This window comes from Parapedobacter tibetensis (assembly GCF_024704835.1).
Classification (GTDB): domain Bacteria; phylum Bacteroidota; class Bacteroidia; order Sphingobacteriales; family Sphingobacteriaceae; genus Parapedobacter; species Parapedobacter tibetensis.
In genome coordinates, this window is sequence record NZ_JAMXBE010000001.1 from 1 (window position 1) to 57671 (window position 57671).

43 protein-coding genes and 1 pseudogene (1 of these 44 running past the window's edge) are annotated in these 57671 nt (G+C 47.8%); 11 read left to right on the forward strand and 33 right to left on the reverse strand.

What is annotated here, in order from left to right; translation table 11 throughout:
- The 3 genes and pseudogenes from NF543_RS00005 to NF543_RS00015 form a co-directional block, all read left to right on the forward strand.
- A pseudogene (locus NF543_RS00005) lies at window positions 1-559 on the forward strand (hypothetical protein); the annotation flags it as partial.
- Between the two features lie 186 nt (window positions 560-745).
- Complete coding sequence (locus tag NF543_RS00010; RefSeq protein WP_257666028.1) at window positions 746-4225, forward strand: RHS repeat domain-containing protein; 3480 nt, start codon at window positions 746-748, stop codon at window positions 4223-4225.
- A gap of 103 nt (window positions 4226-4328) precedes the next feature.
- Window positions 4329-7838, forward strand: a complete 3510-nt coding sequence (locus NF543_RS00015) for a DUF6443 domain-containing protein (protein WP_257666029.1) — start codon at window positions 4329-4331, stop codon at window positions 7836-7838.
- 430 nt (window positions 7839-8268) lie between these two features.
- Here NF543_RS00015 and NF543_RS00020 read toward each other — a convergent pair whose 3' ends face one another.
- Complete coding sequence (locus tag NF543_RS00020) at window positions 8269-9708, reverse strand: IS1182 family transposase (RefSeq protein WP_257666544.1); 1440 nt, start codon at window positions 9706-9708, stop codon at window positions 8269-8271.
- Between NF543_RS00020 and NF543_RS00025 the strand changes: the two genes are divergently transcribed.
- From NF543_RS00025 to NF543_RS00040, 4 genes are all read left to right on the forward strand, one after another.
- Window positions 9696-10139, forward strand: a complete 444-nt coding sequence (locus NF543_RS00025) for a hypothetical protein (RefSeq protein ID WP_257666553.1) — start codon at window positions 9696-9698, stop codon at window positions 10137-10139. The two genes, NF543_RS00020 and NF543_RS00025, sit on opposite strands and share 13 nt — an antisense overlap.
- 19 nt (window positions 10140-10158) lie before the next feature.
- A complete protein-coding gene (locus NF543_RS00030; protein ID WP_257666030.1) occupies window positions 10159-10635 on the forward strand; it encodes a cation:proton antiporter regulatory subunit in 477 nt (158 codons plus the stop codon).
- Window positions 10636-10682: 47 nt separating this feature from the next.
- On the forward strand, window positions 10683-11927 hold the full coding sequence (locus NF543_RS00035; protein ID WP_257666031.1) for a cation:proton antiporter: 1245 nt from the start codon (window positions 10683-10685) through the stop codon (window positions 11925-11927).
- Between the two features lie 98 nt (window positions 11928-12025).
- Window positions 12026-12643, forward strand: a complete 618-nt coding sequence (locus tag NF543_RS00040) for a hypothetical protein (protein ID WP_257666032.1) — start codon at window positions 12026-12028, stop codon at window positions 12641-12643.
- 30 nt (window positions 12644-12673) lie between these two features.
- Here the strand turns inward: NF543_RS00040 and NF543_RS00045 are convergent, their stop codons facing one another.
- Window positions 12674-12994 (reverse strand): iron-sulfur cluster assembly protein, encoded by a 321-nt coding sequence (locus NF543_RS00045; protein ID WP_257666033.1) that lies wholly within the window; start codon window positions 12992-12994, stop codon window positions 12674-12676.
- A gap of 96 nt (window positions 12995-13090) precedes the next feature.
- Between NF543_RS00045 and NF543_RS00050 the strand changes: the two genes are divergently transcribed.
- Window positions 13091-14614, forward strand: coding sequence for a serine hydrolase domain-containing protein (locus NF543_RS00050; RefSeq protein ID WP_257666034.1), 1524 nt, complete (start codon window positions 13091-13093; stop codon window positions 14612-14614).
- A 15-nt stretch (window positions 14615-14629) separates the two neighbouring features.
- Here the strand turns inward: NF543_RS00050 and NF543_RS00055 are convergent, their stop codons facing one another.
- From NF543_RS00055 to NF543_RS00085, 7 genes are all read right to left on the reverse strand, one after another.
- Window positions 14630-16105 carry a M14 family zinc carboxypeptidase gene (locus NF543_RS00055; protein ID WP_257666035.1) on the reverse strand — a complete coding sequence of 492 codons (1476 nt, stop codon included), beginning with the start codon at window positions 16103-16105 and terminating at the stop codon, window positions 14630-14632.
- A complete protein-coding gene (locus NF543_RS00060) occupies window positions 16102-17118 on the reverse strand; it encodes a S66 peptidase family protein (RefSeq protein ID WP_257666036.1) in 1017 nt (338 codons plus the stop codon). Before NF543_RS00060 ends, NF543_RS00055 begins: the two co-directional genes overlap by 4 nt.
- Window positions 17119-17138: 20 nt before the next feature.
- Entirely contained in the window at window positions 17139-18473 is a 1335-nt protein-coding gene (locus tag NF543_RS00065; RefSeq protein WP_257666037.1) for a dihydroorotase, read from the reverse strand.
- Window positions 18474-18554: 81 nt separating this feature from the next.
- A complete protein-coding gene (locus NF543_RS00070) occupies window positions 18555-19016 on the reverse strand; it encodes a hypothetical protein (RefSeq protein ID WP_257666038.1) in 462 nt (153 codons plus the stop codon).
- Between the two features lie 644 nt (window positions 19017-19660).
- Window positions 19661-21208 (reverse strand): SusD/RagB family nutrient-binding outer membrane lipoprotein, encoded by a 1548-nt coding sequence (locus NF543_RS00075; RefSeq protein WP_257666039.1) that lies wholly within the window; start codon window positions 21206-21208, stop codon window positions 19661-19663.
- A 6-nt stretch (window positions 21209-21214) separates the two neighbouring features.
- A complete protein-coding gene (locus tag NF543_RS00080; RefSeq protein WP_257666040.1) occupies window positions 21215-24604 on the reverse strand; it encodes a SusC/RagA family TonB-linked outer membrane protein in 3390 nt (1129 codons plus the stop codon).
- 9 nt (window positions 24605-24613) lie between these two features.
- Window positions 24614-25576, reverse strand: coding sequence for a FecR family protein (locus tag NF543_RS00085; protein WP_257957417.1), 963 nt, complete (start codon window positions 25574-25576; stop codon window positions 24614-24616).
- Window positions 25577-25855: 279 nt separating this feature from the next.
- Here NF543_RS00085 and NF543_RS00090 point away from each other — a divergent pair, with 279 nt between their 5' ends.
- A complete protein-coding gene (locus NF543_RS00090; RefSeq protein WP_257666042.1) occupies window positions 25856-26461 on the forward strand; it encodes an RNA polymerase sigma-70 factor in 606 nt (201 codons plus the stop codon).
- Window positions 26462-26709: 248 nt separating this feature from the next.
- Here the strand turns inward: NF543_RS00090 and mutS are convergent, their stop codons facing one another.
- The 7 genes from mutS to NF543_RS00125 form a co-directional block, all read right to left on the reverse strand.
- Window positions 26710-29319 (reverse strand): DNA mismatch repair protein MutS, encoded by a 2610-nt coding sequence (gene mutS / locus NF543_RS00095; protein ID WP_257666043.1) that lies wholly within the window; start codon window positions 29317-29319, stop codon window positions 26710-26712.
- Window positions 29320-29449: 130 nt separating this feature from the next.
- Window positions 29450-31213 carry an XdhC family protein gene (locus tag NF543_RS00100; RefSeq protein WP_257666044.1) on the reverse strand — a complete coding sequence of 588 codons (1764 nt, stop codon included), beginning with the start codon at window positions 31211-31213 and terminating at the stop codon, window positions 29450-29452.
- Window positions 31213-32370 carry a cysteine desulfurase family protein gene (locus tag NF543_RS00105; RefSeq protein ID WP_257666045.1) on the reverse strand — a complete coding sequence of 386 codons (1158 nt, stop codon included), beginning with the start codon at window positions 32368-32370 and terminating at the stop codon, window positions 31213-31215. The genes NF543_RS00100 and NF543_RS00105 overlap by 1 nt, the downstream gene beginning before the upstream one ends.
- Window positions 32367-34496, reverse strand: coding sequence for a xanthine dehydrogenase family protein molybdopterin-binding subunit (locus tag NF543_RS00110; protein WP_257666046.1), 2130 nt, complete (start codon window positions 34494-34496; stop codon window positions 32367-32369). The genes NF543_RS00105 and NF543_RS00110 overlap by 4 nt, the downstream gene beginning before the upstream one ends.
- 59 nt (window positions 34497-34555) lie before the next feature.
- Window positions 34556-35011: a (2Fe-2S)-binding protein gene (locus NF543_RS00115; RefSeq protein WP_257666047.1), complete on the reverse strand. Its 456-nt coding sequence runs from the start codon at window positions 35009-35011 to the stop codon at window positions 34556-34558.
- 167 nt (window positions 35012-35178) lie between these two features.
- A complete protein-coding gene (locus NF543_RS00120) occupies window positions 35179-37329 on the reverse strand; it encodes a xanthine dehydrogenase family protein molybdopterin-binding subunit (RefSeq protein WP_257666048.1) in 2151 nt (716 codons plus the stop codon).
- Window positions 37330-37348: 19 nt separating this feature from the next.
- On the reverse strand, window positions 37349-37789 hold the full coding sequence (locus tag NF543_RS00125; protein ID WP_257666049.1) for a (2Fe-2S)-binding protein: 441 nt from the start codon (window positions 37787-37789) through the stop codon (window positions 37349-37351).
- 252 nt (window positions 37790-38041) lie between these two features.
- On the opposite strand from NF543_RS00125, the gene mtgA reads away from it, so the two are divergent.
- Window positions 38042-38776 carry a monofunctional biosynthetic peptidoglycan transglycosylase gene (gene mtgA / locus NF543_RS00130; protein ID WP_257666050.1) on the forward strand — a complete coding sequence of 245 codons (735 nt, stop codon included), beginning with the start codon at window positions 38042-38044 and terminating at the stop codon, window positions 38774-38776.
- 219 nt (window positions 38777-38995) lie between these two features.
- Here the strand turns inward: mtgA and NF543_RS00135 are convergent, their stop codons facing one another.
- The 16 genes from NF543_RS00135 to NF543_RS00210 all read right to left on the reverse strand — a co-directional run bounded on the left by NF543_RS00135 (window position 38996) and on the right by NF543_RS00210 (window position 56444).
- The gene (locus tag NF543_RS00135) at window positions 38996-39451 is read right to left on the reverse strand and encodes an ABC transporter ATPase (protein ID WP_257666051.1); all 456 of its coding nucleotides are present in this window, start codon (window positions 39449-39451) and stop codon (window positions 38996-38998) included.
- Window positions 39452-39552: 101 nt separating this feature from the next.
- The gene (locus tag NF543_RS00140) at window positions 39553-40092 is read right to left on the reverse strand and encodes a DUF420 domain-containing protein (protein ID WP_257666052.1); all 540 of its coding nucleotides are present in this window, start codon (window positions 40090-40092) and stop codon (window positions 39553-39555) included.
- Window positions 40093-40245: 153 nt separating this feature from the next.
- Entirely contained in the window at window positions 40246-40929 is a 684-nt protein-coding gene (locus NF543_RS00145; RefSeq protein ID WP_257666053.1) for an SCO family protein, read from the reverse strand.
- Window positions 40930-40955: 26 nt separating this feature from the next.
- Window positions 40956-41333, reverse strand: coding sequence for a cytochrome C oxidase subunit IV family protein (locus tag NF543_RS00150; RefSeq protein WP_257666054.1), 378 nt, complete (start codon window positions 41331-41333; stop codon window positions 40956-40958).
- A gap of 26 nt (window positions 41334-41359) precedes the next feature.
- A complete protein-coding gene (locus tag NF543_RS00155) occupies window positions 41360-42088 on the reverse strand; it encodes a cytochrome c oxidase subunit 3 (protein WP_257666055.1) in 729 nt (242 codons plus the stop codon).
- A 9-nt stretch (window positions 42089-42097) separates the two neighbouring features.
- Window positions 42098-42679, reverse strand: a complete 582-nt coding sequence (locus NF543_RS00160; protein WP_257666056.1) for a cytochrome c oxidase subunit 3 — start codon at window positions 42677-42679, stop codon at window positions 42098-42100.
- 5 nt (window positions 42680-42684) lie between these two features.
- Complete coding sequence (gene cyoE, locus NF543_RS00165; RefSeq protein ID WP_257666545.1) at window positions 42685-43587, reverse strand: heme o synthase; 903 nt, start codon at window positions 43585-43587, stop codon at window positions 42685-42687.
- A gap of 125 nt (window positions 43588-43712) precedes the next feature.
- The gene (locus NF543_RS00170) at window positions 43713-44762 is read right to left on the reverse strand and encodes a COX15/CtaA family protein (protein ID WP_257666057.1); all 1050 of its coding nucleotides are present in this window, start codon (window positions 44760-44762) and stop codon (window positions 43713-43715) included.
- A 50-nt stretch (window positions 44763-44812) separates the two neighbouring features.
- Window positions 44813-46594: a cytochrome c oxidase subunit I gene (locus tag NF543_RS00175; RefSeq protein WP_257666546.1), complete on the reverse strand. Its 1782-nt coding sequence runs from the start codon at window positions 46592-46594 to the stop codon at window positions 44813-44815.
- Window positions 46595-46728: 134 nt separating this feature from the next.
- Window positions 46729-48072, reverse strand: coding sequence for a cytochrome c oxidase subunit II (locus tag NF543_RS00180; RefSeq protein WP_257666058.1), 1344 nt, complete (start codon window positions 48070-48072; stop codon window positions 46729-46731).
- Between the two features lie 120 nt (window positions 48073-48192).
- On the reverse strand, window positions 48193-49428 hold the full coding sequence (locus NF543_RS00185) for a quinol:cytochrome C oxidoreductase (protein WP_257666059.1): 1236 nt from the start codon (window positions 49426-49428) through the stop codon (window positions 48193-48195).
- A gap of 20 nt (window positions 49429-49448) precedes the next feature.
- On the reverse strand, window positions 49449-50078 hold the full coding sequence (locus NF543_RS00190; protein WP_308378388.1) for a c-type cytochrome: 630 nt from the start codon (window positions 50076-50078) through the stop codon (window positions 49449-49451).
- The gene (locus tag NF543_RS00195; protein WP_257666061.1) at window positions 50071-50607 is read right to left on the reverse strand and encodes a DUF3341 domain-containing protein; all 537 of its coding nucleotides are present in this window, start codon (window positions 50605-50607) and stop codon (window positions 50071-50073) included. Before NF543_RS00195 ends, NF543_RS00190 begins: the two co-directional genes overlap by 8 nt.
- A 2-nt stretch (window positions 50608-50609) precedes the next feature.
- The gene (nrfD, locus tag NF543_RS00200; protein ID WP_257666062.1) at window positions 50610-52091 is read right to left on the reverse strand and encodes an NrfD/PsrC family molybdoenzyme membrane anchor subunit; all 1482 of its coding nucleotides are present in this window, start codon (window positions 52089-52091) and stop codon (window positions 50610-50612) included.
- 22 nt (window positions 52092-52113) lie between these two features.
- A complete protein-coding gene (locus NF543_RS00205) occupies window positions 52114-55128 on the reverse strand; it encodes a TAT-variant-translocated molybdopterin oxidoreductase (protein WP_257666063.1) in 3015 nt (1004 codons plus the stop codon).
- 35 nt (window positions 55129-55163) lie between these two features.
- On the reverse strand, window positions 55164-56444 hold the full coding sequence (locus tag NF543_RS00210; protein ID WP_257666064.1) for a cytochrome c3 family protein: 1281 nt from the start codon (window positions 56442-56444) through the stop codon (window positions 55164-55166).
- A gap of 536 nt (window positions 56445-56980) precedes the next feature.
- On the opposite strand from NF543_RS00210, the gene NF543_RS00215 reads away from it, so the two are divergent.
- The gene (locus NF543_RS00215) at window positions 56981-57457 is read left to right on the forward strand and encodes a methionine-R-sulfoxide reductase (protein WP_257666065.1); all 477 of its coding nucleotides are present in this window, start codon (window positions 56981-56983) and stop codon (window positions 57455-57457) included.
- A gap of 54 nt (window positions 57458-57511) precedes the next feature.
- Here NF543_RS00215 and NF543_RS00220 read toward each other — a convergent pair whose 3' ends face one another.
- A protein-coding gene (locus NF543_RS00220) for a PorP/SprF family type IX secretion system membrane protein (protein WP_257666066.1) crosses the window boundary here: on the reverse strand, window positions 57512-57671 show its end. 734 nt of this gene lie beyond the right edge of the window; only the last 160 of its 894 coding nucleotides appear in the window; the start codon falls outside the window, past its right edge; it ends in the stop codon at window positions 57512-57514.

The window sequence follows — 57671 nt, forward strand, 5'->3', positions numbered from 1 at the left end:
GATAAAACTCGGCGGTGCGGCCGAAGTCAAACTCACCCACAGCCTTAGCGTCAGTTCACTTAACCCGGGGGTCACCACACTGGCTGCATCCATCACCGGAAGAAAGTGGGGCCATTTTTTGATAGATATCTACGGTAATGACGCTAAGGATGCCTTTGCTGTAAGGACCGACTCTGATAGTGATGGTGTCTTGGACAATATCCCTTTTTTGGTAAACAACTTAGGCAACGTAGGCATCGGCACCATCACGCCGGTTGATAAACTCTCCGTGAACGGCCGCATCCGCGCAAAAGAGGTCAAAGTGGAGACAGCCAACTGGCCTGATTATGTATTCCATAGGGATTATGGGCTACAGCCGTTGCCTGAATTGGAAACCTATATTAAATCGCATGGCCACCTGCCCGGCATGCCTACGGCAATGGAAGCGGAAGCCGAAGGCATCGATCTGGGCGAGATGAACCGCAAGCTCCTGGAAAAGGTTGAGGAACTGACGGTCCATATCATCAGGCTGGAACAGCGTATGCAAACATTAGAAAGTGAATCAAAGAAGGAGAAATAACATGGAGAAGAAAAGGCAAATCAAAAAGGCATGGATGCCGCTTGTTGCAGTATCCGGGAGTAACCAGCTGTTGATTAGATGCTAAGGATGAGCTTATTAATTGGATTTCAGAAATACAAAGTCGGAAATATGTACAGAACTATCTTGATGTCCGTTATTTGCCTTGCGAATGTTGTTTGTTGCGTTTTGCCAAGTATCGCGCAGGTTTCACTGCCGCCGACACCCAATGCGGCGGCTTTGATAAAGTACAGTGAATTCGAACAAAATCTTGTGACCGGTACAAACGTGGTCAATATACCGTTGTATACCGCGGTATGGGGACGGCTTGATCTTCCCATTTACTTGGAGTACGCATCAAATGGTGTACGGGTTGCGGAAGAACCTTCCTGGGTAGGGTTAAGCTGGGATTTAAATTTGGGAGGGGTAATAAGCCGGGAAGTCCGGGACGAACCGGATAGGGTAATGCCCGCCGCTCCCCTTTCGTTGATGGATAAGCTGCCTGATGATATTATTAAAGGCATATCGTTTCCGGGAGAAGATATCATGTTGCAGGATTATTTTTTGAGGGGACCCGGTGAGGGTTATGATTCTGAAGCTGATATATTCTCATTCAATTGCGCTTCTGGAAAAGGGAAATTCATTGTCTCTGTCACGGGGGAGGTTATCCAGGAAACGCAAAGCGATCTAGAAATTGAGCTTATCAACCCGACGAACCTTGACGACGGTTTTACAGTAACAGATGATAAGGGTGTAAAGTATTTTTTTGCCCAGAAAGAGCGGACATCAAGTATTGCGTCAGGAGACCATCGCTCGAAAACCGCAATTACCTCATGGTATCCAACGAAGATGATACATCCGCAAGGAGAAAGCATAACGTTTACATATAAGGAGGTTTTATACACCACCCTTTATCCAGGCCAGGAATCGTATACCAGAGCGAGTATTACACAGGGGTTTAGCAATCCATATGTGCTAGAGGACGCCTTTTCTTCGTTTGTTAACGGTTTGAATGGGTACAAAACCGCATTGAATCACGGGGTTGAGTTTAGGGGTGTGGTGCCAGACCAAATAGTGGGAGAAAAATTTACTATCACATTTACCTCAACGGAACTTACGCAACAGAAATATAATTGTATCAATGGATTAGTAGTTAGACGAATAGATGGCGCATTGATAGAAGATATACATTTTGATTATCAGGTAACCAATTCCGGCAGAGTTTTCCTTAGTAATGTCAAGTTCAATGATGAAACAAAAACTTATCAACTAGCGTATAATTCTCCCGACTCGTTTCCCGGAAGATTCGCTAAAAGCAAGGACCACTGGGGATATTTCAATGGGGCATCCTCTAGCACTTCAATACCGTCCGATCCTGACTTTCCAGAGGTAAATAGTGGAAATAGGGAGCCTAGCTTGTCGCATGCTCAGGTTGGAATGCTGAGACGTATTACGTATCCTGTCGGGGGGTATAGTGAATTTGAGTATGATATGCACTCATATAAGGACAACGAGTTTAGGGAAAATATTAATTACGAAAGTGTTTTAGGTGAAACAGGCCCATCGTCATATGGAGTAGTGGTAAAGTCATCGGTTTTTACCAGTTACGGGACATCCATGGTAATTCGTTCCAACATATCACTTGGAGATGAGTGTTCCAGTTCCACGGATCCCGACATTGTCAACCGGATAGGAGGGACACTCAGGGTAAAGGATGTGCGTACGGGACAGTATCTTAACATAAGTAATGAAGCGAGGGTTTTTTATAAAGGGGATAGTGAACGACGGATTTCGAATCTTGAAATCGGAGGGGATTATCAGGTTGAGATTGAACTTTACAGGTGTACCAAAGGATACTTTACAATCAGTTATTCCGCAGGAATCGTTCAAACAGAAATTGTAAAAAAGGCTGGTGGGCTACGGATATCAAAGATAAAACACTTTACTGGTAGTCCCGATCCTGAACTCGTCAAGGAAATCAAGTATTCGAAATTGAATGGCACAGAACAAGTTGGGAACCCATTTAGGAAAGTTCCAAATTATAAGAGCACAAAAACACTCGGATATTTTGACCAAAGTGCAGATGGAAGAAACCATGACTATGGAAAGTACAAAGTTGAAGCTATTTATTCGGAGCCGGATAACATGGTTGACAGCAAAGGGAACTATATCACGTACCGGGTAGTTACCGAAATTTCCGCAGGAAGGTCCGGTAATGAGGGAAACGGTGCAGTGGAGAGGTATTTCAGGGTCGATCAAGATGGACAAGGGGAGATTATCGTGGGAGATGAAAATAGGAATCTGCACAATAGTGTGCTTAGTAATATTGGTTGGGGTACTGGATTAGAAGATTCTGTTTTCTATTATAAACAGGTCAACAATGGCTATTCCCTTGCCAAGTCCATCAAGAATCAATATACCTATGATGGTACCAGGTCTTTCTACCAGCTCTTCTTTAAAATCGATAAGCTTTTCGGATATGGAGGCTTATGTAGTGGTGACATTGGACTATTGACCACCCAATGCCATGGACTTCAATCAGCGGGATATTATCGTGAATGGGTCGTTAGCGCTGAAAGAAAAGGAAAGAAATACGAATACAACTACTGCTCGTCTAACCATCAGCACCGATGGTCCAGATCGAGCGGTAATCTAACGGTGTGCGTAGCCCCAGGCCATAATAATATCGTCGCAACCATTCCCAATCCTGTTGGTGACCAACCTTTAAACAGCGTAGTTAGATTTGTGAAAAATGACCATATTGTCGTATCTAAATATGGATTCTATTCGCATCGTTATTTTTTATCCAAAGTTGATGAGATCGACCATCACCAGGGAACGCCTTCGATAGTAAAAAGCGTAAGTAATGAATATAATGGCCGGGATCATCTGCGGTTGACACGAAGTATCACGATTAATAGCGACGGTAGCAAAGAAATTGCCTATACCAGCTATCCCCTCGACTATCCGAATACCAGCGGCTTTATCCATGACATGAAACAAAACCACTTGGTAGCCTACCCCATCGAGCAGGTACGATATAAGGAAGTGGGCAGTTTGCGGACGGTATTGTCCGGCAGCATTACCACGTATAAAGCAGGCGAGAAGGGGCTTGTTGACCAGGTCCTTGCGCTGGAGACAACGAACCCTATCGCGGTATCCTCGTTCAAATTCAGCAACCGATCTCTTGGGCAACTGCCGCCATCGGTAGGGAGTGCCACTAACTATTCGCCAGACAGCCGTTACAAAGTAAGGCTTAGCTATAATGCGTATGACACCAAGGGCAATCCCTTGCAATATACCCTTGCAGACGGGGTACCGGTGAGTTATGTATGGGGCTATGGCGGGCGGTACCCGGTAGCCGAGATCCGCAACGCGACCCGGGCACAGGTCACCGGTACCGGCTTCAGCCAGGCAATACTGGATAACACAAACAGTACGGAAGCGCAAATCACCGCGCAGCTGAACACGATCCGCAACCATGCGAACATGGGCAAGGCCCAGGTAACGACATACACATACAAGCCGCTATACGGCACGTCGAGTTCCACGGACGCCTCGGGGCGTACGATTTGGTATGAATACGACGGCTTCGGCAGATTGTGGCGCACCAGGGACCATTCCGGCAACGTGGTCGAGGAGTACAAATATAATTACAGGACACCCTAAACGTATACGGACATGGAAACGGGGAGAGACGGTGTCGCGATGGGGCATCGGGAAAATTTTGCGGAAATCCATCAGGAAGTCTTACCTTTATTAACTGAATGATATGCAACGGAATCACTATGTAGCATTATTACTGCTTATCCTATCGGGTTCGGTTTTCGCACAGGACATCACGCTGACCAGCTATGGTGGCCAAAGTGAAATCTCGGCCACCGGCAGCATCACACTGAAACCGGGCTTCCATGTGGCCCCGGGGCAGAACGTCTGGATCCATATCACCGGTGTCCCCGCCCCACAGCCTTTGGGTACCGTACCCAGTGGTAACCAGAACTATATCCTGGCCACGACCTACCGGAAACCGTACGGTACGCCACCGGGCAACCCCGCCACGGATGATGCCATGCAGGCCATCACCTATTTTGATGGGCTCGGCCGCCCTTCCCAGGCCATACAGGTGAAGGGATCCCCCGGATTCAAGGACGTGGTTACCCCCATTGAATACGATGCCTTCGGAAGGGAGGCCAAGAAATACCTGCCCTATACCGCCAGCGGTACGCCGGGAGCGTTCAAAACCAATGCGCCGACGGCCCAGGGGAGTTTCTACAATACCCCGCCTACCGCTGTACAGGGAAGTGCGCAACCCTATTCGCTGACCGTTTTCGAGCCCTCCCCACTGAACCGTGTGGTCGAGCAAGGGGCACCCGGTGCCGACTGGCAACCCCAGAGCGGAAGCATCCTCGGTTCCGGGCATACCATCAGGACGGAATACGCCACGAACAACACCGCTTTGTTCACCGACGTGGCAAATACCCGGAGGGTTGCACGCTACGGTGTGAACCTCGCCGCGGACGGCACACCCGCGCTGACACTGGGCGGAGCCTATGCGGCGAACGAACTTTATGTTACGGTCACAAAAGACGAGGACTGGAAGCAGTCCGACGGGCGCGTGGGAACCACCGAGGAGTACGTGGACAAGCAGGGGCGTTTGGTGCTGAGGCGCAGCTTCAACAACGGGGTGGAGATGCTTTCCACCTATTTCGTGTACAACGACTTCGGCGACTTGGCCTATGTGCTACCGCCGGGGAGGGACAGTGAGTTCAACCCCGACACGGGAACGCTCCCCAGTTCCGCGCAACTGGACAACTTCTGCTACCGGTACCGTTACGATGGGCGTAGGCGGATGGTGGAGAAGAAACTGCCGGGCAAGGGCGTGGAATACATGGTGTACAACAAGCTGGACCGGGTGGTCCTGACGCAGGATGCCATCCAGCGGGCCAAAAGCCCGAAGGAATGGACTTTTACCAAATACGACGCGCACGGACGTGTCGTGATGGCCGGGCGTTACACCACTACCGCAACCACCCGTTCGGCGGTACAGACAAGCGTGGACAGCCATACCCCCGCATGGGAAACGCTGAACACGGCCAATGCCAGCGGCTACGCAAACACCTCCTTCCCCAATGGCAACGGTGCCGAGGTGTACACGTATGTTTACTACGACAGCTATGGCCTGCCGTCGGATTGCCCCGCGGCATGGAAGACGCCGGGAAGCGGCTACTCCGCGATGGTACACGGGCTGCCGATAGCCACCAAAACCAAGGTGCTCGGCACAGGCACATACCTGTGGTCGGTGGACTATTACGATGACCGCGGCCGGATCACCAAAACCAACAGCCAGCACCACCACGGGGGCACGGACGTGGTGGTCACCGCCTATAACTTCACGGGACAGCCAACCGCCACCACGCGTACCCATACCAAGGGTCCGGCAACCACCACGGTGCGGGGGCGCCATGAATACGACCATGTCGGCAAGTTGCTGAATACCTACCATCGGATCAACACCCAACCGGAGGTGTTATTGGCGTCCAATACATATAATGAAACCGGAGCGCCCATCACCAAGCAGCTGCATTCGGAGGACAACGGTGGCAGCTACCTCCAGAAGCTGGACTACCGTTACAACATCAGGGGCTGGCTCACGCAGATCAACGGGCGTACCCTCAACACCACGGAGAATGACCTGTTCGGCCTGGAGTTGAAATACGCGGACAGCGAGCGGCTGCTACAGCTATACCCCGGGCAGTACAACGGAAACATCGTGGAGATGGTCTGGAATACAAGCAGGGCGGACAAACCCCGTGCGTACGCCTTCAATTACGACCGGTTGAACCGGCTGCTTGCCGCGGCATACCGGGCGTACAACGCCAACTGGACAAGCGATGCGGAAAACACGCGCTACAGTGTCGCGAATATCGCCTACGACAAAATGGGCAACATCCGGCAGCTAAGGCGCTATGGAACGACTGGGAGCAGCAGCTTCGGGATCATGGACGATCTGGAGTACTTTTATACAGGCAACCAGTTGAGCCGGGTGAACGAGAAATCCACCGGCAACAGGAACCACGGTTTCAAGGAACCGACCCCGACGGGTGCCACGGAATACACCTTTGATGCCAACGGCAATATGGAGACCGACGTGAACAAGGGAGTCACGGCGGTGGCTTACAATTACCTGAACTTGCCGCAGCAGGTTACAATCGGGGGTAACACCATCGGCTACCAGTATGCGGCGGATGGCACGAAGCTGAAAAAGACGGTGGGCAGCGCGGTCACCCACTATATAGGCGGTATCCATTACAGCGGTGACAACATCAGTTTCATCCAGACGGGGGAAGGCCGCATCCTGCGCTCGGCAAGCAGCGGGCAGTACACCTATGAGTACCACCTGAAGGACCACCTCGGAAACGTAAGGGTGGGATTCGACAAAAATCCCTCGACGGGTAAGGCACGCCTCATACAGGACGATAGTTATTACCCCTTCGGGTTGGTGTTCAACTCCTATGCTTCGGGAGCGGAAAACAAATACCTATACAACGGCAAGGAATTGCAGGTTGAAGGGGGATTGGATTGGTATGACTACGGTGCCCGCATGTACGATCCGGTGATAGGACGGTGGGGGACTGTTGATCCGTTGGCCGATTCCATGCGCAGGTATTCACCCTATGTATACGGTTTCGATAACCCCATCCGGTTTATTGACCCGGATGGCAGGCGGCCGAAAGACCCTCCGGGCTGGTTCAAAAGCGCGTACAACGCCTGGACAAGGCTGGTTACGGGGACTTCGGGCTCATCTGCAAACGAAGCCATGCCCAATGCCGGCCCGCAGACAAGGAGCGTCAATAGAACGCTGGGGGTGGCCAGTGACGTTAAGGCTATAGGGGATGCCGCAGGCCCGTTTGCCTTGGAGGCAACCGCGGTAGCGGGGGAAGGCTTGGAAGTTGTCGGTACCGCCACAAAAACCGCAGGATATATAGCGGCACCATTCACCGAAGGCGGGTCGTTGGTATTGGTCCCGATTGGCGAGGCGGTGGAGACTACGGGTACTGTGTTGACTTTAGCCCCCATGTTGAGTAAAGGGAAATATGGAGAGGCTGCTTATACTGTTGGGAGTGGTGTCTTTTTCACTGGGTTGGGTAAAACCATTGACAAGGCTGCATCAGCGGGCAAAATCACAAAAACTGACAACGCGATATTGAACTTTGTCAATGAGATGTGGAATAAAACCGCTGACATGATATACGATTATGAGGAAAGAAACAAAAACAAATAGTGAATGAAAGGTTGGCTAATACTTTTTGGAGGGTTTGCTGTATTGGGGTTTGGTGTCTGGTTGTTAACCCATATGATTAAAGAAACAAGGGAAGGGTATAGGAGTAGGTTTGGCAATGATATAGGGTTATATATATGGGCAATTGCATGCATAATCATTGGCATAATCTTAATCTGGCAAGAGGCCTTTTAGGTTGATGCGGTATATTATACAAGCCCGGCCGTCCAACGGAGGGCACTGAAAAAGCTCTACATTTACGAGTTGGCTTAACAAACGATCAAGTAGAACCTGGTTTTACTTGATCGTTTTTTTTATTGCGCAATTTCGATATTTCGGGACATCGACTGGTTTTGGGATCAGTATGTGCCCTCGCATTCCAATCTTTTGGTAAACAGGTTGTAAACAAATGGGTTTTAGCCCGGATTTCGGGTTATTTAATCAATTTCAGGATCCTTTTCAGGTTCACCGTGAAGATTGCCAGCGCCCCCTGCATTTCCATGTTCTTTATGCCATATGAGTTGGCACGCGCATATCCATGGACGTTCTTAAGCTCACTGTTCTTTGCCTCTATCTTGTATCGTTCCCTGGTTTTCTGTTTGTAGTAATCGGTTTCCTGAAAGTCCATCTGTTCTTTGTGGAGGTCGGATTTTATGGTTACCGAATAGGTCTTGCTCTTCGCTCCGGGCTTGTAGCAGTTTTCCCTCAGGGGGCAGACCTTGCATTTTTCCACGTCAAAGTAATAGGTGTCCGCTTGGTTTTTCCCCCTATCCTTCTTTCCCTGGCGGGCCTTCCTGATGGCCAGGTGCCCTGCCGGACAAACGAACATCCCGGCATCCTTGTTGTAATCGAACATCTCCGCATCCTTTCTGGAGCCTTGGGCAATGCAAGGGGTAAGCCTGGCAACGATCCTGATATCCTGCTCACGGGCCAATTTCAGGTTTTTCTTGCCTGAATAAGCTGCATCGCCGATGACCGTATCCACCTTAACCCCATTCCGCTGGCTGATCCCCAAAAGCTTTGGAAGTTCCGTGCCATCGTCCTTTTCCCCCGAGGTAACCACCGCTGCCGTGATGATCCGTTCCCCTGTCATGGCAAGATGGGTCTTGTAACCAAAGAAGTGGCTGTCCGCTGTCTTATGACCGATTTTCGCATCCATATCCTTGGAAAGCGTATAGTGCTCCTGGGTATCCCCAACCGTTTCTTTCAAGAGGTTCAACTTCTCTTTGACCGCGGGGGTTTCGCTCAGGGCCCTGTCCGACTCGATGCGTTCCTGTAACTCCCTGCAATAGGCAATCTCTTTCCCAAGGTTACTCGACTCATTCTTTTCGGGCATCCGGCCCTTCATGTCCCCGTCTATCGCATAAACCGCTTTGCGGAGCAGTTTTGACCGCTCCCTGAGGACATCGAGTGCAGAATGCGGGTTCGACCTGGACAGCGAATGGGTAGCATCCACGATGACCGATTTGGATTTGATGATGTCCTTTTCAATCGCAATGCAGACTGTTTTGTTAACCAGCAGGTTCAGCAGATCCGTATCTTTCAGTCTAAGTTTGCGGAACTTGGTCAGTGAGCTGGGATTGATCACATCATCTTCCGGTGCCATCTCCAGAAAATATTTGAAGGACATATCGTAGCGGGAGCGCTCAACGACATCCACGTCCGAAACACAATAGATGGTCTTCAGCAACAGGTATTTGAACATACGGATAGGGCTCTCGGCTGTACGCCCGTTGTTGTGGCAGTACTTCTCGAGCAACTCATCGTATATAAAACTGAAGTCTATCAGGTCGTTGATCTTCCGAAGGAGGTTGTCTTTTGGAACGATCAGATCATACAGCCCCGAGTATGAACTAAACTGTGGAATTGCAATTCCAAATTTTCCATTTGATGGGCCGGGAGATCGGTTCGGAGCTGGATATGGCCGACCAGTCGGAACGGTCATTGCCACCCATCCAGCGGGAGGACGTGTTATATGCGGAGGTCGACGGAAGCATGGTCCTGACCCGTGATGGCTGGAAAGAGGTGAAACTGGGGCGGTTGTTCAAATCCGCGGATTGCCTGGTGGGGGATGGCCAGCAGCGGGGACAGATAACCCAATCGCAGTACATTGCCCATCTGGGCGGCAAGGCCCCTTTCTGCCGCGGGATGGATGAATTGCTGGACTCCTTCGGGGGGAATGCCCTGGGGAGCCGGTTGGTGGCCATCAACGATGGGGCCGAATGGATCGCCAACTGGATAAGGGACATCTTCCCGGAAGCCCATCACGTTCCATATAAAAGTCGTATCTTTGTGCAATTTTAAACTTTAGGGAGAGACTATTATGTCAATTGTAAGGGAATCCGACCTGATTGGTATCGGCAAAAAATATCAAATCGAAACCGAAGCTGGGGATAATATGGTTGTGGTAATCCACGATGACGGCAGACGCGAACTCTACCGTTTTGACCAGGAGGAGAGCGAATCCAAATGTGTGATGACCCTATCAGATGAGGAATCCCGACAAGTGGCCGGAATCATCGGAGGGCTATCGTATAAACCTAAAGCCCTCGAAACCATTGAAGTGGCGTTAGACGACCTCATCATTGAATGGTATAAAGTTGAAGATGGAGCCCTTAGCATCGGTAAATCCATTGGTCAGCTTGAAGTAAGGCATCGTACCGGCGCATCGATTATTGCTGCTATCAAGGAAGGGGAAAGCACCATTAATCCGGGCCCGGATTATATTATTACGCCAGATACTACTCTTGTTGTGGCCGGCAAACGGAACCATATCAAGTTACTCAAAGAAATTTTATAGCGAAATGGGCCGGTGGTCGGCCATTCGTTTAATGTTAAAACGACTTTATGCTCTCCCATACGCTCATCTTGGAAGTCGGAATTGCCGTGACGTTGGTAGCCCTTGTTGGGTTAATTTCTAATAGGCTAAGGTTTTCAGTCATTCCGTTTTTTATCCTGATTGGCATGGTATTGGGCCAACACGCCCCAACAATCGGCGCCGTGGACCTTACTTTTACGGAAAGTAAGCCATTTATCGACTTCATGGGGCGGCTTGGGGTGCTATTCCTACTCTTCTACCTCGGCCTGGAATTTTCCGTAGGACGGCTGATCAAGTCGGGCAAATCCATCATCAGTGGCGGCACGATATACGTAATTCTGAATTTCTGCTCCGGCTTACTCATCGGGTTCTTAATGGGTTTACCGTTCAAGGAAATGATGGTGCTTTGTGGCATCATGACCAGCTCGTCAACTGCTATCGTGGCCAAAGTCCTCACAGACCTGAAGCGTACAGCCAATCCCGAAACCGAGGTTATCATGGGAATGATTATGTTTGACGACCTCTTCATTGCCATGCACATCTCATTCTTGTCGGGCCTGATATTAACGGGAAGCAGTTCGTTTTGGGCGGTGGCGGGCACCTCGCTGCTGGCCTTAGGCTTTATTCTGACATTTCTTATTCTGGGGAGGAGGCTCGTGCCGGCGATTGATAAGCTACTGCAGGATAAGACTTCTGAATTATTTATCCTCATTATCTTTTCGTTGCTGTTTGTTGTTGCTGGTTTTTCTGAAACTATCCACGTAGCGGAGGCTATCGGTGCCCTGATGGCTGGGTTGGTATTGGCCGACTCCCAATACATCAAGCGTATCGAACAGATGGTATCGCCTTATAAGGATTTCTTCGGCGCCATGTTTTTCTTCAGTTTTGGGCTATCCATCGATCCATTAACGTTAGGTGGTGCGGTGATGTGGGCCTCCATAGCCGCTGGTGTGACGGTACTCTGCAACGTGGCATCCGGTTATTTTGCAGCCCGGTTTTCTGGGCTTAGAAAGCGTAACTCGGTGGACATCGGTTTTACTTTGGCCGCGAGGGGCGAATTTTCCATCATCATGGCCAATATCGGAAAGGCTGGCAAGTTGCTTCCCGTCATTCAGTCTTTTGTAGTGGTATATGTATTGATATTATCTATTATAGCTCCACTCCTAACGAAAGAATCACGCAACATTTGGAATAAGGTTTTTGGAAAAGACAAAATAGGAAATAAACCTTTGAAAACATTGAGTGAGTTGGAGAGCCAACAACAAAGACCATAACATTTATCGCCGTTGGTTGTGATTATCATCGCATTTGTTGCATCCATTGAAAATATTGGCGACCTTTGTATAATTGTGTACCATGTAAAAACAGAAAAATGGACCGTCTGAATCTCGCTATTTTATGGCTATCAATTATCCTGATATCGTCTTGCAACAATGCTTCTACATCGGGTGAAGATGAAACGGAAGACTTGAACCTGCTTTCGATTACCAACAACCCCGAAAACCCTTCCAGAATTTTCCTTAGGCTGACGGATAAAATGGAGGGGGATACCTCTATTTCCTATGCAGCGAAAGGATTATATCAAGATGATACCGTCGGTTTCTTCATTGAGATTGACAAAAATATCCCTGCCGGAATCAATCAGGATGGATCTGCGGATAATGAAGTTGGGTTTAAAAAGGGGTGGATAAAATTCAGAAAATCTGGAATAGAGAGTGACCGGTTTGTATCGGCATTAGCCGAACTATGGCAGGTTGATAGTATTGTCAATATGAAAACACAAACAATCCAACCGCTGGTATTCTCATCAAATAAAACAGCCATTGATCATAGCAAACCTTCTACCAGTAGTTTCAAATTGTTTTTCGATGACGACTCACTAAACCCTGGGGAAATATTTTTCACCTTTGACACGTACAAAAAAGGTATCGAATTCCAAGAAAAGGATGCGAAATACAGGTCTGCGATAGTACGTTCTTTTTCAGAATAAAAGAAAGGATAGCATAGCCTCTTGCTATTCCTACATAAAGCCAAGTTCCAAACGAGCTACATCAGTCATCATACTCTTGTCCCATGGCGGGTCAAAGGTCAGCTCTACCAAGGCTTGTTCCACTCCTTCCACCGCTCCTACTTTGCGTTGCACTTCGTCAATGATGTCGCCGGCTACAGGACATCCTGGGGCTGTGAGTGTCATCACCACCTTGGCTGTGCCGCCTTCCTTGGTAACAAGTTCATAAACTAACCCCAATTCAAGAATATTGACCGGTATCTCTGGGTCGAACACGGTTTCCAGTGCTTCCCTGATGGCAGGCGCTAGATGCAATGGGTCATTGATAATCATGATTCTCCTCCAAAACGTAATTTAATTACAAAGGTAACGTATTTTTAGGAACTCAAGTTTGCAGTAATAAGTATCTTTGGCTAACATTCTTTTATCATGAGCATCATCAACAAATCCATTGGTTGGCTATTGGCCTTGTTTTTCTTACACACCGGTTTCACACATGCGCAACAGGCTGATACACTAAACGATATCAAGCGGGCCCTCCCAACCATCGATAGCATCTACCGATCCTTTGCGGCCAAGTACCACTCTCCTGGGCTTGCTTATGCGGTTGTGTATCGTGGCGACGTGGTGCATATGGGCACATTCGGGCATACGGATATCCAACAACAATTTCCTGTGACACCGCACTCCGTATTTCGTATTGCTTCCATGACCAAGAGCTTTGTAGCCGCGGCCATCCTGCAATTGCGTGATGCGGGGCAGCTCAGACTGGATGATCCGGTAACTCAGTATATCCCTGAGCTAGGCAACCAATGGCTACTTACTACAGATGCGCCTGAAATCTCCATTAGGCATTTACTCACACATTCGGCCGGATTTCCCGAAGACAATCCTTGGGGTGATAGGCAATTGGAAATCAGTGATGAGAAGTTCAAGGCGCTCATCCAACAGGGATTCACGTTTTCGAATGCTCCCGGTATGGGCTATGAATATAGCAATACCGGCTATGCTTTGTTAGGCGAGGTAATTAAGCGCATAACCGGACAGCGCTATGATGCATACATCAATACCAACCTGCTACAACCGTTGGGCATGGCTAATACGCATTGGGAACATACCGAAGTGCCCGATAGTCTTCTTGCCAAAGGATATCGCTGGGTAAATGACCAATGGGTGGCACAACCGATGCTTCATGATGGCGCCTATGGGGCTATGGGAGGATTGATGAGTTCATTGGAAGACTTCGCCAAATACACGATGCTTTTCCTTGATGCCTGGCCTGTCCGGGATGGTGCAGACAACGGTCCGCTCAAGCGATCCTCCTTGCGGGAAATGCAGCAACCTTGGACATTTAACAGCCTAAGCATGGGTGCCGTTGCCAATAACGACTCCTGTCCCATAGTTTCTGCATACGGATATGGCCTACGGTGGACCCGTGACTGCACCAAAGTTACCACGGTAGGGCATAGTGGTGGCTTACCTGGGTTTGGCAGCAATTGGATAATTTTGCCTGACTACGGTTTAGGTGTCATTTGCTTCAGCAACGTCACCTATGCCCCTACTACAGCCATCAACGCAAACGTGATCAAGGAAATCATTCTTCGGTCTGATATCGGGCCACGCACGAAGGAGGTGAGCGCCATTCTCAAGCAACGGCAGAATGAGTTAATGAATTTTCTGCCCAATTGGGCAGACGCGGAAGATAGCGATGTTTTTGCCGTCAATTTCTTCCTTGATCATTACATCGACGTACTCCGTGAAGAAAGCAAGATGGTTTTTGCCAAAGCAGGGAAAGTACTGAAGGTAAATGAAATCATTGCGGAGAATAACCTACGTGGAACGTTCATCATCGAGTGTGAACACCAAGACATTGCTGTCTATTTTACCTTAAGTCCCGAAAGCATACCACGTATCCAGCAGTTTTCGATTAAGCCGGTGACGGAACGCCGATGATGCCCTTCTCCTTCATCACCAAATATAATTCTTAAATTCTTTTTGCGGTTCTGATGAAAGGTCAATCAGGTATCCATTGATGATAGCATAGGCGGGCACATCACCGCTGGCCAGGAAAAAATTGGCCTCCCTGCCCAGATTTGGACTGGCTGGGGTAGGCGTTCGCTGATTGAATACCACTAAAGGTAAACCGTGATTGCGATCATCTGGAAGATTGGCCACTTGGATCGCATAATAACCTTGGCGCAATAGGTCCATTGCCTGCTCCAGGGAAACCTGATTGGTACTGCTGAACGTCTTCGGATAAATCTTGCCTTGCATGAAGTGGTATCCTTCAGCGTCCAATTCATCGTAGCCATAGTTTTCTTTTAAATCACCAATATCAGCTATCCGTGAGCGTACATAGTAATCGCTTCCCACCGTGTGCTCGTCGCGCATGATGGCCAAGTCTGTTTTATAAGACAACGAATCCCGAGCAGCACCTACGTTACGCAACAATACATCTGAAAGCTTAGACTCATTGAATGGCAATGCTTCATAATCTGCAATATTATACTGCTCATAGCTGCCTTGGGCAATCTCAATCAACGCATTGAGAATAATGATGAAGTTGAGCTTACGAATGACCTGTTTTTCGGGATCGCCCCTATACCCCCCCGATTCAATAAGTACGGTGCTCGCTCCCCAGCTTTGGAAGTTATCGCCAAAACCTCGGGGGGTAAAGGTATCATCGTATTTGGCCACCCCATTGGGTACATAGCCCTGCAAGATGCGGTTCATGCCCGCGGCGATTTTCATTGCACCGGCCCGCACATCATTGATATCCCGCTCCTCGTTGTATGCTGGAGCCAGCAGGGCAATGGTCACTGGGTTGGACGTTCCCGGCACATTGTAATATATACTTTGGTCGTGCAGGTTGAATCCATAATTGGGCTGTACGGTCTTGGCTGCACGGATAAGGATATCTCCTTCAACGGTTGCCCCCGCGCGGGCATCGCGGTTCACATCGATATCCATGGCATTGCGTCGAGTATAATCATCCGCACCATCCGGGTTCAGCATAGGAATGAAATACAGACTGGTCTGCTCCCTCAGCAAGTTACGCACACTATCCATGCCATCATCCTGCGCCTCTAGGAAATTGAATAGGTCCATCAATGCCATGGTAGCCGTGGGTTCATTGCCATGCATCTGCGACCATAGCATTACTTTCTTTGGCCCCACCCCATACTTCAGTTGGTAAATTGGCTTTTTTAGTACCGAAATCCCTAATTGGGTCACATCGAAAGCATTCCCCTCCTTACGTTTGAGGATAAGCGGCTCGATGTCGGCATGCTTGAAACGCCGGTGGACAATGGAGGGCTCACGATAGGTTTCAAAGGCTTTCTCCAGCATGGCGGTATCAGGTGTATACGTGACTCGGCCTTGTCCATTGCCTTGACAGGCTGCCGAAACCAGTATCATGGTGAATATGTATATGAACTGCTTCATCTTTTTGAAAAAATGTTTTCCAATACCGTAATGCTTCCCTTGTCTGCATCCATCTGCACCCGCGCACCTATCGGCAAGATGAATTGCTCATCCATATGTCCAATTAGCGCACCTTGGTATGCCGGTATATCCAATGGTCGAATATAATCGTCCAATATCTGTTCCAATGTCAACGAATTGTCCGGATTTTTCGCTTCGCAATCCGAACATTTGCCGAAAATGAATCCGTTGATTTTTTTCAACGCTCCGGATAACGCCAGTTGGCTGAACATCCGGTCGATACGATAGGGTTCTTCCCCGATGTCTTCCAGGAATAAGACACTGTCTTCAAAATCAGGAAAATACGCTGACCCCGCTATACCCGTTAAAACCGTAAGATTACCACCAAAAAGCCTGCCTTCCGCTTTCCCTGGTGTAAGGATTCGAATAGATTCTTGGTCTGCTGCATACGTGGGTGATTTCCCTTCAAAGAACAGTTGCTCAAACTGGTTGATGACCATCGGCGTCCAAGGGCTGTTTGCCACCGCACCGTGGAACGTGATTAACCCGGTTTGCGTTTGGATGGCCTGATGGAACGCCGTAATGTCGCTGTAACCTAAAAAAATCTTTGGATTCCGCGCAATCAATCCATAGTCTAATCGATCAAGTAGCCTTGCCGCCCCCGAGCCACCCCGTAGGCATACAATCGCTTTTACTTCCGGATCGCTGAACATGCCCTGCAAATCAGCTATCCGCTCCTCATCGGTTCCTGCCAAATATCCATTTTTTTTACCCACATGCTTTCCCCATTTGATGCGTAGACCGAGTGCTTTGAAATTATCTTCAGCAATGGAATACCCTTTATCATCTACCAATGCTGAAGAAGGGGTAATGATGCCCACGGTATCGCCCCTGCGGATTAACGGGGGTCGGATGGCCGGCATGTCGCGGGTTGCGGCACTTGAGAATGTGTTTGATAACGGCAGGGAAGCCATTCCCACGCCCAGTGTTTTGATGAATGTTCGTTTATTCATAGTTGCTTTTGCGAATAACGCTATCGATTAAACAACAGCCGCTTTCCGCTGCCCTTTTCATGTAATTCACCCTGCACATATACCAAATTACCTGACACCAAGGTGTGGCTGATGGTCGACATGAACGTATGTCCATCGAACGGCGACCAACCACATTTGGATAAGATGTTATGTTTCCCAACCGTATAGGGTTTATTCAAATCCACCAGTACCAAATCAGCCCAGTAACCTTCTCGAATAAAACCGCGTCTATCGATTTGGAAGCAAGTAGCCGTATTGTGTGCCGTCTTCTGCACCAGCTGTTCCAATGTCAATTTTCCAGCATGTACCAGATCTAATAAGGCCAGTAAGGCATGTTGCACTAATGGTCCGCCAGATGGAGCCGACACATAGGGTTGGGATTTCTCATTGAGGGCATGAGGAGCGTGATCGGTTGCGATGACATCTATATGTCCATCCAGCACGGCTTGCAGGATCCCATCACGGTCGGCAGCGGTTTTCACTGCGGGGTTCCACTTGATGAAATTGCCCTTTTCAGCATAGTCTGCATCGCTAAACCACAAGTGGTGCACGCAGGCTTCGGCCGTAATCCGCTTGGCTGCTAAGGGTATATCCTTATCGAAAAGATTAGTCTCCTTGGCTGTGGAAATGTGTAATACATGCAGGCGCGAACCATGCTTTCTAGCCAATTCTACTGCCCGGGAAGAGGAAATATAACAAGCCTCTGCCGAGCGGATAAGGGGATGCATATCAGCGGTAAGGTTATCACCATGCATCGCTTTATATTTGGCTAAGTTTTGCCCAATGGTTGCTTCATCCTCGCAGTGTGTGGCGATGAGCATAGGCGCATTGGCAAATAGGCTCTCCAACGTATTTTCGTCATCCACAAGCATGTTGCCAGTAGACGAACCCATGAACACCTTGATACCACATACCTCACGGGGATCGGTGCGCAACACTTCGTCGAGGTTGTCATTGGCGGCTCCCATGTAGAAGGAATAATTCGCCAGCGACCTTTCGGCGGCGATGTCGTATTTATCTTGCAGCAGCCGCTGCGTGAGCGTATTCGGCACTGTATTGGGCATTTCCATGAAGGATGTGGTTCCGCCGGCCACCGCCGCACGGCTTTCATGCCAGATATCCGCCTTATGGGTAAGGCCCGGTTCACGGAAATGCACCTGGTCATCGATCAGACCGGGGAGTATGTGAAGCCCTTCGGCGTTAATTTCCCGGTCTGCAACCCGATCAAGCTGCGGCGCGATGCGCTCAATCAGCCCATTGGCAATCAGCACATCGGCCGTAAACACTTTCCCTTCGTTAACGAGCGTAGCCGCTTTAATCAGTATTGTAGACATAAACCGGTATTTATCGATGGTACGTTAGGACAAACTTACATAAAACATACCAAATTAGAGCGGAGGCCCGTATCAAGCCATTTATAATGGCAGTCTGCCCATGAATTGCACATTCACCCTGCCGAGATCGAGCCCTACCATAAACGAAGGCATCGCGCGGTCAAATACCCAATCATTATGCCTGCGGTACACATATCCCCTGCGGTACGGATCGTAGTATGTCCGGTGTTTGGGGAAATACACGTAGTCCGAACGGCGGTGGAAGCGACGATCATAGTACCAATCGTCATGGTCGCGATACCGCTTATGGTGATGTTTAGCGTACTTGCGGTAGGCCTTTTCACGCTTCTCGTAATATTTACGATCCGCTTTATCGCGTTCTTTTGCATATCTATAGGTGTGCTTCCGTTGCTTTTCGTAATGTTTAGCATATTCTTTCTTCGCTTTTCTATGATGCCCTCGTCCCCTACCCTGCGCATACGCTTCGGTAATGGTAACGGTGCTGAAAATCAAGACGGCTACATATATCATTAACTTGTTCATGGCTCTTCCTTTTTTGTTAAACATCGTGTTTCTTAACTCGTTTGTCTGTAAGACAGCAGAAGTTGGGCTAAGGTTTAATGAAAGGCCAGGGGTTTCTTTTAAGGGAGGAAAGACCGAAAAGGTTTGTTTTTGCGCCACAATCCAGGGTACCCAAAAAAAGTGTTTGGCACAAAAACAAACCTTTTTCATCGAAAAAAGACATCATTTATTCAATAAAAAAGATGTTTACGATATCGTTAAGGCTGTTTTTTGGCTAAATTAATTAGAATGTCAAAATGAAGCGTACCCTAGGTGTTTTAACAAAACACCTAGGGTTTACAGTCTAGAACCTAGGTGTTCTAACAAAACACCTAGGGTTTACAGTCTGGAGCCTAGGTATTCTAACGAAACATCTGGGGTGTACAGTCTGGAGCCTAGGTGTTCTAACAAAACATCTGGGGTGTACGGTCTGGAGCCTAGGTGTTCTAACGAAACACCTAGGGTTTACGGTCTGGAGCCTAGGTGTTCTAACAAAACAGCTAGTGTTTACGGTCTGGAGCCTAGGTGTTCTAACAAAACACCTGGGGTTTACAGTCTGGAGCCTAGGTGTTCTAAAGAAACACCTATTTCCTGTTTCCAATAACCTTCCGCTCTTCACAATGCAGTCAGTCCTTCAACAGCCACATCAATTCGTTTACATTGTCGTTGCCGTTAAACTGCCTGTCAATTGCTTCCCTTACGTTTTCCGTATTATAGTTTATCTCATCGCTTGGATACATCCAACGTACAGGCAAGCGGTCTGCCGGCACGTTTTCATTAGATGCCGGATTGATGGGAAACTCCGGGTACCCCGTACGCCGGTTTTCAAAGAAAGCACTCAAGGGCGATTGCAAAAACGTACCCAAATATTTTTGGGTGACAATCTGATTTATCTGATTTTCCGCACTGCCTGTTAGCTTCACGGCATCTGTTGCAGGATAAGCCTGTATATACGCATCGTCCATCTGTCTATTGTGGTGGAAAGCGGCTTCATCTGGCGTGTTATCTGCCACGAAATGCATCGATGCCCGGATACCATCAGCGTAATAGGCCTGCGCATCTCCCGAAACCCACCCGCGTACCACCGCTTCCGCTATCGTCAGTTGTATCTGTGCGTGGTTCAGCAAGCAGACCGGTTCGCCCTCGGCGATCTCGGTATACCGCGCGTTCACTCCCGAATAGTCCTTCGAGTTGAGGATATCACCTATCGAAGCGTAAACAATTGCCGGATCTATGCCTTTGTACGCAGCGAAGTCCGATGCGGATGCTCCATTTTCGATTTGTGCCTCGGATGGCGAAGCAAAATAGAAGACGCGGTAGTCATTCAGCGCTTTCAAGCGGTCTATCAGTACATCGGATACCATTGGGTAGATGACAAACTGGTTGCCCAGTTTGTGGAACGGATAGCGTTGGTGTTCCTGATCTGAATAGACCAATTGGAAATTATCGGCATTACTTTCAAAGATGGGTCGGTTGTTCACGATGTCGTTGAAACGCTCCGCGACGCGGAGTTCCGCATCTCCCGTTTTCCTGTACAGGTTGATGAGTACTTTCAGCGCAAAGGAATTGACCATTTTTTGCCATTTTACAGGGTCGCCCCCATAGATGACATCGCCTTCGAAGCTGCCCCCTAGGGCAAAGAAATTATTGGCCTCGTCCAATTCATCCAAGATACCGACAAACACTTGTTTCTGCGTATCGTACATGGGTTTTATATTGTCTTCGCTTTCACCCTTCAGGGCATCGCTGTAAGGAATATCGCCTACCTCCATCGTGGCGTTGAAGAACGTATACGCCCGCATGAAATGGCTTAGCCCTTTGTAGGAATTGGCCGCAGCCCCATCCAGTTCTTCCGTAAACTCCACCATCTTCTCTGCATCGATGAGGCGGGTAAGTTTCCCGAAGCCCGCCCGGTCTATCCGGTTGTATTGCTCGCCCTGTGCAAACTCGCTCCACAGGATGTACTTATCGCGCATGAAATGGCCCATGAATCCCTTTTCCGAGCTGATATCATCGCGTGTGATATTCAGGATAAGCTTCGTGGCCAGCATTTGCGATGTGGCAATGGTGGAACCGTCCGGATTTGTGTTCAACTCGTCGAAATGCGAGCAGGAAACCAATGCGCCCGATAGTATTACACAGGTTACTATAGTTTTTATATTTAGCGTTTTCATATACTTCTATTTTTTATTACTGCTGAGGTGGAAACTAAGGTTGAGTCCGATAAAGCGTTGGGAAGGCGAGGTGAGATCACCATCGGAATTCCAATCGGGGTCTGCAAACCTGAAATCTTTGGCCCATAGGAATACATTCTGTGCGGTCAACGAAATGCGCGCGCGGCTCATCCCCCAACGTTCGCTCATTTCCAGTGGCAGGGTATACCCGATGGCCAGTTCACGGATTTTGATAAATGTGGGGTCTGTTGCCCCAAAGCGGCCATCGCCATACCGCCGGGCATATGTTTCATAAGACACCGGGGTATCATTGGAGGCATACACCCGGGTATCTTCGGTAATTTGCCCGTATTGATCGAAAGACACGGAGCCGGAAACCACCTTCACCCCGTTGCCCACGTAAGATTCGTTGCCGTTGACCACCTCGTCATAACGCCACTGATTGTCACTATCCGGATGCGAGCCCGTATCCCACATCTTGTAAGCGGTATAATTGCTCAATAGGCCTCCAAACCGGCCATCGAAGCTCAGCTGGAGATCAAAATCCCGGTAGGTAAACGAGTTGTTCAAACCCCAGATGAATTTGGGGTCGTTATAGCCAATCGCATAAGCATACTGACCCTGCTGTGGTAGCCCCCCATCCGTATGGATAACATTGCCTTGCGGGTCTGTCAGCCAATCGGTAATCGTATAATTATCCACGCGTCCGCCCGCCTTCGTCCACAGGTTGTCGGGCGAGTATACCGGATCCAGTTCTTTATAATACTGATGGGTTGTAGCCCAATTCACAGCGACACCCCACGAAAAATTGGATTTTTTAATAACACCGGCGTTCAACGTAAACTCCATCCCCCTGCGTATCCGCGTTTCATCGGTATTGATCAGGGTTTCGGTAAAGCCTGATGCCGCCGAAATGGGAATCGATACCTGCCGGTTGTAGTTGAATACGTTGTAGTATGCCACGTCCAGTATCAGTCGATTGTCCAGCAGATTCGCTACGGTACCCACTTCCCACGTACGGTTGGTCTCCGGCTCAATCACGTTGGTATTGAGTTCGGCAGGGTAAGCCGCCGTATTCAGGCCGTCCCAAGCACCTTGTCCAATGGCATAATTCACATTTGTGGCATATACACCAAGGTCTTGCTTGGATACGGCCCATGAGCCGCGGAGCTTCCATAAGTCCATCCAGCCCGGCATACTGAAAAACTCACCCAACACCACGCTCGTGGCAATGGACGGGTAAAAGTACGAACGTGTCGTTGCATCCAGTGTCGAGCTCCAGTCGTTGCGGGCTGTCAAATCCAGGTAAACAGCATCCTTCCATCCAAATGACGCCAACCCCAACACACTATTCACCTGTTTGTGGGCACGACCGGTTTCGACATCCGGCCGTTCTACCGAGTTGTTTAATGAATACAGCCCCGGCACCATAATCCCGCTGCGGGTATAACCCGAAAGAGACTGGTCTTCCCATTTATAGATAGAAGCCCCGGCAGTAAGGTCAATATCAAAATTCGGCAGTATTTTCTTTCGTGCGTAGTTCAAGAGCAGGTCGGTATTCAAGCTATACCCCCTAGATTGATATTGTCCATACATCCCGTTGGCATGCCAGCCCCGGGAAGAATTAATGCCTGGCGGATTACGCCGCGTATTCTCATTCGAATAAAAATCGTACCCCACCCGCGCCGTCACTTTCGCACCTTTAAACGGTTTGTAATGGGAGGTGAGGTTCACATTGGCCATGTTATTTTCCCGGCTCAGCAATTTCTCATAAGCAATCAGGTACGGATTGTCATACCAAGCTGTGTAATGCCAGTTCTGTTTCTCGTTGGGTGTCACCCAATAGTCGCGAAATTTAGTCACATCATACTCCGGGCCCGTCCACATGAGCAGTTGATAGATGTACCCTTGATCGTCATATCCGGCGCCGGTAGTCTGTGGCGTCATACTTCTATTGTAGCCCATATTGCTGTGGATTTCCACCTTGTCGCCAAGGTTCAGCTTACCAGAAATATTGGCATTGAGACGGTTCAACTTCAGGTTTGGATATTGCCCCTTGTTGTACACATGGGTGAGTGATGCCCGTATCGATCCGATGTCGCCCGATCGGGCAAAGCTGATGTTGTTGTTGGTGACAATGCCGGGTTCCAGAAAGTTCTTGAAGTTGTTTTTACCGCGCGACGCAAGCTCCATTACCTCCATTTGCTTGGTTTCCGGGTTCCATTGTTCCTCCATGATACCGATATCCAGCTTATTGCCCCATACATAATCGATAGAATTGTAGGATCCACCCACGCCCGCACTGTAGGAAGTCTGCACCTCCGGCAGTGTCAAATAGCCGGCGAAAAACATATTGTTGCTGTTCACGCTGATGCCATTCCCTCCACTTTTTGTGGTGATGATGATGGCACCGCCACCGCCCCGCACGCCGTAGAGGGCAGAGGCCGTGGCCCCCTTGAGCACGTCGATGCTTTCGATGTCGTCGGGCGGTACCTGCCGAAGGCTCATATTACCATAGGGGACTCCATCGATGACCAACAGCGGATTGGAAGATCCTCCGCGCAATCGTATATCCGGCGACTCGTCAAACTCGGTACTGTTTTGGATCCACAGGCCAGCCACCTTACCGGTAAGCGAAGTGGCTACATCCACGCCTTTCACTTGCTGTACCTGATCGCCGCCAATGCGCTGCACGGCGTACCCGAGTGATTTTTCCTCACGGACGATACCCAGGGCCGTCACCACCACTTCTTCGATCATTTCTTCCAAACGCCCCAGTTGAACGGAGATCGTTGTTCGGCCATCTGCGGATTCTTCGTGTGTGCGATACCCGAGGTAACTGAATATCAATACATCATTTGCCCCAACATTGCCGATGGAATAGCGACCATCTCCAGTTGTGGCGGCCTCGGTGGCCGTTCCCCTTATACGGATAGTCACCCCCTCAAGCGGCGTACCGCTCGCAACATCGGTCACTACCCCGATTATCGTTTGCTGAGCAAGTCCCAGTCCGTTCTTTTTTTCAGTACTGCTAAGTGGTGAATGTATCCGTCTCACCGGTTTTACCACATAAAACCGTTCGTTTACTTTTTCCACTTCCAGCTGATGCGGCGCCACTAGCTTATTGAGCGTGCCGGCAAGATGGTCTTTCGTAATGTCCGCCACATTCGGTGTTTCCAGGCTAAGGGTGCCGACACGTTCGGCATCATAGTTGATTCGCACATTGAAGCGCTGTTCCAAAGACGTAAAAAAGTCTTTGAAATACACTTTTTGTTTCGGTGTCTTTTTTTTCATACTGAAGGCCTTTGCTGTTTGCTGCAAGGCCGTGGCGTTGGTTACCATTCCTGCCAATAGGAAGATTGCCAACAAATTCCGGATAAGTACATTTGATTTCATATCGAATTTTTAGTGGGTATTTGCATTTTCGTTTCGGATGGCAATGGTATTGCCTTTTTGCTCCACGTCCAGTTCAAATGTCAGGGCAATCATGTGGAGGCCCAGCGACAAGTTGTCTGCGGGTACCGAGCCCGTAAAGCGCAGGTTTTCCAGTCCAGGGTCTGCAAAGGAAATATCATATCCATAGCGGTCTTTTATCGTATTGGCCACATGCCACAACGGCTCATTTCTAAATGCAAGCAATTTGTATCGCCACGAAGCATAGTAGAGCGTATCCGCAGCCGATTTTTGCATCCGATCGCTCCCCGGCGCTATGTACACTGTTTCACCGGGCTCAATTAGTTGCCGGGAGGCGTTATACGCCGCCCTTACACTTCCACTGCTAAGCACTACACGGGCCTCGTCTTCCCGTGTGTTTACATTGAATGCCGTGCCCAACACTGTAATGTCCATTCCCTGTTTGGTATGTACGATAAAAGGCTTGTCCGACATGGGGACCACCGAAAAAAAAGCCTCCCCATGAAGCCATACCTCGCGGCGGTCTTTGTCCAGAAAATCATCATTCACGCGGATTTCAGTATTGGCGTTCAGCACGACCTGCGTACCATCGTCCAACAGTACCGTATCCAGTTGGCCATAGACCGTCTGTATGATGGTTTTCGGTTCGTACCAAGCAACATAACCAACTACTGCTGCTGTTATAAACAATGCCACCGCCGCTGCTAATCGGAATAGTGAAGTGCTGCGTAGAAAAGACCGTCGCTTGTTTTCGGCTTCAGGTGCAACGATCCGTTCAAAGATCCGATCGGCGGAAACGGAATCCATGCGCTGTTGTTCAGCAATCATTTGCATCACCTCCTCCACCCCTGAGATATCCTCATCCGTATCGGCTTGCTGCAAGTAAGAGATGATGCGCGCAGCTTCCGCTTCAGTACACTCACCGTGCAGCATTTTCTTAAATAATTCCTTCATCGACGCGTCTGGCATCCCGGCGTGTGTTTATTGGTAATACAATCGAAGTGCTCGGAGGGACGATAGCTAATGAAATTTTTTTATAAAAGCGCAACCGATTGCGTGCGACATTCCTTTTGGAAATACGTTAAGTATGTCTACCTTTGGTCGTTATAATTGACTTAGCAAACCATGTTGGCCAATAATATGGACAGGGAAAAATTATCAATTTGTTCATCATAATACAACAAAAAAGATACGTTGGCGCCATACATTTACCGCTGATAATGTCCATTATAGATGAAGAAAATGACAATGGTAGATTGGAAGACGGTGGCAAAAAACATATCCAATGGCGATATTGTTGCATTTCGCCAATGTTTCGATAGTTTACGCCAAGATATCTACAGATATGCCATGGCGTACTTTCGATCCTGCGAACTGGCCGAAGACACTGTACAAGATGTATTTACCACACTATGGGCCAACAGACAATCTATTGATGTAGACCTGAATCTTAAGGCGTACATTTATCGGATTGCACGCAATATTATTTTCAACCAACTAAAGCGAGCTACCTATGACCAACGCATGCGCAATATTATTTTCCAGGGCGTATGCGCCGCGGGCAACGAGATAGAGGAAGGCTATTTCTACGAGGAGCTCAATGGCCTTTACCAAGAAGCCATTGACAAGCTACCGCCTCAACGGCAACTGGTATTCACGATGAGCAGGAACGAGGGGGTGAGCCATGACGAGATTGCCCAGCGGCTTGCATTATCTAAAAACACGGTCAAAGACCAAATCGTGAAGGCTTCCCGTTTTATCCGCAACTACATCAGCAAGAGTATGGCCTATATTTCTACCCCGCTATTGCTATTGGTTAACATTTGGCTGGGGCCATAGCATCAATTTTGTTCTGGTCACCATGGATAAACATAGGAGACCGTTTTTAGGCTACCCATTTTTTATTTAATTGCAGTAAAGAATATTGCTTAACTTAGCATGGCATTTTCGTAAAAAATGAAAAAGCTTGCATGTATTGTTTTGCTTACGCTGCCGTTCCATTCAGGGGTTTTTTGCCAGGATAAATCAGGGTATGGAGGCACTTTAAAATAACAAAAAATATACGGACTTTTTGTACGAAAATCCCCTCAATTCTTCAGCAACCGCTGTATCTCATCCAGTTTCATCAACGCTTCTACAGGAGTGAGTGTATTTACATCGAGGTTGTTAAGCATATCCCGTATTTTGACGAGAATGGGGTCGTCTATGGAAAACATCTGCAACTGGTAGGCTTGCTTTTGGATTTTCTTCATGCTGTCCTTAATCCGCTCGCCACCCGTGCGTTCTTGTTCCAAGCGTTTGAGGATTTCATTGGCTCGTTGCAGCAATTTTGGGGGCATCCCAGCCAGTTTGGCCACATGGATACCAAAGCTGTGTTCACTGCCTCCCGGCACTAATTTACGCAGGAAGATGACCTTATCGCTCACTTCCTTGACCGAAACATTGTAGTTTTTAATCCTCGAAAACGAATTGGTCAATTCATTTAATTCGTGGTAGTGGGTAGCAAAGAGGGTTTTTGCTCTTGCCGTGGGATGGTTGTGCAGGAATTCGGCAATTGCCCAAGCGATGGATATCCCATCGTAGGTGCTGGTGCCACGTCCGATTTCATCAAGCAGAACAAGGCTCCTTTCGGAGAGGTTATTCATGATACTTGCCGTTTCGTTCATCTCCACCATAAACGTCGATTCGCCCGACGACAGGTTATCTGATGCCCCTACACGGGTAAAAATCTTGTCGACCAGCCCAATCTTTGCTTCCTTAGCCGGCACGAAACTGCCCATCTGCGCCATGAGCACGATCAGCCCAGTTTGCCGCAACAAGGCGGATTTACCCACCATATTTGGCCCTGTGATGATGATAACTTGCTGCGTTTCATTATCCAGAAAAACATCATTGGTGATGTAATCTTCTCCTACCGGCAGGTTTTGCTCAATGACCGGATGGCGACCACCCTTGATGTCGATGGCATTGCCTTGGTTGATCTCAGGTTTTACATAGTAGTTTTTTTCGGCGATGACCGCAAAGTTCAGGAGCACATCGAGGCGGGCCACTAACTGTGCGTTAAGCTGTATGGGTTTAATATATTCGGCGATTGCCGATAGCAATTCGTTATACAGACGAGTTTCCAGAGCCTGTATCTTTTCTTCGGCTCCTAATATTTGTTCCTCGTATTCCTTTAGTTCTTCGGTAATATAACGTTCAGCATTGACCAAGGTCTGCTTACGTACCCATTCAGGCGGCACCTTGTCTTTATGCGCATTGGTTACTTCAAGATAATAACCAAAGACATTATTAAATGCTATTTTTAGCGAGGAGATCCCCGTAGCCTCGGCTTCCCGTTTCTGAATTTCGAGCAGATAGTCCTTGCCCCCATAGGCCACCCTCCGGAGCTTATCCAGTTCCTCATTCACTCCATCGGCCATCACCTTCCCTTTATTTATTGATACAGGAGGTTCCGGGTTGAGTTGCATTTCGATACGCTCCCGGATGAGTATGCAGGGGTTCAGTTGTTCGGCAATGATTTTTAGTGCTTCCGCATCTGCATCATTCGTTAGTTCTTTCAGCTTTTCAATGGCGTGCAGCGCACGTTTTAATTGGATGATTTCCCGTGGATTGGCCTTCTGCAGCCCAATTTTGCTGATAAGACGTTCCAAATCACCGACTTGCTTAATTTCGCGCACCAAATCATCACGCAAGCCTTTGTGGGTGTATAGATAATCCACCACATCCAGTCGCTCCACAATCGATTTTTCGTCCTTCAAGGGCATCACCATCCAGCGTTTGAGCAGCCTCGCGCCCATTGGAGATGATGTTTGGTCCAGTACATCAGCAAGCGTCACCGCATGCTCGTTGGCTGAATCTATCAATTCGAAATTCCGGATTGTAAATCGGTCTAGCCACATGTAGCGGTCTTCCTCAATGCGCGAGATGTTGGAGATATGCTGCAAATTGCGGTGCTCGGTTTCATTGAGGTAATGCAAGGCTACCCCCGCCGCCACGATACCCAGGGGTAGACGGTCTATACCAAAACCCTTCATCGATTTCACCTCAAAATGCTTGAGCAGTGTTTCCATCGCATAATCACCCGTATAGGGCCATTCGTCAAGGGTGTAGGTATAGAAGTTGTCCCCAAATTGCTCTTCAAACGCCTTGTGTTGGCGTTTGCCCATAATAATTTCCGTTGGTTTAAATCCCTGCAACAGCTTGTCGATATATCCCATACCGCCCTGCGCCACCAAAAATTCACCGGTAGAAATATCGAGGAAAGCGACACCAGCAAGGTTTTTATCAAAAAAAACAGAGGCAAGGTAGTTATTGGATTTCTGCTGGACGATATTGTCGCCATAGGATACCCCTGGTGTCACCAGTTCGGTCACTCCACGTTTCACAATGGTCTTAGTGGTTTTTGGGTCTTCCAACTGGTCACATATCGCCACCCGTTGGCCTGCACGAACCAACTTAGGGAGATATGTTTCAAGGGAGTGGTGTGGAAAACCGGCCAGTGCCGTTTCCGACTCGCTGCCATTGCCCCGCTTCGTTAGCACGATGCCCAGAATACCGGCAGCTTTCACCGCATCTTCTCCGAATGTCTCATAAAAATCCCCTACGCGGAATAATAGCAAAGCACCTGGATACTTCACCTTGATGCTGTTGTATTGTTGCATCAGTGGGGTTTCTTTCTTTGCTGACTTTGCCAATGTGGATTATCGTTTATTTTGCGTGGCCGTAAAAATAGGATAATTGGAGGGATTTGGCAAGCCCCGGAGCCACTTCGCGGCGCCGCGACTTGGCGAGAATGTCCTGCATCCTTTCAAAGGACTCCTCAAATCAGGGCGCTGTGTATTTAGGGATATCCAGTTCCATGGTCTGATGATAGGCTTCCTTGGTATCAATGTCAACCGCGCCCAAAGGAAATGGAACAACGGCTACCTCATCCCCCATCTGTTCAATCACCTGTTTAGCTCCGATGTCGCCACGTAACTCCAACAATTGTGAAAAGACGGATTGGTGGAAGAGGGCAGGAACGCCTTTTCTACCGGCGTAATAACTAGCGGTTATACTTGCTCCTGTGGATTGTTGTTTATTGATCAGTGCGATAAGGTGGGCCGTATCTACATAAGGCTGGTCGCAGAGCATGACCAGGATATTTTCTATTTTTGGATACTTCCCTGTTAGGTATTGAATGCCTTTTCGGATTGAGGAGGCCATCCCTTCTTGGTAATCTTCGTTCTGTATGCAATCAACGTTCGTACCGTCTAGCTCTTTCATCAATACTTCCGCCTGCGCTCCCAAGACCACCACCGTGGCTGCTGTCCCTACCATGGCTGCTGCCTTTACAGCGTGCTGCAGCAGGGTATTGCCCTTGTAAACCAGCTGCTGCTTGGGTTTACCCAATCTCTTTGACTGGCCTGCTGCCAATATAAGGATGCCATACGCTTGCAGCGAAGGGACAATCTTGGTTTGTCGTTGATGGATGCCCCCGGTTTGGTCACGTAAATGTTCCCCTTTTTTTCCTGCAAAAACGGCTTTTATCTCGGCAATGATGGAAAGGGCAATCTCTTCGGGTGTTTCGGCTCCGATGGCTAAGCCGGTAGGGCCATACAGCTTCAATTGTTGCGCCTCTGCGATAATAAGGCCGTCGTCGGTTAGTTCCCGAAACATCTGATCCCGTTTCCTTTTGGGCCCTAACATACCAATATAGCTGGCCGGGCTATTGATAACCTGTGATAGGATCGCCTTATCGTAATCGTAATTATGGGACATCAATACAACGGCTGTCCGTTCATCAATAGCAACCTGTCGTAGCCCATGAAGGGGATCTGAAACGATGACTTGGCAATTTGGAAATCGTACCTGGTTGGCATAGCTGGGCCTACCGTCAACCAGTGTAAGGTCCCATCCCAATAGTTCTGCCAGCTGCGCCAAAGGAAGCACATCGTTGCCCGCTCCCGCGATGACTAATGACAAGGCGGGTTCCATATATTCGATAAATGCGGTGATGGTGCTCCCCTCTTGCCCTCCTGATGGATATTGCACAAAAGCCGATCCCTTTCCAGCTAAAATCCGCCGGATATCGGGGTCTATTTGCTGATAAGGTATCGGAAGGTGGGTGTCTGCTGTGATGACGCCATCTGCATTTACCAATATTTTGGTGCCTTGTTCCGCATGCTTTTTATCATCCAGCGCAAAATAGGTGACTAATACCGAAGGTTGCCTTTTTTCCAGGGTTCTTTGCAATAAGGAAATGGCGGTCGTTTCGTTTCTGGATGAAATGGGTTCAATCAGTATACGGATGATGCCATTGCAGCCCAACCCGATTCCTAGGACGGGGTCATCTTCATCGCTGGTATCATAGGTCACTAACAGTGGTTTTTCTTCCATCATGACACGCATGGCCTTGCGCAGGGTGTCGCCTTCCAAACAACCACCACTGATGGCTCCCGTGAGTGTTCCATCTTCCATGATCAGCATGCGCGCACCAGGTCCCCGGTAGGAAGATCCTTCTATGTGTACCACCGTAGCCAGCGCCGCCTTTTTCTGCTGATCCCGGGCTGCTTCAAATGCATGGATTATTTGCCTGATCTCTTTCATTATAGGGCCGATTCAGTTACCGGTATGGCTTGGATGAGCTTGTCTATGGCATAGCTCATATCTTCCTGACGGGTAAATCGCCCTAGGCTGATCCGGATAGCATGATGCGCATTGGCATCACTCAGTCCCATCGCTTTCAATACATGCGAAGGCTCCTGTACCAAGCCTGAACAGGCGCTTCCCCTGCTTAAGGCCAAGTGCCGAGATAAGGATAATAACAGTTGCTCTGCATTTATTTGCGGAATTAGGAGATTGCTGACATGCGGCAACCTTTCCCCTCCACCATTTATGGAAGTGCCCGGGATTTTCCGGAGCAATGTCTGCTCCATCTGGTCCCGCAATTGCTGTAGGCCGTGAGCCTCATCGGCCATTTCTTTTCTACATAATTCAGCCGCTTTTCCGAAACCCACAATTCCCGGAGTGTTCAGGGTGCCACTTCGCTTTCCCCGTTCGTGATTTCCACCATGTTGCTGTGCCAAGATGTTCACTTTGGGATTGTTGTTGCGAATAAATAAGGCTCCTACCCCCTTTGGCCCATAGAGTTTATGCGCTGAAAACGGCATAAGATCGATAGCATCATCGACAACATGCACAGGTATTTTCCCTACAGCCTGGGTAGCATCGCTCATCAAATAAACGCCGTATTTCCGAGCAATAGCTCCGATTGCCCGGATGGGATGGACAACACCTGTTTCGTTATTGGCATACATCAGGGCTATGCAAATGGTCTTTTCAGCGATAGCTTCTTCCAGGGCTTGGAGGGAAAGCATGCCCTGTGCATCTACATCCAGGTAACTCACCTCAAACCCTTTCGTTTCCAGATAGGCACAGGTATCCAGTACGGCCCTATGCTCCGTCTTGCAAGTAATGATGTGGTTGCCTTGCGCCATCCTTGCTTCTGCCACGCCTTTTAATGCCAAATTAATGGATTCTGTAGCTCCTGAGGTAAAGATGACCTGGTTTGGGGTTGCCCCAATTAATTGGGCAACTTGCTCCCGTGCTTCGGCTACTGCTTCTTTTGCCTGCCACCCATAGCTGTGGTCTGCACTTGTCGCGTTCCCAAAATAACGGGTAAAATAGGGTAGCATGCTGTCCAATACCCGTGGGTCACACGGGGTTGTTGCATTATAATCCAGGTATATGGGTTCATTGGTCATGCAAAAATCCCGCTTTTAATAAAAGGTTGTGCCCGCAGACGTACACCTGTTGCGGCAAATGCGGCATTGGCCACAGCGGGGCCCGCCGGTGGCAGTCCAGGTTCTCCCAATCCTGTGGGATTGATATCACTTTCGATAAACTGGATTTCGATCTCCGGTACCTCGCGCATCTGGATCATATGGTAGGTATTAAAATTGACCTGGTCTGGCTTGCCCTTGGTCAGCGTCAGTTCAGGATACATGGCATGGCCGATACCATCGATGATGCCACCCTCGACTACATTTTCTGCACCGCTTTTGTTAACCACGATGCCACAATCAACCGCGCAATAGATTTTCTTTATTTTAAGCTTACCATCATCCTGCTTGACCAACTCAGCAACCTGTGCTACGTACGAATTGAAAGAATACTGTGCAGCAATACCTTGGTACACATTCGCCCCTTTGGATGTCCCCCATCCCGCCATTTCAGCAACCTTTTTTATGACCCCCGCAAAACGATCGGGGTCATATTCCACCTTACCTATGGGATGCTGTTTGGCCTGCTCAAGCACTTCCAGCCTAAAGGCAACGGGATCTTTCGCTATGGCATGGGCGATTTCATCAATAAAGGATTGTTCAGAGAAAGCAATGAAATTATGGATAGGCCCCCTCCAAGGGGCAGTGGTCACCGGCGATTTATATTCATGGGCATTTACCTGTAAATTAGGTACCGCACCAGCAGGAAAACTACCAGCTCGGGCCGAGTTTCCGGTGACACCCACGGAGTGATGTTGCCAAGCGATCAACTTATTGTCGGTGTCTACCGCGGCCTTGTATTGATACGTACACATCGGTCGGTAATACCCGCCCCCCATGTCGTCTTCCCGTGACCAAATTAGGTTCACCGGCACCCCGGCCGCGTTTGAAACCAACACGGCTTCTTCGACGAAATCGGACATGAGCCGACGGCCGAATCCCCCGCCCATGCGGGTCATCATGACAGTAACCTTGCCTTCGGGCATATCCAACAGCTTGGCTACTCTGGTACGGGTTCCTTCTGGTGTTTGAATGGGGCCGTAAAGCTCTGCGCCGTCTGGCCTCACATGCGCAAAGAAATTCATGGGTTCCATGGTATTGTGGGCCAAGAAAGGGGCTTCATACATTGCTTCAAAAACCTTCGCACCCCCAGAGAAGGCCCGTTGGACATCTCCATCCTTGCGCTGCGGGGTTTCGGTTGGACGCCGACTCAGCACCTCCTTAAAATTCCGTTGGTAGTCGGCTGTGCTTTCCATAGATTCGCCATCTTCCCATTCGGCCTGTATTTTTTTAGCGCCTTGCATTACTTCCCAAGTAGATCTGCCCAATACAGCGATTTTATTGTCTATACGGATTACCTGTTCGACACCTGGTTGCTTTTTCGCTTCCGCGTCGTCAAAAGACTTCAATGTCTGACCAAAAGCCGGGGGGCGAACTAACGTGGCATAACGCATTCCTTCCCGCTTGGTGTCAATGCCATATTTATATTGACCGGTAACGATGGCCCTGTTATCCACATTCGGAATCCGTTTACCAATGATGGCAAATGATTGGATCGGCTTGATGTTTACATCGGTCGGAACTTCCATGGTAGCCGCTTTTTCGACCAGCTGCCCATATCCTATTTTTTTACCCGTTGCTTTATGCACGACCATGCCCCTCTCCGTATAGCAGGTATTTGGGGATACTGACCACTCAGCCGCAGCGGCATTAATCAATAGTTGACGAGCCGTGGCTCCCGCTTCACGAAACGATTCCCAGCTTTCCCGGACCGAGCCACTTCCGCCGGCAACTTGCCTTTTATATTTTTCAGTGTCCAGCCCTGCTTGCTCCACCTTCACGTCCTTCCAATCCACATCGAGCTCTTCAGCCACCAGCATGGGCAGGGAGGTTTTGACCCCTTGGCCGATTTCCGGATTGGGATTCATGAGCGTAACCATCCCATTGGTGTCGATTTTAACAAACGCATTTAAGTCATGTATAACCCCATCGCCGCGCTCCGGACTGCATGATGAAAGGACATTAAACCCCAATACCAAACCTCCTCCGGTGAAGGCGCTTATCTTGATAAAATCCCTTCTATTTAATTTAGTTATTTGCTCGTTCATCCTCATTTGTTTTAAATGATCAGTTAGTTCCTTTTCGGTGAAGAATAGAATTTCTTATTTTATCCGTTTTCCGAAGCCAATTTTATAGCCTTTTTAATGCGATTGTAAGTGCCACATCGACAAATATTGGTCATCGATTCATTGATGTCTTCGTCCGTAGGTTTGGAATTACTTTTCAGCAACGCTACTGCGGCCATGATTTGCCCACTTTGGCAATATCCGCATTGGGGAACATCAATTTCCTCCCAGGCCCTTTGCACAGGATGTTCACCGTCTTTGGATATTCCCTCAATGGTGGTTATCTGTTGGTCCCTTACACTTTCTACCGGGATCGTGCACGACCGGACAGCGGCATCACCTACATGTACGGTACAAGCTCCGCACTGCGCAATGCCACATCCGTATTTGGTTCCGGTAAGGCCTATGAAGTCCCTAATCACCCAAAGTAAAGGCATCTGCGGATCGGCATCCACCTCATATTTTTTCTTGTTGACTGTGAGATTAATTGTTGCCATAGTTGTAGTTAGTTAGTGTCTATCTATAATATTGAAAGATGGAACACGGATAACACCGATCAAGCGGATAATCGCCGATTTTTGATCATCATCTGTGTAAATCCGCGTCATCTGCGTTCTATTTTTTAGTTTATCTATCCAAGACACCGACTTTATGGACAGACTCGTTAGTTCGTTAATTTCAGCCCCTGAGGTATCAACGGTAAACTGCTTAGTTTTACTCCGGTTGCATCAGCAATGGCGTTGCGAATTGCCGGTGCAATCCCGACTATCGGTGTTTCGCCCGCTCCGGCCGATGGGATATCTTTCCTATCCAACAGCACAATATCCAATGGGGGGATATCAGCAAAGCGGGGTACCCGGTAGCTGGATAGCGAAGGATTTAAAATGCGGCCATCCTTGAAATCGACTTCTTCAAACAGGGCACCCCCGAGCCCCTGCAGAACACAACCCATTACCTGGTTTTCCAAATGCAAGGGATTGACAATCGCCCCACAGTCAAAAGCGGCAACGATACGTAGCACGCTGAGCTGTTCAGAAGATCGGTTATAGGCAACTTCTACACAGGTAGCGATGTAGGAATTTTTCACAAATCCACAAGCGATGCCATAACCATGGTCCGCTACTTTCTCTTTTTCCCAGCCAAACTTCCCCGCGGCGGCTTTCAGTACGCCCTTTAGCCGTTCATCTTTTAAGTTAGCCAGCCTGAAGTCAAGTGGGTTTTGTTTCAACTGCCTAGCCAAATCGTCCATCATGCTTTCTATCGCAAATATATTAGCCGTGGAAGCAAGGGCCCGGTAGGATCCTTGTTTTAGCGGTGTGCGGGAGGGGTGGAATTGGATGTGCTTGACGCTGGCTTCATAGGGCAAGTCGATTCCCGCACCCCCTGAATTATAATTGTGGAACTCCCAGGAGCTGATCAACCCATCATCATCCACGGCTGCCGCCATTTCGATCAGACCTGCAGGCCTGAAATAGGCCCATTTAAATTCTTCTTCACGGGTCCATACGACTTTTACCGGCTTGCCTACTGCTTTGGCCAATCTTGCAGCTTCCAATGCTGCCTCGCCACTATGTTTGCCGCCATAGGCCGATCCGGTATCGGGCATAAATACGCGGATGCTACTCTTCGGTACGGAAAACGCCTCTGCGAGTTCCTCTTGGACGCCAAAAGGTCGCTGTGTTCCTGTCCATACGGTCAGCTGCCCATCCCCCCATGTTGCCACCGCTGCGCGAGGCTCCAACGGAACATGAGCAATATATTGGACTTCAACACGCTGCTCCAATCGGATAGTGGAGGCTTCAAAAGCTTTCCGAGCTTCTGCCTGCGCAGGATCCTCGTTATTATTTTGACGGGAATTTTCTTTAAGGTAGGTAAATATCTCTGCTTTTGCAGGCTGCGGGGCGGCATGCCATTGTGCGTCAATCTTTGCCAGCGCATTGGCGGCGGTTTGGGGATCCGGAGCGGTTACGCCGATGAAACCCTCTTCCTGCACAACCGTTACATTAGCAGAAACCTGTGCCTTCTCAATAGCTGCAGAAACCAACGAAGCGCCATAGGATGGTGCGCGCAGGATCTTTCCATACACCATATCCGGCAACTCCATATCTGACACATATTGATGCTTACCAGAAACAAAATCTCTTCCGTTTGTTTTAGGTACCGACGTTCCGGCTATGGTCCATTGCTGAGGAGGGGTGAGTGCCGCTTGATCATTCACCGGAAGTAATATTTTCTTTCCTTTGGTAATTTCCCCATAATCCAATGCTTGGCCGGAGCCGCTATGGATGAGTTGACCATCTTTCGCCTGAACCGATTCCTTCGGTATTTTCCATTGCGTAGCAGCCATCTCCACCAATGCTTCTTTTAAGGAAGCGGCGGCTTTACGTAATTTCGGGCCCATATAAGGCGTAGTGCGACTTCCATACGTGCCCTGGTCGTAAGGGCACAGCAGGGTGTCACCCATTGTCATCGTAATGCGGGGTAACGGTACGGCAAGCTCTTCGGCGACCAGTTGCGCCAAGGAGGTACGAATATTTTGCCCAACCTCCACCTTCCCGGTGAACACGGATATCGATCCGTCTTCAAGGATATGGATCCAGGCAGCGATCGACTCCTCATCGGGAAGCGCCGATCCCATGGATTGGCCGAGTTCCTGCCAAGCATATACATAGGAATGGGTGAGGGCAATGGCCACACCTCCACCTAAAAGTTTGAAGAAGTTACGTCTGTTAATCGTATAACCGGAAGACTGGATTTCACTGGCATTTATTGCTTTGGGACGTTGTGTTTTGTCTGCTAAGCTTAATTTATCCATAGCCTTCTTTTTTTTCCGGTTAAACTTTACTGATGGCTTTCATAATACGCGGGTAAACGCAACAGCGGCAAACATTCCCCTGCATCGCATCTATGATTTCCTGACGGGTTGGTTTGGGATTTCTGGCCTTTAACGCAACGGCCGAAATGATCATGCCCGAAGAGCAATAGGCACACTGAAATGCATCTTCATCCAAGAAAGCCTGCTGCACCGGATGCAATTGCCCCTCCTTTTCCAATCCTTCGATGGTGATGATTTCCTTATTTTGAACACTGGCAACGGGTGTAATACAAGATGGCATGGCGTGGCCATCTATCAAGACCTTGCAGGAACCGCACATACCCTCACCACAACCGTATTTACTACCGGTTAATTTCAAATGCACCCTTAATGCATCAAGAAGGCTGGTATTATCCGGCACATTCAGAGAATATTCGCTGCCATTTACGTGAATCTTCATATCAATAAATCAGCGTTAGCAGATGATAAAGCTATTACAACTCAGGACGTCAACAGGATATACCCATCGATGATTTGGTATTTGAAATCAAATTTAATGAAAATACAAGAACTATGCAAACGGTGACTTTATTGTTACAGCAGAACGGTGTTATTGCCTGTTTACCTCCGCCAATTGGCGGAGGCTTGAACGCAAATGGAAACTAGCACTTGTGAGAAAAGGGCAAGTTATCTAAGTTTGCACAGCAAAATAATGGGCATCAAACGAACTCGTAAAAGAAAAATCAAACGGAAAAACCGCTTCATCCCCACCATAAGGAACAAATACCTGCGGTGGATAATGCGTGCAGTGGTATATTTCCTAGCCATCACCATTGGCTGTGTAATCCTGCTGCGCTTTATAAACCCTCCCATTACCTTTCTGATGATACAGCGCGGGGTTGAGCGCAAAAGCGAGGGCAAGGATTGGAAGATCACCAAAAAATGGGTAAAGTATAGTGAATTGTCGGATAATCTGAAAAAAGCAGCAGTCTCCGGGGAAGATGCCCGTTTTATGGAGCATTGGGGGTTCGATCGCAAAGCCATTGCTGATGCTTATCAACGCAATAAGGATGGCGGGAAGCTCCGTGGAGGAAGCACCATCAGCCAGCAAACCGCCAAGAATGTATTCCTCTGGCCAGGGCGTTCGTGGATAAGGAAGGGGTTTGAAACTTATTTCACGGCACTCATCGAGTTATTTTGGGGGAAGAAACGTATTTTGGACGTTTACCTCAACGTCATCGAAACCGGAGATGGGCTATACGGCGCTGAAGCCGCTACCCAACATTACTACGGTAAGTCGGCTCAAAGCCTGACCAAACGCCAAGCAGCATTACTGATAGCAGTACTACCTAACCCCCGCCGCTGGTCACCCGTAAAACCAACTGCATTTATCAACCGGAAAGCGAACCTCATTGTACGTTATATGGGATATAGTCAGGTACCTTGAAGTCGGGAAGTCCGGAAGTTGGAATGCGGATCGTGTCCGGCCGCTGGCGGACGACGTAGATCATGCGGATTTACACTGATTATTAGTTTAGTCAATCCAAAAGAAGTCGGGAAGACCGAAAGTCGGAAAGTCAGGAAGAAAATCTTGGCGTACTTGGCTGGCGCGTAGGCGGCTTTGCGGGCTTTGCGTGAAAGAAGTCCGGAAGCTGATAGCTGATGCCTACAAAAACACCTTCGCATGCCAACTATCCCGTAGTGGGATTTCCCAGTTGGTTTCCAGTTCGGGATAGGAGGTCACCAGGTTGTTGAATACAACGGTATCATCCGTTACCTCACCCGCGAGGATAAGTCGCTCAAACTCGTCGCGGGGAACGACTTTAATGTCATCTGCATGACGGTACGCAACCTGCATACGATCGAAAAGGTTGAGTCCAGTCGCCACTTCAATTTCCTTGAGGAGGTGTACGGACTTATCTATGGAACAACCTGTTGGAGGGGCTACTGCGTCATCAACCATCACGATGATAAACCGATCGTGGCGGACCTCCGCCTTAGCAGCCAATGCCTTGCCATGTGCCTTCCATTGGGTCGTAAAACCACCCAATTTATCCAATATGCGAGCTTTTTCGCTTTCAGTTAATTGCCGATCTGCCTGATATATCCAAATGCGCTCCATGATAGGACAAAGATATGGAATTTTTAATGGAACGCAGATAACACAGATTGGGCAGATAGACGCATCATCCGTTAGATCAGTGTCATCCGTGTGCTATCTGTTCAACTCCCGTAATACGGCGATATCATCAGGTATACAACCACACCTGTTACCGCCACATATAGCCATAGTGGAAACGTGATTTTGGCCAGTTTACGGTGCTTGGCAAAATTCCCGGATAGTCCCCGCACATAGGTGATCAATACAAACGGAATGATGATGATGGAGAGTAAAATATGCGTAATGAGGATAAAGAAATATACATAACGGATAAAACCCTCACCACCATATGACGTGGATTCAGATGTCATGTGGTAGGCTACATACATTGCCAAGAACGCTATTGAGCAGCCAATACAAGTCTTTACCAATGCCTCATGCAATTTACGTTTTCCGTTTTTGATGGCTACCACCGCCCCTACCAGTAGTATGGCGGTAATGCCATTGATTGCTGCATAAATGGGGGGAAGGAAGGTCAAAGGCTTCACATCATAACCCAGATCGCGCAAATTAATCCCAAACAGGATGGCCACCACCACTGGAATCGTCACCGAAAGAATGACAATCCATATATTATATCTTTTCTCTATTGTGTTTTGCATCATTAACTTGATTTTGTTTCTTGTGTAATTTGCCGCCTCCATCCCGCCTGACTTTCGGACTCCTTTCACGCAAAGTCCGCGAAGACGCCTACGCCCCTGCCAAGTACGCTAAGATTTTCTTCCGGTCTTCCCGACTTTCGGACTTTCTGACTATCAATAAGGACTAGTTTCCCGGATTTCCTGTACCAGCAGTAATTTTACTTCATCAATCAACCGATCTACTTCCTTCTTGTGGTTCACATCGTAATAGCCTCTGATACGCCGGTGGGAATCCACCAATATCAGTGAAGAGCTGTGGATAAAGCTCGCGTCATTCGTGGTATCCTGCACAGCATCGACTAAAAATCCGTTGCGCGCCACATCATATACATCACTCTTTCCGGCAGTCAAGAAATGCCATTTTTTATCTTGTGGCTGATATGTGGTTGCATATGACCTTAAAACCGCTGGGGTATCGTATGCCGTATCCACCGTAATGGTATAGAAATTGACCATCTTATTCTTCGCAAAGCGCGCTGCCACCCGATTCATCTCATCATTCATGTGTGCACAAAAGCTCTCGCATCGGCTATAAAAGAAATTGACCACCGCGATACTCGTATCAGCTGCCAATACCTCAATTTCCTTCCCTTCCTGGTTGACCAATGAAAACGGTGTGATGTGATGGAATAGGGTATCTGGCACCTTTTTACCCATCCGGTTGCTGAATGTTCCGGTCAATACTTTCTCTCCATAAATCGGGAGGCTTTTGTACCGGTTTTCTCCCTTTTTCTCCAAGAGGTAATATAAAAATCCTGGCAAGATCAATACCACTGCCAGGATAAGTATTTTTTTCAAGCCATTAGTTTGCCTGATGGTATCCATTACGGGGTCGTCCAAAAAGGGAACGGGTTGTAATGGGTATTCAAGTATGTTCCCTCCATCAGCATCAATGCGATGAAATAAATGATAAACAGGAATACAACGGAAATGGACATAATCAGCCCAAACGTCTCAAACTTAAGGTGCATAAAATAGGCTACGATGTAATAAGCCTTAAGCAGCGTGAGCATAATATAAGTAATGTTCACTGCCAGTCCTTTTTCCACGTATCCGCCATGTACCAGCACCAATGCAATGAAAAATTCCAATGCTGTGAGGGCGAGCAGGTAAAAAAACACCCGCCATATCTTGCCTTTGGTCATGCCTTCGTGGTGCGCTGTTTCTTCGTGCCCAACTGTATGATCGTGATTAGAAGCCATAGTCTATATTGCTATATTGAATATTATTAAACCAAGTAAAAGAATGTAAATACAAATACCCACACCAAATCAACAAAGTGCCAATACAATCCTACCTTCTCCACCATCAGGTAGGTGCCCCTCCGTTCAAAGGTATTGGCCAACGTCATAAAAAGAATGATGATGTTGAGCAGTATTCCCACGGATACGTGGAAGCCGTGGAAGCCTGTGATGGTGAAAAACAAATTGGAAAATTGCAAAGCGGAAACTTCGGATATTCCGTGGGTAAAATAGGGTGCTAGCGTCACTTCAGGAGATACGCCATCCTGGTGAGGAATACTTCCCCACCAAAAACCTTGGTGGTGCAGGTGTGTCCATTCCATTGCTTGGCAACCGACAAACATCAATCCCCCAATAATGGTGGCGATCATCCAACCCACCACTTCCTTCTTCGAATTGCGGTGGCCTGCTTCCACAGCCAATACCATCGTCACTGAACTCATAATGAGGATAAAGGTCATGATACCCACAAATACCAGCGGGAAACCGTGGTCTGCAATGAGGGGGATGGATTGGAATACCTTATCTGGATCGGGCCAGGCAAAGTGAGCAAAACGCTGCGTACCATAATAAATCAGGAAAGCGGAAAACGTAAAGGCATCCGAAGTAAGGAAAAACCACATCATGATTTTGCCGTACTCCACATTGAAAGGCGACCTGCCTCCGTTCCACCGCCCGGTCTTTACCTTATCCAATTGCGTTACAGTTGTACTCATTGTTCAGTGTTATTGATTCAAAAGTAAAAAAACATAAATATAAATCCATAAAATGCCCAGGAAATGCCAAAACAATGCAGCCAAATCCATCCGGAAAACATTCCGTACTTGGTCAATGTTTCTTATGCGTCCTGCCAGAGCCCGCACCAATACAAGGATGCCGGCGATGATATGCGCAAGGTGCATGCCCGTGAATATATAAACAAAAGACTGGGAAGCATTGGGATTTACAAACACCACACCCCTGCCACTTAACACCCCCCAAGCATGCACCTGCATGGCAAAAAATCCTAATCCCAATACGATCGTTGCCATAAGCAACAACTTTTGTCGACCAAATGCCGTTTTCCTGGCAGCAACATATGCCAATTGCATGGTCAAGCTGCTCAATACAATCAATACCGTACTGTAAATAAATGCTTCCGGCAGTAAGGTCTTAATTCCCTTATCCACACCTCCGGCCGTGTACACGATGAACCCGCTTGACAGCGCTGCAAACATCATGAACATACCTATCATCCCCAACCAAAGGTTGAATTTCTTCGCCTTCTGCTCGGTCAGCTCCTCCTTATCCTGTGTATACCTGGCCATGGCTATCATAGGGCTTTAAAATCAAACAGTAAGATCAGCTGGATCAATGGTAGGTAGAAAAACGACGTAAACATCACCTTTCGTGCTGAAGCCAAATCGCATTTCAAGAAAAGCTTCAATCCATACCAGCTAAACAATAAGGCTCCTGCCAGCGAAAACGCGGACACGACATATCCCCCAAATCCGAAGAAAAATGGAAGCATACCCACCGGGATCATTAGCAATGTGCTAAATAGCACCATGAATGCCGATATCTTGTCTTTCTTGGTTGTGGGCAGCAACCTGAATCCCGCACGCTTATAATCCTCATCAAGCACCCAAGCTATCCCCCAAAAATGAGGAAATTGCCAGACGAATTGAATGGCAAACAACACCAATGGAATAATAACGATGGCCGCAGCATTATGTTGGCTATAAGCCGCTAAATCATTTTGACTAAACGCGGCGTAATAGCCTATCAATGGAGGCAATGCCCCCGGAAACGCTCCGATAAATACGGCAATGGGTGATTTACGTTTGAGTGGCGTATACAAAAATGCATACAGCAATATGGAGAATACCGATAACAATCCAGCAATGAAATTAAGCGTCACCAGTGTATAAGTACCGATGATACCCATCAATAAGCTCAGCACCAAGGCTTGTCCGGTGGTCATCCTTCCAGCAGGGATGGGCCTGTCAGCCGTACGTTTCATCAACTTATCCAGATCTCGCTCGATGATCTCATTGAATCCATTGGCCGATCCGGTAACCAAAAAGCCCCCAACCGTCAATATCATCCAATTTATCCAGTTAATATCTCCTTGTTGCTTACTACCAATGAGAAACGCGATGGATGCAGAAAATACCACCGTTATGGTCAGCCTTAACTTTACCAGTTGCTTGAAATCGCCCATGAACTGTGCCAATCCAGCAAAAACCTCCCCCCTACCGCGTCTCTGCACGGCAACATCTCCTTCAAATTTCCTGGTCTGTATATCGTCCTCAATCCTATTCATCTCTTATATTTCTACTCAATTCTATTCATCATCCACTATCGGGCAGTCTTGCCAAGCAAAAGCATCAGATAATATTGGGTACCAAATAGCAAACTTGCCAGTACCAAATGCGCTGTCTGCGCAAAGGGCGGGATATCGAAATAAGCCAACATCACCGCACTTATAATTTGTAATACCAACAGCACCAACAACAGATTGGTAAACCTGCTCTGATAGGTGTTGCGTGCAAACCGCGAACGAACGACAAAGAAAAGAAACAGCACCGCTATTCCTGATACAAATGCCAGGCTCCGGTGGATATTAAACACGCTCCCTACCCGGTCCAACCACTCACTCCTGCTAGGTGCATCACCCGAACTTGCTATGCGATCTATTTCTTCCCGCACTCCCGTACCTATCGCTATTTGCGCAATGATTAACAGCAGCGATAGGGCAGCCAACCATTTTATCCCACTTGACGTGTGGTTAATCAACAAATCCTTATCACGTAATGCCCTTGCCTTGAAATATGTGTAGATACTGATCCCTACAATAACCAATGCTAGCAGCATATGTACTGTGATTATCCCAGGCATCAAGTTTGTAGACACCACAATGGAGCCTAGCCAAGCCTGGAAACCCACCGCAAACACGTTGATTATGCTCCAGATAAAGATTCTTTTCTTCGTTTTAAAGAACGTAAATGAGAAAACGGCGCAAAGCAACAGCAAAAAACCCGTAACCGCCCCCACCAATCTGTTAATGTACTCTGTCCACGTCTTTGCAGCGTTAAACTCCTCGTGCTGGAGAATCGACTCATCTTGTCGTATCTGTTCTGCCAATTCACTGTAGCCAAAGCGGTCTAACGTCTTCGCAAAACGTTCATTCTTCGCTTGCCTTCCCGCTATGTATTTTTCTTCGTATCCCGCTGGCAACTGAGAAACTTCAGTAGGTGGCACCAGCTTGTCAAAACATTTTGGCCAATCTGGGCAACCCATTCCCGAGCCCGTGCTACGTACTACCCCACCTGCAAGAATCAACAGAAACAACGAAACAATCGTAATTTTGTTAATCCACAAAAATCTTTTTTCAGCAGGTGGAAGCATATGTTTATTTATTAAAACCTCATAGGCATTTAAAACCTATGAGGTTTCTATTACTCCGCCTCTTTCTCGGCCTGAGGCCTATTGGCCAGCTCCCATTCCCGCTGGATACGTTCGGCTTCCACGTTGCCTTCAAAATCGTGTGGCAAGTTTGAGCTCATGGTTTCCGAAAATGGAACCGTCTGCGGGATGAAATCTTCATGGTGTCCCGGTTTGCTATAGTCATATGGCCAGCGGTAAACCGTAGGAAGCTCGCCAGGCCAATTGCCATGGATATGCTTCACGCCGGTAGTCCATTCCAAGGTGTTCGAACCCCATGGATTCTGCGTGGCCCGCTTGCCAAACCGGATAGAGGAGAAGAAGTTCCATAAAAAGGCTACTTGTCCCAAGGCTGCGATAATCGCTGCCCACGTAATGAAGACGTTTACGGAAATCCATTTCTCCATAAATGGAAATTCTGTAAAGGCATAATACCTACGAGGTACGCCGTCAATTCCCATGAAGTGCATGGGGAAGAACACCAGGTATGCTCCGGCGAATGTGAGCCAAAAATGCAAATAGCCTAGTTTTTCGTTCATCATCCGACCAAACAGTTTGGGGAACCAATGGTAAACCCCACACAGCATACCAAATATCGATGCAGAGCCCATTACCAAATGAAAGTGGGCCACTACAAAATAGGTATCATGAAGCGCAATATCAAGCGCCGAATTACCGAGGTACAGCCCTGTCAATCCGCCCGAAATGAAGAAAGACACCATACCAATGGCGAACAACATAGCTGGTGTAAACCGGATATTACCGCGCCACAATGTGGCTAGGTAATTAAATGATTTCACGGCCGACGGTACCGCAATAATCAATGTCGTAATCATGAATACCCCACCCAGAAATGGGTTCATCCCCGTCACAAACATGTGGTGCCCCCATACGATGAATGACAGAATCGTAATCCCAATCAACGAATATACCATGGCATGGTAACCAAAGATAGGCTTACGTGAATTGGTGGAGATGACCTCGGAAGTCAGGCCAAGCGCTGGCATCAATACGATATATACTTCGGGATGTCCCAGGAACCAGAATAGATGCTGGAACAATATCGGACTACCACCTTCATTGGGCAAAATCTGCCCTTGTACAACCAAATCAGATAAATAGAAACTGGTACCAAAGCTCCGGTCAAAAATGAGCAGCACCACGGCCGATACCAGTACCGGGAAAGACAGCAAGCCTACGATGGCCGTCAAGAACAATGCCCATATGGTCAATGGCATCTTCCATAGATCCATCCCTTTGGCACGCATATTTAATACGGTGCTGATGTAGTTGATACCGCCCAATACCTGCGATGCGATGAACAAGGTCATACTAATCAACCACAAGGTCATTCCCATGGCCGATCCACTGATGGCGGTAGGTACTGCCGATAGTGGAGGATAAACTGTCCATCCAGCACTTGCCGGGCCACTTTCCACAAAGAACGAGGAAATCATCACGATACAGGCCGTAAAGAAAAACCAATACGACAACATATTCATGAATGGCGAGGCCATATCCCTTGCACCCAATTGATAAGGGATCAATAAGTTAGCGAATGTACCACTGAGTCCTGCCGTGAGGACGAAGAAAACCATGATGGTACCATGGATGGTTACCAAGGCCAAGAAAAAGTCCGGGCTGATACGGCCACCCTCTGCCCATTTACCCAAAAAGACCTCTAATATCGGGAATTCTTTATCAGGCCACGCCAATTGAAGCCTAAACAAAATAGACAGGAACATGGCAAACACCGCCATGACTATCCCCGTAATCAGGAATTGTTTAGCTATCATTTTATGATCCTGACTAAAGACGTATTTCGACAAAAATGATTCATGGTGGTGGCCATGTTCGCCGTGATGGTCAGCAGGATGAGCGCTTGTTATACTTGACATATCTGTTTATTAAATGCGTTATTCCCTAATAATTAATTGGTAGCGGCCAGCAACTTGGCATCCGCTGTATCTTCATTTACCTGTGTCACCTGGAATTCCTTTCTCAAATCTTCTGTAAAGAAGTAGGGTTGTTCATTGAGCCACTCCTTATATTCTTCTTCGGTCACTACCCGCACTAATTTCTGCATATTGAAATGGTTGGCGCCGCATATTTTGGCACATAGCATAACATAATTATAACTGTAATCGTCCAACTTGTCACGCATTTCTTCAGTGGTGATGGTCGGTGTAAACTGAAAATAGGTCTTCATCCCCGGTACAGCATTAATTTGTACCCTAAAATCGGGAATATAAAAGCTATGCAAGATATCTTTAGAAGTAATTTGGAAACGCACGGGTTTATTCACTGGGATCACGATTTCCGATCCCATTTGGTCATCCCAGCTCTTCTTGTCATTGAAATCGATGCCCAAGCCATTCAGCGGTGTAGTCAGCTTATAGTTCCGCTCACCGATCGCTCCATCGCGTCCAGCATACCGCACTGTCCACATAAACTGCTCTCCGATCACTTCAATCTGGATTGCATTTTTCTGCTCTTCTTCTGGTATATTGGTGATGGCCCGCCAATTGAAAAAACCAAATAAGACCAATATGGTAAGCACGATGGCGGGCACAATGGTCCACACCTTCTCAATCGTATTGTTGTGTGGGTAGAAATAAGCCTTACGGTTCTCACGGGCACGGTATCGGAAGGCAAAGCCAAACAGGGCGATATGGGTAAGCACAAGGACGATGGTACAGATAACCGTGGTAACCATGAACATTATATCGAGATTGACGCCATGCTGCGTAGCGGCCTCCCGCATGGATTGTGCACCATGATGTACATAAGACCAATATACCCCGTATAACCCTGTTACCAAAGCAACGATAAATAATCCAGCCTGTATATTGTTGAGGTAATGGGTACTATCCTTGCCGTTCATCTTCCTTGTAAGCTCATATACCTGCAAAATCTTACCGATCACAGCCACCAATATGCATAACAGGAAGAACAGCAATACATAGTAGAAGAAATTCGTATATACTTGGGGATTGATACCTGGTTTCCCTGCGGCATCTGAAGTAGCCGTGGGAGTTGCACCTACACTGCCGGCAGATGCCGCGGTATCCGTGGTGTCAGTCCCTGTAGCAGCAGCTGCAGTATCCATATCGGCGGTAACGGCCGTATCCGTATCTCCTACGGTAGCCGTTGTATCAACGGCCTGCGCCGCTGAATCCGCTTCCTGCGCAAACATAGAACCAGATAGCCCTATACTCACCATGAATGCCAGTATAAAAACCGTCTTGAATTTGATATTGTCTATAAAGCTCATTTCTATTATAACGATTATCCGTGATGTCTCTTATCTATTATTTATATTTAGCTATCGGCTTTCGGTCATCAGTTTTCAGCTATCAGCTAATTGATTATCAATAGTTAACCCGTTCATATCTTATATCTGATGATGCAGACTTTCTTCAAGGAAGGGGTGTTTAGCCGGGGCCAACGCATGTTTACCCAATTTGTTGAGCACAAGGAACGTGAAAAGCCCAATGAATCCTAGTGCGGTACCAAGCTCAATCCATCCAAACCCACGGTGCACTTCCACCGTACCCGGCATGATCATGATGTAGTAATCCAACCAATGGCCAAGCAACAATACGATGCAAACAGCCATTAGCGTATTCATCTTCCGTTTGGTATCCCGATCCATCAGTGCTAAAATGGGCACTACAAAATTGACGAATAAGTTTATCCAAAACAAGGTTTTGTACTCAGGTTCCCAACGCTTATAGAAGTAAACAGTCTCCTCTGGGATATTTGCATACCAAATCAACATGAACTGTGCAAACCATACATAGGTCCAAAAAATGGAAAATCCAAAAATCAACTTGCCCAGATCATGCAAATGATTTTCATTCACCCAAGCCAAATAGCCTGATTTTTTCAATAGTATTATAATCAATGTAATCACGCAAAGGCCGCTCACCCACAGCGCTGCAAAGTTATACCAGCCAAACATGGTAGAAAACCAGTGCGCCTCCAATGACATAATGGTATCAAAAGACCAAATAGGTGTGGTAAAACCAAAAATCACTAAAAACAATGCAGAAAGCTTGAAACTTTTCTTATATGAATTCAAGCCGCCATCAAGGTCTTCATTATACGAATACTTCGCCAATAGCCAAGAGCAGATGCTATAGGCACCCATGAAAACCACCTGGCGAATCAAGAATCCGGGTGCGTTCAAGAACGCTGCCTTTCCGGCCACCAATGCGTCATAATTGGGGCTATCAGGATCAGTAAGTCCTTCAGCGTACCAATGGTGATACAAATTATGCGAGAACAAGCCTGTAGCTGTGATGACCAGTAGGATAAGGGATGCAATAGGCAATACACTTGCCATGGCTTGCGGAATGCGAATCATCCCCGATGACCAGCCGGATTGTGTCACATATTGTAACGCCAAAAAGAACCCGCCCGCCGCACACACACAAGTAAAATAATATCCCATCAACAGCAAGTTGGCATAGGTGCGCTCCACGGTGATGTGATCGCTGGAAAGCAAGCCGATAGCGATAGCCACGATGCCCACAACAATGGCGGCCAAGCTCAGCGTCTTCGCTTTCCCTGTAAATACGAACTGCTCGCTAAAATTATAATCGTGATGATGACTGTGAGTTCCCATTTAATATAGCTGATATAATATTATTTCTTTTGTAATTCTCTAACATACATAACCACCTTCCAACGTTCCTCGGGAGATAATTGGGAAGCATGCGACCCCATCAAATTGACACCGTATGTAATGGTATGATAGATCTTTCCATCCGTTAAATCTTTCATGGCACCACCTCTTGATGAGTTGATCGAATCGCTCGCTGCATACGATGGCGGTGGCGGAAAATTTTCCAACATCCGTCGCTCTGATTTGGTAACCAGCTCCCTATCTTTCGTGATGCTTCCGTCGCCACGCCCTTCTGCACCATGGCATACCGCACAATACACTTGGTACAAAGCTGCACCTTCGGCCATTACCTTCTCGGTTTTCTCCAAGGGATTGGTTAATTCAGCTCCAGCACGTTCGTAATCTTGCACGGTATTGACATACGCAAACCGCTCGAAACCTACAGGTGTCGTACCTGTGGGAGGGGTTTGGGCAGTCTTACCATCCTTAAAGTTATTGTTCGGTTGGTCTGGGTTATAACCGATAGGATCGTACATATTCCTTGAAAATTCCCAGCGGGTGCTGCGGGTGGTTTTTTCCCCACAAGCAGCCACCACCGCCGCAATCGCGACAGCCGCACTTACAGCTCCAAGAAAATTCTTCCTATTCATAGCTAACATATTTTCGTTCATTGTACTTCACTTCAACAGCCCCAGCTTCTTTAAGCAATTCCGCTATTTTATCGTGGTCTGTATTTTCATTGGCGTCAATCGCGATGATAAATCGGTCGTCCGTAGCGCGTAAATCCATCACCCTTGGTGCGCGGCCTGGAAACAAATGATTGCGAAAGAAAAACGTAGCCACCATACCTAACGCACACAACAGGATGGTCACCTCAAACGTGACAGGCACAAAAGCGGGCAGTGGAAGTGCTGGTTTGCCACCAATATTCATCGGCCAATCGTAGGTCATGGTATAATACAGCAAGCCGAACCCCAAGAATGTGCCTGTGATACCGAAGTAAAACGCAGCGATGGGTAAGCGCGAGGGCTTCACACCTAATTTAGCCTCTATACCATGGATGGGCATCGGTGTAAAGCAATCGTAAATGCTGATGTGCTGTTCCTGCAGCTTGTCAATCCCGTCCATCATCTCATCCGGGTCTGCAAAACTTCCGAGTATATATTTAATATTGCTCATTGCTACTTAGTTTCTAATTCTTTGATTTCCTCATCTGTCACCGAATCGTACTTCGTAAGCGAATTTTTGAAGTAGGTCACTTCTCCGGCATCCAAATGACCTTCCTTGATCAATTTGGCTTTCTGCTGTAAACTTGCACTCTTCAAGAGCAGCTTCACTTCGGCAATGGCAATGCCCGGAAGGAAGCGCAAGAACAACAGGAACAATGTGAAAAACAACCCAATTGATCCAACGAAAATACCGACATCCACCCAAGTAGGATAAAACATCGCCCAGCTCGAAGGGATGTAATCACGGTGCAGCGAGGTGACGATGATCACGAAACGTTCAAACCACATTCCGATATTTACCACGATAGACAGCACCCAAGAAATCGGGATGCTGGTACGTATTTTCTTAAACCAAAACAATTGCGGAGAAATCACGTTGCATGTCATCATTGCCCAGTAGGCCCAAGCGTAAGGGCCAGCAATCCGGTTGGCAAAGGCATACATCTCGTATTCCGAACCTGAATACCAAGCGATGAACAGTTCCGTTAGGTAAGCAATACCCACGATCGAACCCGTTACCATGATAATCTTATTCATGGATTCGATATGGAACATGGTGATGTAATTCTCGAAATTAAGCACCTTACGCATCACCAATAATAAGGTCTGCACCATGGCGAAACCGGAGAAAATCGCACCTGCCACAAAGTAAGGCGGGAAAATAGTAGTATGCCATCCCGGAATTACCGATGTGGCAAAGTCCATGGATACGATGGTATGTACCGAAAGCACCAATGGGGTGGAAATACCAGCGAGGATGAGCGACACGATTTCAAACCGTTGCCATGTCTTCACCGATCCGCTCCACCCGAACGACAGGATGGAATAAATCCTTCTTTTCAATCCTGCGGCGCGGTCACGTACGGAGGAGATGTCGGGCAAAAGGCCACAATACCAGAACACCAAGGATACGGTGAAGTAAGTGGAAATCGCGAATGCATCCCATACCAACGGTGAGTTGAAGTTGACCCACAAAGATCCAAATTGGTTGGGCAGCGGAAATATCCAGTAAGCCAACCACGGCCGCCCCATATGGGACACCACATAGGTAGCTGCACAGATCACCGCAAAAATGGTCATCGCCTCTGCCGAGCGGTTGATGGAATTACGCCAGTTTTGACGGAACAACAACAACACGGCCGAAATCAGTGTACCGGCGTGACCGATACCCACCCACCATACAAATCCCGTGATGTCCCAAGCCCAACCGACAGTTTTATTCAGCCCCCAAGTACCTATACCTGTCCAGAAGGTATAACTCACGCTCCCAACCCACAGCAAGGCACCCAATGCGGCCATAATGAACCCAATCCACCAAGCTTTATTGGGCTTATTTTCCACCGGCAACAGGATATCATCCGTTATTTTGGCATAGGTGATATCTTTGCCTGTTATTAATGGTTCCCTTAATATTGATTCGTTATGCGATGACATAATATGTTATTTCAAATAGTGATTAAGCCTCATACGTATTTCTCACCTTCGTCATGTAACCAATGCCCGGTTGTACGTTGATTTCCTCCAGCACATAGTACACGCGCTCATTGCGCAACGCTTTGGACACTTCTGATTCCGGATCGTTGGCATCACCGAAGATGATGGCATTTGCGGAACACGCCGAGCTACAAGCCAACTTGATATCCCCATCCTTCAATGGGCGTTTTTCCATCTTGGCTTTCAACTTGCCGGCCTGGATACGTTGGATACACATCGAGCATTTTTCCATTACCCCACGTGAACGTGAAACCACATCTGGGTTCAATACCAGTTGGGTAAATTCATTGTTCAAATAATTATCAAAGCGCGAATCGTTCCAGTAGTTGAACCAGTTGAAACGGCGTACCTTATACGGACAGTTATTGGCGCAATAGCGTGTGCCGAAGCACCGGTTGTAGGCCATATGATTCAGTCCTTCTGACGAGTGCACGGTAGCCAAAACCGGACATACCGTCTCGCAAGGTGCGTGGGCACAATGCTGGCACAGCATGGGTTGATGCACCACCGACACGTTTTCAAAGTCGTCCAACCGGTTGATGTCATCTTCCTTGGTATATGCCGCGCCGTCTTGTTCGATGGCATAATAACGGTCAATACGTATCCAGTGCATCTCGCGACGGCGACGCACTTCATCGCGGCCCACCACGGGAATGTTGTTTTCAATATTACAGGCTACGATACATGAACCACAACCGGTACAGGCATTGAGGTCAATAGCCATTACCCATTTATGTCCCGGCTGTTCATATTTATTCCACAAATCGTATGTTTTGTGTGAATCCGTCCATTTTCCGGCATTATGGCCTGGGTTTTCCTTGTATTTCGCAAACGTTGTCTCCCGAATTACGTTCCGTCCTTCGATGGTATGGTGTGTTTGCGTTTGGGCTAGTTCATAAGAGCCACTGGCCTTACTCAGCTTTGCTGTGGTATTGAATTGCAACGTACCATTAGCCAATCTGACAAAAGGATATGCATTCTGGCCTACATTGTTCCCGGCTTTACCCGCCTTGGTGCGACCATATCCTATAGCAATGGAAACGGATCCCATGGCCTGACCGGGTTGCATCAAAACGGGCAGGATAACCGAGTAACCATTTTCGCCTTCCACCTCTACCAGGCTGTTTTCGCCCAGTCCCAAGGACTCAGCAAATTTAGGGTTAAGGGCAGCGTAATTGTCCCAGGTCACTTTGGATACTGGATCTGGCAATTCGTGCAGGTAAGCGTTGTTGCCCTGCTTGCCATCCTTGAGCGCTACACTTTGGTAGAGCTGTACTTCCACATCTTTAGCTAATCCCTTGCTTTGTGTCACGATAGCATTAGCCACGTTGCCAAGCACTGAAAAATCAAAGCTATAGGCCGTTGCCGGTTGCTCGTCCTTGTATTCAAAACCTGTTTGAAGCACATCCTTCCATGTCTTGCTACTTCCGGCGAGGATATGTTGCTCCCAATTATTTTTTACAAAGGCATAGTAGTCGGTTTTCTCGCCAGCCCAAAGCAAAACACTGTGCTCCACTTGGCGGGTGTTGTACACAGGATTAATCGTGGGCTGTACAATGGTATAGTATCCACCACGGGGATGTGCATCACCCCAAGATTCAAGAAAGTTATGGTTGGGGGCAATGGCGTCCAACTCCGAAGCCGTTTCGTCCTCACGGTCAGCAAAAGAGAGTTTGAACTTGATTTTGCCTAACGCTTCTTTCACCACCTCCGTATTGTAATAATCATACAATGGGTTGCTATTCAGGAAAAACGCCACATCCACCGCTCCCCTATTCGCTTCGGCTAAGAAGGAGGCAAATGCCTCGTCGTTACCCTTGAACTGGTAGGATGGATTATCTAAATCGATGGTCGCCCCATAGCTTTCCAATGCCACGTTGATGGCATTGACCAAGGTCTGGATAGCCACATCGTTGGCACCTGCCACGACTACCGCCTTACCCCTTGCCTGCTTTAATTCCTGGGCCACCAGCTTGAGCGCCGTCTGCGCCTTGGCATTAGAGGATAATGCCCCTGCCAAGGTATTTCCCGTAATCTCGTTATATAGGGCAATCAACAATGGCCCTTCTTCCGAAGGTTTGACGGCGATACGTACATCGGCATTGGTACCGGTGAGGCTCAAGCCGCCCTCAAACTGGATATGACGCGACATCTTGCCTTTTTTGAGACTCTTATAATCGCGGTTGGAAATGTATTGTTGCGTATGTTCTTCACCGCTGAGCCATGTGCCCAGAAAGTCGGCGGCTATGCTCACCACGACATCGGCATTGTCAAACCGGTAATGCGGTACCACGGCTTTGCCGAAGCTGTTTTGGTTGGCTTTGATGATGCCGCTATAAGAAACCGTATCCACTTCTACCAATTGGGCAGTGGGATATTTTTCGGTAAACCTGGCAATGGCGGCAATTGCCGAGGGGCTATTTATCGTGGACGATACAATGCGGATTTGCTTTCCAGCGGCATTGGCTGCTTCCAAAGCAGTTACTACCTGCGTATCCAGTTCGTCCCAAGTGGTATCAGTGCCGTGGAATTTTGGCCCCTTCAACTTGGACATGTCATACAAATCCAGCACGGACGCTTGCGTTGATGCATCTGTACCGCAATTCAATCCTTTCGCGGCGGGATTAGCTTCCAACAAAATCGGGCGCCCTTCTCGGGTCCTTACCAATACACTTTGGCCATTGAAACTGGAGGCATAGAAATTAGGAATCCCAGGGGTCACCTCCTCCGGTTTAATCAGATAGGGAACAGCTTTATGTACAGGTGTACGGTTACACGCCGCCAAGGTCACCGCTCCTACCCCAAAGCCTAATGCTTTCAGGAAATCGCGACGTGGGGTCTTGGTGCTCAATCCAGCTTCATTCAATACGTCCTCAACAGGAATCGGTTCTGCAAACTCGCTTTTGTTCTTATTTACAAAAGCTGGCGTCTGCTGCAATTCTTCCAAACCTTTCCAATAGTTCTTGTTGCTATCCATTTAAGCTATATATAAGATTGCGTATATCTTCGTAATTAATAATGGCATTTGCCACACTCTAATCCACCTAATAGCGCTGCGGTCACTTTCTCGCCCTTCTTCAGTTTCTCATGCGCCGCAATCAATTGTTCGTAGTAAGCATTATCGGCATTCACCTCCGTATTTTGGTGGCAATCTATACACCATTTCATCGTCAGTTGTGAATATTGGTAAACCTCTTCCATGGTTTCTACTGGACCATGGCAAGTTTGGCATTCTACACCAGCTACTACCACGTGTTGCGAGTGGTTAAAGTAGGCGAAATCAGGCAAGTTGTGGATGCGTACCCATTCGATCGGTCGGGTATTCGGTCCATATTCCATGGTCTCGGGGTCATAGTCCAATGCACGGTATATTTTTGCGATTTCGGGTGAGAGTTCCCCATCGTATTTTTCGCTGGCTGTAATACCCGTATGGCAATTCATACATACATTGGCAGATGGTATGGAAGCATTCTTGGATTTATATGCCCCTCCATGGCAATATTGGCAGTCAATTTGGTTGACACCAGCATGCAATTGGTGTGAGAATTTGATGGGTTGCACAGGCATGTACCCTTCATGCACCCCTACGTTCCACAAGGTTTTCCATCCAGCGGAACCCAGAAATATAATGAGCATAAGTACGGCGAAAAACACCAATTTCTTGTTCTTCGCCAATCTTTTGAGCATGGCTACATAATCCTTGCCGGGAGCCTGTGCTACGGGTTGTGGGATAAGGTCCTTGTTGCTGGTAATCACACGTTCCAGTGTACGGATGACCTTATTGAGTACCAAAATGACCACAAATGCCAATACAATCACGGCTATCAAACCAATGATCATAAAATTGTTTACATCACTGCTTGCGGTTCCCGCGGTTCCGCCACCACCTGTCGCTCCATCTGCACCTGCAGCTGCCTTTTTATCTTCTTCCGATTTGACGTAAGCCAGTATATTCTTGATTTGGTCTTCCGAAAACTGGGGGAAAGCCGTCATCGTACTATTCGGAAATTGGGCATCCAATTCCTTTGCAATGGGATCACCGGAAGCAATTACAGATGGTGCGTTATGGATCCACTTCAACAACCACGCTTCGTCTCGGCGTTCGTTTACACCAGCCAACTCTGGTCCGGTAAGCTTGCCAAACACCTTATGACATGTAGAGCAATTAGCTTTGAAAAGCTTTGCCCCTTCCTTCACATCCTGGGCCTGCAATGCAGAAACTGCAAACAACAACACCAACACCAAGGATACCGGCCGCGCAATTCGTTCAAAAACTAATGAGATATTTCTCATACTGAGCACTTTATACAGTTTATGATGAATGTAAAAATATGGGTTATCTGTACTAATGGATTTACACCCTTTTAACAATGGCACAAAAGTATAACTAATTGGCGTATCGGTGACAATTTGATGACTGAATTTAATAATTTATAATCGTTCTAAATTGATGAATAATTGCGATTACAGCCCGTATAGCGTATTTTGTAGCAAGAGCGACCAGGAACCGTAAGCTTAAAAAATTCCAGAAATTTGTGTTTTTAATAATAATTTTTTAATATACGAAAGGGTATAATTAGTGTCTGTCTATCATATTGAAAAAGATGGAACACGGATGACACGGATCAAGCAGATAATCGTCGATTTTCGATCATTATCGGTGTAAATTCGCAATATCCGTATCATCTGCCTTCTATTTTAGTTTATGCTATCCAAGACACCGACTTTATGGACAGACGATAATTATTGATCATAAAACTTTTTGCTATATTTTCTGTATATTCGCATAATGGTGAATGACATTTTTTACTGTTGTCAAAACTATTTTTATGAGAATTATATTGTTTATTTTGACATTATTACCCGTTCACCTGGCATGTGGGCAAGCTACCAACCAACGCCAACCGAAGACGGTTTCAATTGAAAACAAAATGGATACGACAAAATATAACAAACTGACACCTGAAGAAGCGTATATCATCCTCCATAAAGGTACCGAAAGGCCCTTCACTGGCGCATTACTTAACAACAAAGCCAAGGGCACTTATGTATGCAAACGCTGTGATGCCCCTCTTTATGAGTCAGAAGACAAATTCGAATCCGATTGCGGCTGGCCAAGTTTCGACGATGAAATCAAGGGTGCTGTCAAGCGTATACCGGATGCCGATGGGCGTCGTACCGAAATCGTATGTGCCAACTGCAATGGGCATTTGGGCCATATGTTTATCGGGGAACGGTTTACAGCGAAAAACACACGCCATTGTGTCAATTCATTGTCGATGAAATTTGTGCCTGCTGAACCTTAAGTTGAAAAGTTCGAAGTCCGAAAGACCGGAAGTTCATTGACTACCACCATATAGCTAAAGTAACCCCATCACGCTGCCGAATCGGTAGCTCAACCCGATTTCATGGGTGGAGTTGCCGATGCGCCTGTTGAGCTGCTCGTTGCCGGGGTTGAACTGGTAGCTGTAACCCAGCCCAAAGCCGAGGAAGTTGACCTGCAGCATTCCCGCGAGGTCG

Bases quoted from the DNA above. Each gene is read 5' to 3' on its own strand.
- NF543_RS00055 (WP_257666035.1), bottom strand. From the start codon at position 16,105: ATGAAGCAGTTCATATACATATTCACCATGATACTGGTTTCGGCAGCC.
- NF543_RS00195 (WP_257666061.1), bottom strand. From the start codon at position 50,607: ATGAGCAATATTAAATATATACTCGGAAGTTTTGCAGACCCGGATGAG.
- NF543_RS00110 (WP_257666046.1), bottom strand. From the start codon at position 34,496: ATGAACGAGCAAATAACTAAATTAAATAGAAGGGATTTTATCAAGATA.
- nrfD (WP_257666062.1), bottom strand. From the start codon at position 52,091: ATGTCATCGCATAACGAATCAATATTAAGGGAACCATTAATAACAGGC.
- NF543_RS00100 (WP_257666044.1), bottom strand. From the start codon at position 31,213: ATGAAAGAGATCAGGCAAATAATCCATGCATTTGAAGCAGCCCGGGAT.
- NF543_RS00015 (WP_257666029.1), top strand. From the start codon at position 4,329: ATGCAACGGAATCACTATGTAGCATTATTACTGCTTATCCTATCGGGT.
- NF543_RS00210 (WP_257666064.1), bottom strand. From the start codon at position 56,444: ATGAGAAATATCTCATTAGTTTTTGAACGAATTGCGCGGCCGGTATCC.
- NF543_RS00035 (WP_257666031.1), top strand. From the start codon at position 10,683: ATGCTCTCCCATACGCTCATCTTGGAAGTCGGAATTGCCGTGACGTTG.
- NF543_RS00140 (WP_257666052.1), bottom strand. From the start codon at position 40,092: ATGCAAAACACAATAGAGAAAAGATATAATATATGGATTGTCATTCTT.
- NF543_RS00070 (WP_257666038.1), bottom strand. From the start codon at position 19,016: ATGAACAAGTTAATGATATATGTAGCCGTCTTGATTTTCAGCACCGTT.
- NF543_RS00180 (WP_257666058.1), bottom strand. From the start codon at position 48,072: ATGAGCTTTATAGACAATATCAAATTCAAGACGGTTTTTATACTGGCA.
- NF543_RS00080 (WP_257666040.1), bottom strand. From the start codon at position 24,604: ATGAAATCAAATGTACTTATCCGGAATTTGTTGGCAATCTTCCTATTG.
- NF543_RS00030 (WP_257666030.1), top strand. From the start codon at position 10,159: ATGTCAATTGTAAGGGAATCCGACCTGATTGGTATCGGCAAAAAATAT.
- NF543_RS00185 (WP_257666059.1), bottom strand. From the start codon at position 49,428: ATGGGAACTCACAGTCATCATCACGATTATAATTTTAGCGAGCAGTTC.
- mtgA (WP_257666050.1), top strand. From the start codon at position 38,042: ATGGGCATCAAACGAACTCGTAAAAGAAAAATCAAACGGAAAAACCGC.
- NF543_RS00125 (WP_257666049.1), bottom strand. From the start codon at position 37,789: ATGAAGATTCACGTAAATGGCAGCGAATATTCTCTGAATGTGCCGGAT.
- NF543_RS00115 (WP_257666047.1), bottom strand. From the start codon at position 35,011: ATGGCAACAATTAATCTCACAGTCAACAAGAAAAAATATGAGGTGGAT.
- NF543_RS00065 (WP_257666037.1), bottom strand. From the start codon at position 18,473: ATGTCTACAATACTGATTAAAGCGGCTACGCTCGTTAACGAAGGGAAA.
- NF543_RS00155 (WP_257666055.1), bottom strand. From the start codon at position 42,088: ATGAGTACAACTGTAACGCAATTGGATAAGGTAAAGACCGGGCGGTGG.
- NF543_RS00045 (WP_257666033.1), bottom strand. From the start codon at position 12,994: ATGATTATCAATGACCCATTGCATCTAGCGCCTGCCATCAGGGAAGCA.
- NF543_RS00150 (WP_257666054.1), bottom strand. From the start codon at position 41,333: ATGGCTTCTAATCACGATCATACAGTTGGGCACGAAGAAACAGCGCAC.
- NF543_RS00105 (WP_257666045.1), bottom strand. From the start codon at position 32,370: ATGACCAATGAACCCATATACCTGGATTATAATGCAACAACCCCGTGT.
- NF543_RS00205 (WP_257666063.1), bottom strand. From the start codon at position 55,128: ATGGATAGCAACAAGAACTATTGGAAAGGTTTGGAAGAATTGCAGCAG.
- NF543_RS00060 (WP_257666036.1), bottom strand. From the start codon at position 17,118: ATGAATAAACGAACATTCATCAAAACACTGGGCGTGGGAATGGCTTCC.
- NF543_RS00135 (WP_257666051.1), bottom strand. From the start codon at position 39,451: ATGGAGCGCATTTGGATATATCAGGCAGATCGGCAATTAACTGAAAGC.
- NF543_RS00050 (WP_257666034.1), top strand. From the start codon at position 13,091: ATGAGCATCATCAACAAATCCATTGGTTGGCTATTGGCCTTGTTTTTC.
- NF543_RS00160 (WP_257666056.1), bottom strand. From the start codon at position 42,679: ATGGCCAGGTATACACAGGATAAGGAGGAGCTGACCGAGCAGAAGGCG.
- NF543_RS00215 (WP_257666065.1), top strand. From the start codon at position 56,981: ATGAGAATTATATTGTTTATTTTGACATTATTACCCGTTCACCTGGCA.
- NF543_RS00170 (WP_257666057.1), bottom strand. From the start codon at position 44,762: ATGCTTCCACCTGCTGAAAAAAGATTTTTGTGGATTAACAAAATTACG.
- NF543_RS00075 (WP_257666039.1), bottom strand. From the start codon at position 21,208: ATGAAAACGCTAAATATAAAAACTATAGTAACCTGTGTAATACTATCG.
- NF543_RS00120 (WP_257666048.1), bottom strand. From the start codon at position 37,329: ATGGATAAATTAAGCTTAGCAGACAAAACACAACGTCCCAAAGCAATA.
- NF543_RS00175 (WP_257666546.1), bottom strand. From the start codon at position 46,594: ATGATAGCTAAACAATTCCTGATTACGGGGATAGTCATGGCGGTGTTT.
- NF543_RS00090 (WP_257666042.1), top strand. From the start codon at position 25,856: ATGAAGAAAATGACAATGGTAGATTGGAAGACGGTGGCAAAAAACATA.
- NF543_RS00040 (WP_257666032.1), top strand. From the start codon at position 12,026: ATGGACCGTCTGAATCTCGCTATTTTATGGCTATCAATTATCCTGATA.
- NF543_RS00190 (WP_308378388.1), bottom strand. From the start codon at position 50,078: ATGAATAGGAAGAATTTTCTTGGAGCTGTAAGTGCGGCTGTCGCGATT.
- NF543_RS00085 (WP_257957417.1), bottom strand. From the start codon at position 25,576: ATGAAGGAATTATTTAAGAAAATGCTGCACGGTGAGTGTACTGAAGCG.